Origin of the sequence: Sphaerisporangium sp. TRM90804 (assembly GCF_029846175.1) — a bacterium.
Classification (GTDB): Bacteria; Actinomycetota; Actinomycetes; order Streptosporangiales; family Streptosporangiaceae; genus Sphaerisporangium.
This window is the reverse complement of sequence record NZ_JARWAC010000010.1, coordinates 344,952-402,622: the sequence shown is the minus strand read 5'-3', so window position 1 is coordinate 402,622 and position 57,671 is coordinate 344,952. Positions and strand designations below refer to the sequence as shown.

The 57,671-nt window shown below is 72.8% G+C and carries 44 protein-coding genes and 1 riboswitch (2 of these 45 cut by a window edge); of the genes, 28 read left to right on the top strand and 16 right to left on the bottom strand.

Annotation, left to right across the window (positions count from 1 at the left end; genetic code table 11):
* The 4 genes from PYR91_RS14570 to PYR91_RS14555 all read left to right on the top strand — a co-directional run.
* Positions 1-270, top strand: partial view of a thiolase family protein gene (locus PYR91_RS14570; RefSeq protein WP_279780313.1) — the 3' portion only. The gene continues 930 nt to the left of window position 1, outside the view; 270 of the gene's 1,200 nt are visible here — the last part of the coding sequence; its start codon lies beyond the left edge, outside the window; the stop codon is at positions 268-270.
* A complete protein-coding gene (locus PYR91_RS14565; RefSeq protein ID WP_279780312.1) occupies positions 267-2,366 on the top strand; it encodes a 3-hydroxyacyl-CoA dehydrogenase NAD-binding domain-containing protein in 2,100 nt (699 codons plus the stop codon). Before PYR91_RS14570 ends, PYR91_RS14565 begins: the two co-directional genes overlap by 4 nt.
* A gap of 75 nt (positions 2,367-2,441) precedes the next feature.
* On the top strand, positions 2,442-3,272 hold the full coding sequence (locus PYR91_RS14560) for a putative RNA methyltransferase (RefSeq protein ID WP_279780311.1): 831 nt from the start codon (positions 2,442-2,444) through the stop codon (positions 3,270-3,272).
* Positions 3,273-3,386: 114 nt separating this feature from the next.
* Positions 3,387-5,159: a prolyl oligopeptidase family serine peptidase gene (locus PYR91_RS14555; protein ID WP_279780310.1), complete on the top strand. Its 1,773-nt coding sequence runs from the start codon at positions 3,387-3,389 to the stop codon at positions 5,157-5,159.
* A gap of 23 nt (positions 5,160-5,182) precedes the next feature.
* Here the strand turns inward: PYR91_RS14555 and PYR91_RS14550 are convergent, their stop codons facing one another.
* Positions 5,183-6,532, bottom strand: coding sequence for a SpoIIE family protein phosphatase (locus PYR91_RS14550; RefSeq protein WP_279780309.1), 1,350 nt, complete (start codon positions 6,530-6,532; stop codon positions 5,183-5,185).
* Positions 6,533-6,860: 328 nt separating this feature from the next.
* On the opposite strand from PYR91_RS14550, the gene PYR91_RS14545 reads away from it, so the two are divergent.
* Together PYR91_RS14545 and PYR91_RS14540 are read left to right on the top strand one after the other, a co-directional pair.
* Positions 6,861-11,039 (top strand): HAMP domain-containing protein, encoded by a 4,179-nt coding sequence (locus PYR91_RS14545; RefSeq protein ID WP_279780308.1) that lies wholly within the window; start codon positions 6,861-6,863, stop codon positions 11,037-11,039.
* Entirely contained in the window at positions 11,039-11,668 is a 630-nt protein-coding gene (locus PYR91_RS14540) for a response regulator (protein ID WP_279780307.1), read from the top strand. Before PYR91_RS14545 ends, PYR91_RS14540 begins: the two co-directional genes overlap by 1 nt.
* Positions 11,669-11,677: 9 nt before the next feature.
* Here the strand turns inward: PYR91_RS14540 and PYR91_RS14535 are convergent, their stop codons facing one another.
* Both PYR91_RS14535 and PYR91_RS14530 read right to left on the bottom strand, forming a co-directional pair.
* Positions 11,678-13,396 (bottom strand): HD domain-containing protein, encoded by a 1,719-nt coding sequence (locus PYR91_RS14535; RefSeq protein WP_279780306.1) that lies wholly within the window; start codon positions 13,394-13,396, stop codon positions 11,678-11,680.
* Positions 13,397-13,450: 54 nt separating this feature from the next.
* Positions 13,451-15,859, bottom strand: a complete 2,409-nt coding sequence (locus tag PYR91_RS14530) for an NYN domain-containing protein (protein WP_279780304.1) — start codon at positions 15,857-15,859, stop codon at positions 13,451-13,453.
* A gap of 232 nt (positions 15,860-16,091) precedes the next feature.
* Between PYR91_RS14530 and pyrE the strand changes: the two genes are divergently transcribed.
* A complete protein-coding gene (pyrE, locus tag PYR91_RS14525) occupies positions 16,092-16,628 on the top strand; it encodes an orotate phosphoribosyltransferase (RefSeq protein ID WP_279780302.1) in 537 nt (178 codons plus the stop codon).
* Positions 16,629-16,644: 16 nt separating this feature from the next.
* On the opposite strand, the gene PYR91_RS14520 is transcribed toward pyrE, so the two are convergent.
* Together PYR91_RS14520 and PYR91_RS14515 are read right to left on the bottom strand one after the other, a co-directional pair.
* Positions 16,645-17,115, bottom strand: coding sequence for a hypothetical protein (locus tag PYR91_RS14520; protein WP_279780301.1), 471 nt, complete (start codon positions 17,113-17,115; stop codon positions 16,645-16,647).
* Positions 17,116-17,183: 68 nt separating this feature from the next.
* Positions 17,184-18,182, bottom strand: coding sequence for a YafY family protein (locus PYR91_RS14515; RefSeq protein WP_279780300.1), 999 nt, complete (start codon positions 18,180-18,182; stop codon positions 17,184-17,186).
* A 63-nt stretch (positions 18,183-18,245) separates the two neighbouring features.
* On the opposite strand from PYR91_RS14515, the gene PYR91_RS14510 reads away from it, so the two are divergent.
* Positions 18,246-19,361, top strand: coding sequence for an epoxide hydrolase (locus PYR91_RS14510; protein ID WP_279780299.1), 1,116 nt, complete (start codon positions 18,246-18,248; stop codon positions 19,359-19,361).
* 28 nt (positions 19,362-19,389) lie between these two features.
* Here PYR91_RS14510 and PYR91_RS14505 read toward each other — a convergent pair whose 3' ends face one another.
* Complete coding sequence (locus PYR91_RS14505; RefSeq protein WP_279780297.1) at positions 19,390-20,085, bottom strand: VTT domain-containing protein; 696 nt, start codon at positions 20,083-20,085, stop codon at positions 19,390-19,392.
* Between the two features lie 233 nt (positions 20,086-20,318).
* Between PYR91_RS14505 and fbaA the strand changes: the two genes are divergently transcribed.
* From fbaA to PYR91_RS14445, 12 genes are all read left to right on the top strand, one after another.
* Positions 20,319-21,341 carry a class II fructose-bisphosphate aldolase gene (fbaA, locus tag PYR91_RS14500; RefSeq protein ID WP_279780295.1) on the top strand — a complete coding sequence of 341 codons (1,023 nt, stop codon included), beginning with the start codon at positions 20,319-20,321 and terminating at the stop codon, positions 21,339-21,341.
* A gap of 484 nt (positions 21,342-21,825) precedes the next feature.
* The gene (locus PYR91_RS14495; RefSeq protein WP_279780294.1) at positions 21,826-22,986 is read left to right on the top strand and encodes a class I SAM-dependent methyltransferase; all 1,161 of its coding nucleotides are present in this window, start codon (positions 21,826-21,828) and stop codon (positions 22,984-22,986) included.
* Positions 22,983-25,106, top strand: a complete 2,124-nt coding sequence (locus PYR91_RS14490; protein WP_279780292.1) for a glycosyltransferase — start codon at positions 22,983-22,985, stop codon at positions 25,104-25,106. Before PYR91_RS14495 ends, PYR91_RS14490 begins: the two co-directional genes overlap by 4 nt.
* Positions 25,103-26,734 carry a glycosyltransferase family 2 protein gene (locus PYR91_RS14485; RefSeq protein ID WP_279780290.1) on the top strand — a complete coding sequence of 544 codons (1,632 nt, stop codon included), beginning with the start codon at positions 25,103-25,105 and terminating at the stop codon, positions 26,732-26,734. Before PYR91_RS14490 ends, PYR91_RS14485 begins: the two co-directional genes overlap by 4 nt.
* A 120-nt stretch (positions 26,735-26,854) precedes the next feature.
* Positions 26,855-27,274 carry a DUF3151 domain-containing protein gene (locus PYR91_RS14480; protein ID WP_279780289.1) on the top strand — a complete coding sequence of 140 codons (420 nt, stop codon included), beginning with the start codon at positions 26,855-26,857 and terminating at the stop codon, positions 27,272-27,274.
* 103 nt (positions 27,275-27,377) lie between these two features.
* Positions 27,378-28,661, top strand: coding sequence for an adenylosuccinate synthase (locus PYR91_RS14475; RefSeq protein WP_279780287.1), 1,284 nt, complete (start codon positions 27,378-27,380; stop codon positions 28,659-28,661).
* A 119-nt stretch (positions 28,662-28,780) separates the two neighbouring features.
* Positions 28,781-29,701 (top strand): glycerophosphodiester phosphodiesterase family protein, encoded by a 921-nt coding sequence (locus tag PYR91_RS14470; RefSeq protein WP_279780286.1) that lies wholly within the window; start codon positions 28,781-28,783, stop codon positions 29,699-29,701.
* A gap of 127 nt (positions 29,702-29,828) precedes the next feature.
* On the top strand, positions 29,829-30,641 hold the full coding sequence (locus PYR91_RS14465; RefSeq protein ID WP_279780284.1) for a hypothetical protein: 813 nt from the start codon (positions 29,829-29,831) through the stop codon (positions 30,639-30,641).
* On the top strand, positions 30,628-31,821 hold the full coding sequence (locus PYR91_RS14460; protein WP_279780282.1) for an XRE family transcriptional regulator: 1,194 nt from the start codon (positions 30,628-30,630) through the stop codon (positions 31,819-31,821). Before PYR91_RS14465 ends, PYR91_RS14460 begins: the two co-directional genes overlap by 14 nt.
* 95 nt (positions 31,822-31,916) lie before the next feature.
* Positions 31,917-32,291, top strand: coding sequence for a VOC family protein (locus tag PYR91_RS14455; RefSeq protein WP_279780280.1), 375 nt, complete (start codon positions 31,917-31,919; stop codon positions 32,289-32,291).
* A gap of 199 nt (positions 32,292-32,490) precedes the next feature.
* Positions 32,491-32,976 (top strand): ribosomal protein L7/L12, encoded by a 486-nt coding sequence (locus tag PYR91_RS14450; protein WP_279780279.1) that lies wholly within the window; start codon positions 32,491-32,493, stop codon positions 32,974-32,976.
* A 60-nt stretch (positions 32,977-33,036) separates the two neighbouring features.
* Positions 33,037-33,828, top strand: coding sequence for a nucleotidyltransferase domain-containing protein (locus tag PYR91_RS14445; RefSeq protein WP_279780277.1), 792 nt, complete (start codon positions 33,037-33,039; stop codon positions 33,826-33,828).
* Here PYR91_RS14445 and PYR91_RS14440 read toward each other — a convergent pair.
* The 3 genes from PYR91_RS14440 to PYR91_RS14430 all read right to left on the bottom strand — a co-directional run bounded on the left by PYR91_RS14440 (position 33,782) and on the right by PYR91_RS14430 (position 36,749).
* Positions 33,782-34,840 carry an arabinan endo-1,5-alpha-L-arabinosidase gene (locus PYR91_RS14440; protein ID WP_279780275.1) on the bottom strand — a complete coding sequence of 353 codons (1,059 nt, stop codon included), beginning with the start codon at positions 34,838-34,840 and terminating at the stop codon, positions 33,782-33,784. The two genes, PYR91_RS14445 and PYR91_RS14440, sit on opposite strands and share 47 nt — an antisense overlap.
* A 955-nt stretch (positions 34,841-35,795) precedes the next feature.
* The gene (locus PYR91_RS14435; RefSeq protein ID WP_279780273.1) at positions 35,796-36,392 is read right to left on the bottom strand and encodes an NUDIX domain-containing protein; all 597 of its coding nucleotides are present in this window, start codon (positions 36,390-36,392) and stop codon (positions 35,796-35,798) included.
* A 54-nt stretch (positions 36,393-36,446) separates the two neighbouring features.
* Positions 36,447-36,749 (bottom strand): PASTA domain-containing protein, encoded by a 303-nt coding sequence (locus tag PYR91_RS14430; RefSeq protein WP_279780272.1) that lies wholly within the window; start codon positions 36,747-36,749, stop codon positions 36,447-36,449.
* Positions 36,750-36,959: 210 nt separating this feature from the next.
* Positions 36,960-37,071: riboswitch (TPP riboswitch) on the top strand.
* On the opposite strand from PYR91_RS14430, the gene tenA reads away from it, so the two are divergent.
* Entirely contained in the window at positions 37,065-37,787 is a 723-nt protein-coding gene (tenA, locus tag PYR91_RS14425) for a thiaminase II (RefSeq protein ID WP_279780271.1), read from the top strand. It overlaps the preceding riboswitch by 7 nt.
* Positions 37,788-38,031: 244 nt before the next feature.
* On the opposite strand, the gene corA is transcribed toward tenA, so the two are convergent.
* Positions 38,032-39,171, bottom strand: coding sequence for a magnesium/cobalt transporter CorA (gene corA, locus PYR91_RS14420; protein WP_279780270.1), 1,140 nt, complete (start codon positions 39,169-39,171; stop codon positions 38,032-38,034).
* Positions 39,172-39,893: 722 nt separating this feature from the next.
* Between corA and purD the strand changes: the two genes are divergently transcribed.
* The 4 genes from purD to PYR91_RS14400 all read left to right on the top strand — a co-directional run bounded on the left by purD (position 39,894) and on the right by PYR91_RS14400 (position 45,377).
* Positions 39,894-41,126: a phosphoribosylamine--glycine ligase gene (purD, locus tag PYR91_RS14415; protein ID WP_279780269.1), complete on the top strand. Its 1,233-nt coding sequence runs from the start codon at positions 39,894-39,896 to the stop codon at positions 41,124-41,126.
* Between the two features lie 94 nt (positions 41,127-41,220).
* Complete coding sequence (locus PYR91_RS14410) at positions 41,221-42,279, top strand: hypothetical protein (RefSeq protein ID WP_279780268.1); 1,059 nt, start codon at positions 41,221-41,223, stop codon at positions 42,277-42,279.
* Positions 42,280-42,433: 154 nt separating this feature from the next.
* The gene (murA, locus tag PYR91_RS14405) at positions 42,434-43,705 is read left to right on the top strand and encodes a UDP-N-acetylglucosamine 1-carboxyvinyltransferase (RefSeq protein ID WP_279780267.1); all 1,272 of its coding nucleotides are present in this window, start codon (positions 42,434-42,436) and stop codon (positions 43,703-43,705) included.
* Between the two features lie 439 nt (positions 43,706-44,144).
* A complete protein-coding gene (locus PYR91_RS14400) occupies positions 44,145-45,377 on the top strand; it encodes a transcriptional regulator (protein WP_279780381.1) in 1,233 nt (410 codons plus the stop codon).
* A 561-nt stretch (positions 45,378-45,938) separates the two neighbouring features.
* Here the strand turns inward: PYR91_RS14400 and hisC are convergent.
* The 6 genes from hisC to PYR91_RS14370 all read right to left on the bottom strand — a co-directional run bounded on the left by hisC (position 45,939) and on the right by PYR91_RS14370 (position 53,994).
* Positions 45,939-47,009, bottom strand: a complete 1,071-nt coding sequence (gene hisC / locus PYR91_RS14395; protein ID WP_279780265.1) for a histidinol-phosphate transaminase — start codon at positions 47,007-47,009, stop codon at positions 45,939-45,941.
* 207 nt (positions 47,010-47,216) lie between these two features.
* Positions 47,217-47,879: an NUDIX domain-containing protein gene (locus PYR91_RS14390; protein ID WP_279780264.1), complete on the bottom strand. Its 663-nt coding sequence runs from the start codon at positions 47,877-47,879 to the stop codon at positions 47,217-47,219.
* Positions 47,880-47,933: 54 nt separating this feature from the next.
* Positions 47,934-49,742, bottom strand: coding sequence for a DUF4434 domain-containing protein (locus PYR91_RS14385; RefSeq protein WP_279780263.1), 1,809 nt, complete (start codon positions 49,740-49,742; stop codon positions 47,934-47,936).
* A 94-nt stretch (positions 49,743-49,836) separates the two neighbouring features.
* The gene (locus tag PYR91_RS14380; protein WP_279780262.1) at positions 49,837-50,925 is read right to left on the bottom strand and encodes a glycosyltransferase; all 1,089 of its coding nucleotides are present in this window, start codon (positions 50,923-50,925) and stop codon (positions 49,837-49,839) included.
* Positions 50,926-50,938: 13 nt separating this feature from the next.
* Positions 50,939-52,204, bottom strand: coding sequence for a nucleotide sugar dehydrogenase (locus PYR91_RS14375; RefSeq protein ID WP_279780260.1), 1,266 nt, complete (start codon positions 52,202-52,204; stop codon positions 50,939-50,941).
* Positions 52,205-52,332: 128 nt separating this feature from the next.
* Positions 52,333-53,994 (bottom strand): glycosyltransferase, encoded by a 1,662-nt coding sequence (locus PYR91_RS14370; protein ID WP_279780259.1) that lies wholly within the window; start codon positions 53,992-53,994, stop codon positions 52,333-52,335.
* Between the two features lie 76 nt (positions 53,995-54,070).
* On the opposite strand from PYR91_RS14370, the gene wecB reads away from it, so the two are divergent.
* The 3 genes from wecB to PYR91_RS14355 form a co-directional block, all read left to right on the top strand.
* Entirely contained in the window at positions 54,071-55,204 is a 1,134-nt protein-coding gene (gene wecB / locus PYR91_RS14365) for a UDP-N-acetylglucosamine 2-epimerase (non-hydrolyzing) (protein ID WP_279780258.1), read from the top strand.
* A gap of 113 nt (positions 55,205-55,317) precedes the next feature.
* Positions 55,318-57,396 carry a glycosyltransferase gene (locus PYR91_RS14360; RefSeq protein WP_279780257.1) on the top strand — a complete coding sequence of 693 codons (2,079 nt, stop codon included), beginning with the start codon at positions 55,318-55,320 and terminating at the stop codon, positions 57,394-57,396.
* A 226-nt stretch (positions 57,397-57,622) separates the two neighbouring features.
* Positions 57,623-57,671, top strand: the 5' end (the start) of a protein-coding gene (locus PYR91_RS14355; protein ID WP_279780256.1) for an MDR family MFS transporter. The gene runs 1,472 nt beyond the window's last position; the window shows 49 of its 1,521 coding nt (coding positions 1-49); it begins with the start codon at positions 57,623-57,625; its stop codon lies beyond the right edge, outside the window.

The following is a 57,671-nucleotide window of genomic DNA, read 5'->3' as shown; positions in this document are numbered from 1 at the left end:
TTCGAGATCAACGAGGCGTTCGCCGTCCAGGTGCTCGCGTTCCTGGAGCACTTCGGCATCGCCGACGACGACACGCGGGTCAACCCGTACGGCGGCGCGATCGCGTTCGGCCACCCGCTCGCCTCCTCCGGCGTGCGGCTGATGACCCAGCTCGCCCGCGAGCTGGGCGAGCGGCCCGACGTGCGGTACGGCGTCACCACGATGTGCGTCGGCATGGGCATGGGCGGAACGGTCGTCTGGGAGAACCTCGCCTGGGAGGGCGCCAAGTGAGCGGCATCACCGAGATCTTCGACGACGAGGTCGTCACCCGCGCGCTCGTGCGCGACGTCCGGCTGCCGGGCGGGGCGGGCACGATGGCCCTGATCACGCTGGACAACGGCTTCGACCACACCAAGCCCAGCACCTTCGGCCCGCGCGGCCTGGCCGAGCTGGACAAGGCCCTGGACAGCGTAGCCGCGCGCACCGACCTGGCCGCGGTCGGCGTGACCGGCAAGCCGTTCATCTTCGCCGTCGGCGCCGACCTCAAGGGCGCGGGCCTGGTGCGCCGCCGCGAGCAGGCCGAGGAGCTCGGCCGGCTGGGGCACGAGGTGTTCCGCCGCCTCGGCGAGATGGAGGTGCCGTCCTTCGCGTTCGTCAACGGCGCCGTCATGGGCGGCGGCCTGGAGCTGGCGCTGCACTGCACCTACCGCACGATCTCCTCCGGCGTCCCGGCGGTCGCGCTGCCCGAGTGCTTCCTCGGCCTGGTGCCCGGCTGGGGCGGCACGCAGCTTTTGCCCCGGCTGATCGGCCCCGCGAACGCGCTGAAGCTGATCATCGAGAACCCGCTGGCGCAGAACCGGATGACCCGGGGCAAGGAGGCCTTCGAGCTCGGCGTCGCCGACGCGGTCTTCGAGCCGGCCGACTTCCTGGAGGAGTCCCTGCGCTGGGCCGCGCGCGTGCTCACCGGCGAGACCTCCGTGGCCCGCCCGCCGTTCACCCAGGACGCCTCGTCGTGGGACGCCGCGGTCGCCGCCGCCAAGAGCCTGGTCGACGGCAAGCTGCGCGGCGCCTCCCCCGCCCCGTACCGGGCGCTGGAGCTGGTGGAGCTGGCCCGCACTGCCGGCCGCGACGAGGGCTTCGAGGCCGAGACGCGGGTGCTGGCCGACCTGCTGATGGGCGACGAGCTGCGCGCCGGGCTCTACTCCTTCGACCTGGTGCAGCGGCGGGCCAAGCGGCCCGCCGGGGCGCCCGACCGGGCGCTGGCCCGCAAGGTGACCAAGGTGGGCGTGGTGGGGGCCGGTCTGATGGCCTCCCAGCTCGCGCTGCTGTTCGCCCGCCGCCTGGAGGTCCCGGTGGTGCTCACCGACCTCGATCAGGCGCGCGTCGACAAGGGCGTGGGCTACGTGCACGCCGAGGTCGGCAAGCTGCTGAGCCGGGGCAGGATCGGCCCCGACCAGGCCAACCGGCTGAAGGCCCTGGTGAGCGGGTCGACGGACAAGGCGGCGTTCGCCGGCGCCGACTTCGTCATCGAGGCGGTCTTCGAGGACCTGGCGGTGAAGAAGCAGGTCTTCGCCGAGGTGGAGGCCGTCGTCGGCCCCGAGTGCGTGCTGGCCACCAACACCTCCTCCCTCCCGGTCACCGCGATGGCGGCCGGGCTGCGGCACCCCGAGCGGGTGGTGGGCTTCCACTTCTTCAACCCGGTCGCGGTGCTCCCGCTGCTGGAGATCGTCAGGGGCGAGCGCACCGACGACGCGACGCTGGCCACGGCGTTCGCCGTCGGCAAGACGCTGAACAAGTCGAGCGTGCTGGTGAAGGACGCGCCCGCGTTCGTGGTAAACCGGCTGCTCATCCGCATGATGGGCGAGGTGCTCGGCGCCGTCGACGAGGGCACGCCGATCGAGACGGCCGAGCACGCCCTGGACGACCTGGGCCTGCCCATGTCGCCGTTCGCGCTGCTCCAGCTCGTCGGCCCGGCCGTCGCGCTGCACGTCTCCGAGACGCTGCACGAGGCCTTCCCCGACCGCTACCGCGTGTCGCAGAACCTGGCGACCCTGGTGAAGGCCGGCAAGCCGGGCGTGTACGCGCCGGACTTCACCGTCGACCCCGAGGCGCGGCAGATCTTCGAGGGGGCCGGCGCGGCCGGCACCGCGCTGAGCGGGCGGCAGGTCCGCGACCGCGCGCTGCGCGCGCTCGCCGAGGAGGCGCGGTTCATGCTCGACGAGGGCGTGGTCGCCGCGCCCGAGGACATCGACCTGTGCATGCTGCTCGGCGCCGGCTGGCCGTTCCACACCGGCGGCCTCACCCCGCTGCTGGACCGCACGGGGATCTCCGCCGAGGTCACCGGCCGTCCCTTCCTGTCCCCCGGCGTGGCCTCCGTCCCCGCCTGACGCTCCCGCGCCCGCCCGGGGGGCGGCCCCGCCTCGCCGGGCGGGGCCGTCCCCCGGGTCCGCGATGATGGAGGCATGCTGCGGGACGCCGTCGACCACCTCGCCTGCCCGGTCTGCCGGGGCGGCCTCGCCCTCGGCGACGACGCGGTGCGGTGCGCGCGGGGCCACTCCTTCGACGTAGCCCGGCAGGGCTACGTGAGCCTGCTCACCGGCTCGGCCGCGCCGGGCACCGCCGACACCGCGGCCATGGTCGAGGCGCGGGCCCGCTTCCTCGGCGCCGGGCACTTCGCCGCCGTGACCGCCGGCCTCCGCGAGCTGGCGTCCGCCCCCGGCGGGCCCAGGGTCGTGCTGGACGCCGGCGCGGGCACCGGCCACCACCTGGCCGCCACGCTGGGCGAGCGCGACGTGGGCATCGCCCTGGACGTCTCCAAGCACGCGCTGCGGCGCGCCGCGCGCGCCCATCCCCGCATCGGCGCGGTCGTGGCCGACGTGTGGCGGGAGCTTCCGGTCAAGGACGCCGTCGCCGACGTGCTGCTCAACGTCTTCGCCCCGCGCAACGGCCCCGAGTTCGCCCGCGTGCTGCGGCCCGGCGGCGTCCTGATCGTGGTCACGCCCACCCCGCGGCACCTGTCACCACTGGTGGAGCGGCTGGGGCTGCTGTCGGTGGACGAGGCGAAGGCCCGCCGCGTCGAGGAGGCGCTCGGCGCGCACTTCGCCGAGGCCGGCCACCAGGTGCGCGAGGCCGAGATGCGCCTGGACCACCGGGCCGTCGCCACCGTCGCCGGAATGGGCCCCAGCGCCTGGCACACCGATCCCGCCGCCCTGGCGGAAGAGATTACGCGGCTTCCAGACCCGATCGCCGTGAATCTGTCGTGCAGGATCTCTCTGTTCCGTAAGATCACCTAGAACCATGGAATAGGAATTTTCCCCGAGTTTGTAGGCCAACTTCCATTTACAAGCGACATACTTAACGGCAACCCGCCGATCCCGTCCCGGGAGAGCGTGAGGGAGGGCACGCCCATGAAGGCCGAGGAACGCTGGCAGGCCAGGTTCCGCGCGGCACGTATGACGTTGCCCATCTGGGCACGACTGGCTCCGGCCAGAGCCGTGTACCGATGCAACATCTCGGGCACCTGGGAGATCCACGCCTGGGACCGGTCCAACGGCTCCACCCGTCAGGTCACCAAGCGGCCACGTGGCACCTCCCACACCGCGATCGACCCGACCGGCCAGTGGATCTGGTGGTTCGCCGACACCTACGGCGACGAGTTCGGCGTCTGGATGCGCCAGGCGTTCACGGGCGGGCCCGAGATGCCCGCCCATCCCGACCTCGCCCCCGGTCACCCGACCGGCCTCGCGCTCTCGGCCGCCGGAACCGCCGCGGTCGGCAGGAGCAGCCGGCACGGCTTCCAGGTGCTGCACGCCCGCGTCGGCAGCGCCGACAAGCCGACGGTGATCTACGAGTCGCGCGAGTTCGCGCAGGTCGCCGGCATGTCGCTGGACGGCTCGCTGATCGCCGTGAGCCACAGCGAGCACGGCGACTCCCGCCACCCGGCGCTGCGCGTGATCAGGCCCGACGGCCGGGTCGTCGGCGACCTGCACGACGGGCCGGGCAAGGGCTTCTCCGGCGTCCGGTTCGCGCCCACCATGCTCGACCGGCGCATCCTGGCCCTGCACGAGCGGCGCGGCCGCCGCGAGCCGCTGGTCTGGGATCCGACGACGGGCGAGGAGCGCGAGATCTGGCTGCGCGTGCCCGGCGAGATCACCGCCGACTGGTACCACGACGGGCGCGCCGTGCTGATCGGCCACAACAACCGGGCGCGCACCGAGCTGTTCCGGTACGACCTGGGCGGCGGCGGCCTCACGCTGATCCAGACGCCGCACGGCGTCATCCACGACGCCATGCCGCGCCCGGACGGCGCGGTGGAGTACTCCTGGTCCAGCGCGGCGCACCCTCCGGTGGTCAGATCCAGCGAGGGCCACGTGGTGATGAACCAGTCGGGGCCCTCCGCGCCGCCGTCGGTGCCCCTGGAGGACGTCCACGTCGAGGGCCCGGGCGGGCGCGTCCACGCCCTGGTCTCCCGGCCCGAGCACGGGTCGGCGCCGTTCCCGACGATCTTCCTGCTGCACGGCGGCCCGGCCGCCCAGGACGACGACTCGTTCATGCCGAACGTCGCGGCCTGGGTCGACGCCGGTTTCGCCGTCGTCCGCGTCAACTACCGGGGCTCGACCGGGTACGGCTCGGCGTGGCGGGACGCCCTGCGCGGCGAGGTGGGCCACATCGAGCTGTCCGACGTGTCGGCCGTGCGCGACTGGGCGGTGGGCCAGGGCATGGCCGACCCCGAGCGGCTCGTGCTCGGCGGCGCGTCCTGGGGCGGCTACCTGACCCTGCTCGCGCTCGGCACCCAGCCGAAGTCGTGGTCCGCCGGCATCGCCGCCGTGCCGATCGCCGACCACGCCGCCACCTACCGCGACGAGACCGAGGGCCTGCGCGCCTACCACCGCGCGCTGTTCGGCGGCTCGCCGCAGGAGGTGCCCGAGCTGTACGCGGCGTCCTCGCCGATCACCTACATGGACGCGCTCCAGGCCCCGCTGCTCGTGCTGGCAGGCGAGAACGACCCGCGCTCGCCGATCGCCCAGATCGAGAAGTACCTGGAGAAGCTGAGCGAGCGCCGGCACGAGTTCGAGGTCTACCGCTACAAGGCGGGCCACGGCACCCTGGTGGTCGAGGAGCGCATCCGGCAGATGGCCGCGCAGCTCGACTTCGCGCGCAGGCACGTCGGCCTGGCCTGACGGCCGCGGCGCCTAGGGGCGGCTCAGGGCTGTTCGGCCCGGAGCACCAGGATGGCGAGGTCGTCGGCGCTGGGCTCGACCGCGAAGTCCTGCACGGCGCGGTGGATGCGCTCGGCCACCGCCCGCGCCGAGAGCTCGGCGCACTCGGCCAGCAGCTTGGCCAGGCCGCCGTCGTCGTCGAGCAGCCGCGCGCCCGACCGGCGCTCGGTGACGCCGTCGGTCACGCCCAGCAGGACGTCGCCCGGGGCCAGGTGGACCCGCTCCGCGACGAACTCGGCCTCGGGGAAGACCCCGAGCAGCGACTGGGAGGTCACCACGGCCTCCACCACGCCGCTCGGGCGAAGCCGCAGCGCCTCGGGGTGGCCGGCGGAGATCAGCGACAGGTCGAGGCCGTCGCCGGTGCGGACGATCTCGCCGTGCAGAAGGGTCAGGAACCTGGCGCGGTCGCCCTCCTCGAGGATCGCCTGGTTGAGGCGCGAGAGCACCGCCCCCACCTCGTACCCCTCGCGGGCCAGCAGCCTGATCGTGTGGCGCGCCAGGCCGGTCACCGCGGCGGCCTCGGGGCCGGTGCCGCAGACGTCGCCGATCGCGAAGCGCCAGGTGCTCTCGCCGGTGGCGAAGAGGTCGTAGAAGTCGCCGCCGACCTCGTTGTTCTCGCCCGCCGGCTCGTACACCACCGAGTAGTCGAGGCCGGGTGTCACCGCGGGCGTGCCCGGCGGCAGGAGGCTGCGCTGCAGGGCGCGGTTGGCGTCGGCCTGCTGGGCGTACAGCCGGGCGTTGTCCATCGCCAGCGCGGCCCGCCGCCCGAGGTCCTCGGCGAGCTGGGCGACGTCGTCGGGGAAGCGGCCGGCGCGGCCCAGGCACATGACGCCGAGGCTGCGGCCCCGGGCGACGAGCGGGAAGGCCAGCGACTGCCACTCGGGGAGCTGGAGCGGCAGGGGCCTGAGGTTCTCGGGCGAGGGGATGGCCGCCTCGTCGAGCTGCTCACGCAGAGTGTCGATCTTCGACTCGTCGGCGTGCCAGAGGTAGGCCAGCTCCTGCTGGCCGTCGCCGGAGTCGGCGGTGTAGACGGCGCACCAGGTGGCCAGCCGGGGCACCACGATCTGCGCGATCAGCGCGGGCACCATGTCGGGGTCGAGGGTGCCGGCCAGCAGGTCGCTGGCGTCGGCGAGGAAGCCGAGCCACCCGGCGCCCTGGGAGGTGCGCTCGCCCGTCCAGTCGCCGACCGGGGCCCGGACGCCGCCGGGCAGGTCGAGGCGGGCCCAGCGGGTGCTGAGCGGGCCGGCGAAGCTGAGGCCCCAGACGGCCACCGGGGTCGAGGGGGGAGCCGTGACGGTCTCCTCCTTCTCCTTCTGCCGGACCTCGATCTGCACCGAATCCCCTTGATGCACCCATACAATCTCAAATGGGACATCGCCAACTTCAGAGACGAACTCCCCCGTCAGTCGCTCAGCCTCCGTGCTGACCGAAGCGGCGGCCCACGCGGTCAGAACCTCGCGCGTGAAGCGCTGGGCAGCGGGTAGGGCCGTCCTGCCGGGCGCGAAAGAAGCGGCCAGCACACCCCGGGAAGAACTTGTCATTACACCGTGCTTACCACAGATGGCTGTCACATGCGGTCATTCGACCAGGCGACCGCATCGCGTCCTTCATGCCAGACTGGCAGTACTCCATGTCCCGCCCGAACAGCGTGAAGGAGGCTTCATGAAGGGTACCCCGACCATGGGGGCCGGTTCGGAGCGGTCGTACACCGAATCCGATCTGCGCCCGTTGCTGGAGACGCTCGTCGCTTGGCGTGACGGCGACTTCCGCCAGCGCGTGCCCTTCGCGCCCCCCGGCATCATGAGCGAGGTACGCCTCATCATCAACGAGGTGGCCGACCGCCGAGAGCACCTGGCGAACGAGCTGATCCGCGTGTCACGCGAGGTCGTCGAGGAGGGCCACTTCGGCGCCCGCCTCACCCCCGGCCCCGGCGTGGGCTCGTGGGCCCAGAGCGTGCACAAGGTCAACGAGCTGATCGACGCCCTGGTGGGCCCGATGAGCAGGGCGGCCGACGTGCTCGACGCCGTCGCCCAGGGCGACCTGTCCCGCCGCATCGACATGGACCCCGGCGCGCGCGGCGAGGTCCGCCGGCTCGGCAAGGCCATCAACGGCATGGTCGACCAGCTCGCGCTGTTCAGCTCCGAGGTCACCCGCGTCGCCCGCGAGGTCGGCTCGGAGGGCCAGCTCGGCGGCCGGGCCAACGTGCGCGGCATGTACGGAAGCTGGCGCGACCTCACCGAGGCCGTGAACACCATGTCCAGCCGGGTCTCCGCGCAGGTGCGCGACATCGCCGTCGTCACCACGGCCGTGGCGCGCGGCGACCTCAGCCGCAAGGTCACCGTCGACGCCGTCGGCGAGATGCACGAGCTCAAGAACACCGTCAACACCATGGTCGACCAGCTCTCGGCCTTCGCCGAGGAGGTCACCCGCGTCGCCCGCGAGGTCGGCACGGAGGGCGAGCTGGGCGGGCAGGCCCGGGTGCGCGGCGTGTCGGGCGTCTGGAAGGACCTCACCGACAACGTCAACGTCATGGCGAGCAACCTCACGAGCCAGGTGCGCAGCATCGCCACCGTGGCCACGGCCGTCGCCCAGGGCGACCTCTCCAAGAAGATCACCGCGGACGCGCAGGGGGAGATCCTCCAGCTCAAGGAGACCCTCAACACGATGGTCGACCAGCTCTCGCTGTTCGCCGACGAGGTCACCCGCGTGGCCCGCGAGGTCGGCACCGAGGGCCAGCTCGGCGGGCGCGCCGAGGTGAAGGGCGTGTCGGGCGTCTGGAAGGACCTCACCGACAACGTCAACTCCATGGCGAACAACCTCACTTACCAGGTGCGCAACATCGCCCAGGTCACCAAGGCCGTGGCCGGCGGCGACCTCTCCAAGAAGATCGACGTCGACGCCCAGGGCGAGATCCTGGAGCTGAAGTCGACGATCAACACGATGGTCGACCAGCTCTCGCTGGTGGCCTCGGAGGTCAGCCGGGTGGCCCGCGAGGTGGGGTCGGAGGGCCAGCTCGGCGGCCAGGCGCAGGTGCACGGCGTGTCGGGCGTCTGGAAGGACCTCACCGACAACGTCAACTTCATGGCCAACAACCTCACCTCGCAGGTGCGGCAGATCGCGGCCGTCTCCACCGCCGTCGTGCAGGGCAACCTCTCCAAGAAGATCACCGTCGACGCCCAGGGCGAGATCCTGCAGCTCAAGGACACGGTGAACACCATGGTCGACCAGCTCTCGCTGTTCGCCGACGAGGTCACCCGCGTCGCGCGCGAGGTCGGCACCATGGGCCAGCTCGGCGGCCAGGCGCGCGTGCGCGGCGTGTCGGGCGTCTGGAAGGACCTCACCGACAACGTCAACTCCATGGCGACCAACCTCACCTACCAGGTGCGCAACATCGGCGAGGTCACCACCGCGGTCGCGCGCGGCGACCTCTCCAAGAAGATCGACGTCGACGCCCAGGGCGAGATCCTGGTGCTCAAGACCACGATCAACAAGATGGTCGACCAGCTCTCCTCGTTCGCCTCCGAGGTCACCCGCGTGGCCCGCGAGGTCGCCTCCGAGGGCCAGCTCGGCGGCCAGGCGCGGGTCGAGGGCGTCGAGGGCACCTGGAAGCAGCTCACCGAGAGCGTGAACGAGCTGGCCGGCAACCTCACCACGCAGGTCCGCGCCATCGCCGAGGTCACCAGCGCCGTCGCGCGCGGCGACCTCACCCGCTCGATCAGCGTGCAGGCGCAGGGTGAGCTGGCCGACCTGAAGGACAACATCAACACGATGGTGTCCAACCTGGTCGACACCACCAAGGCCAACCAGGAACAAGACTGGCTGAAGAGCAACCTGGCCCGTGTGTCGCGGCTGATGCAGGGCCACCGCGACCTCATGGAGGTCGCCAAGCTCATCATGAGCGAGCTGACCCCGCTGGTGTCCGCCCGGCACGGCGCCTTCTACATGGTGCCCAGCCCCTACGACAACCAGCTGCGGCTCATCGCCGGTTACGGCCTGCGGCCAGGGTCCAGCACCCGCGAGGTCTTCGGCTTCGGCGAGGGCATCGTCGGCCAGGCCGCCATCGAGGGCCGGCCGATCGTGCTCGACGAGGTGCCCTCCGAGTACATCACCATCGACTCCGGCCTCAGCCGCTCCACCCCGGCCCAGATCGTGGTGCTCCCGGTGCTGTTCCAGGACCAGGTGCTCGGCGTGCTGGAGCTGGCGTCGTTCGCCCGGTTCAGCGAGGCCCACCTGGCCTTCCTGAACCAGCTCGTCGAGACCATCGGGGTCACGATGAACACGATCATCGCCAACTCCCGAACCGAGGGCCTGCTCACCGAGTCGCAGCGGCTCACCACCGAGCTGCGCGAGCGCTCCGACGAACTGCAGCGCCAGCAGGAGGAGCTGCGCCGGTCCAACGCCGAGCTGGAGGACAAGGCCGCGCTGCTGGCCAAGCAGAACCGCGCCATCGAGATCCAGAACTTCCAGATCGAGCAGGCCCGCCGCACGCTGGAGGAGCGCGCCGAGCAGCTCGCGGTCTCCTCGCGGTACAAGACCGAGTTCCTGGCCAACATGTCACACGAGCTGCGCACCCCGCTCAACAGCCTGCTGGTGCTGGCCAAGCTGCTCACCGAGAACAGCGACGGCAACCTCACCGGGCAGCAGGTCGAGTTCGCCCGCACCATCCACGGCGCCGGGTCGGCGCTGCTCCAGCTCATCAACGACATCCTCGACCTGTCCAAGGTCGAGGCCGGCCGCATGGACGTCCACCCGCAGCAGCTCTCGATGCCCAAGCTGGTCGAGTACGTCGAGGCCACCTTCACGCCGCTCGCGCAGGACAAGGGCCTGTCGTTCAGCGTCGAGGTCGACCCCTCGGTGCCCGAGGAGCTGCTCACCGACGAGCAGCGCCTGCAGCAGGTGCTGCGCAACCTGCTGTCCAACGCGGTGAAGTTCACCCCCAAGGGCGAGGTCCGGCTGGTCGTCTCGCGCGCCGAGGGCGGCGTGCCCTACATCGACCAGGCCCTCCAGGACAGCGACGACATCCTGTCGTTCTCGGTGGTGGACACCGGCATCGGCATCGCGCCCGACAAGCTTGAGGTGATCTTCGAGGCGTTCCGCCAGGCCGACGGCACGACCAGCCGCAAGTACGGCGGCACGGGTCTCGGCCTGTCGATCTGCCGCGACATCGCCCGCCTGCTCGGCGGCGAGATCCACGCCACCAGCGAGCCCGGCCGGGGCAGCACCTTCACGCTGCACCTGCCGATCAGCTACGCCGGGCCGCTCGTGGGCGGCGCGATCGCGACCGCGCCCCCGCGCGAGAGCCGCGCGGAGGTCATGCGGCTGGAGGCCTCCGACCTGCCGTCCGAGACCGCCCACCTGAACGAGGCCCTGCGGGTCCCCCAGCTGTCGATGGGCACCGAGGCGCCCACATGGCAGGGCGACGACCCGCTCAACGGTGCGAAGATCCTCATCGTGGACGACGACATCCGCAACGTGTTCGCGCTGACCAGCGTGCTCGAACGCCACGGCACCACCGTGGTGTACGCCGAGAACGGCCGCGAGGGCATCGAGCAGCTTGAGCGCAACGAGGACGTCGCGCTCGTGCTCATGGACATCATGATGCCCGAGATGGACGGCTGGGCCACCACCTCGGCGATCCGCCGGATGCCGCAGTTCACCGACCTGCCGATCATCGCGCTCACCGCCAAGGTCATGCGCGGCGACCGCGAGAAGAGCATCTCCTCGGGGGCGTCCGACTACGTGCCCAAGCCCGTGGACGTCGACCGGCTGCTCGAACGCCTCCGCGGCTGGCTGACGCGCGGCAAGGGCGCACCCGGCGACGTCAAGGAAGGACGGGGTTGATGCCCGACCGCGCGAAGATCCTCCTGGTCGACGACCGCGAGGAGAACCTGATCGCCCTGGAGGCCATCCTCAGCTCGCTGGACGTGGTGGCGATCCGGGCCAGGTCGGGCGAGGAGGCCCTCAAGGCGCTGCTCAGCATCGACTTCGCGCTGATCCTGCTCGACGTCCGCATGCCGGGCATGGACGGCTTCGAGACCGCCGCGCACATCAAGCGGCGCGAGCGCACCCGCAACATCCCGATCATCTTCCTGACCGTCGTCGACAGCGCCCCCGACTACGCCTTCCGCGGCTACGCCGCCGGCGCCGTCGACTACCTCACCAAGCCCTTCGACCCCTGGGTGCTGCGCGCCAAGGTGTCGGTGTTCGTCGAGCTCTACAACATGAACCGCCGCCTGACCGAGCAGGCGTCCCTGCTGCGCGAGCGGCTCGGCGTCGAGCTTCCCGACGGCGTCGGCGGCGCCGAGGTGCTGCCCGAGCTCTCCCGGCGGCTGAGGGCCGTCGAGGACGAGCTGGGGCGCATGGGCGAGCTGGTCGGCAAGGGAAACGGCAGCGTCACGCTGGCCGGGCCGCTGCGCGAGCTGTCGGAGCGGGTGCTGCACCTGCGCGCGGGCTTCGACGCCCTCTCGTAGCCCCCGGGCTCAGGCGTTCTCGGCGGTGATGGCGGCCACCAGGCCGGCGAGGTCGACGGTGCCCTTGCCCACGGCGGCGTAGAGGTCGTCGAGGTCGGTGAAGCCCATGTGCTCGGCGACGCTGCCGGAGATGCCGCGCGACTCGAGGTCGAGCAGGTCGACTCCGGCGGCGGCGGCGACGGCCTCGGCGACCATGCGGCGGCCCTGGGCCGCGGCGTCGCCCGCGCGCTGGGCGGCCAGGTGGCGGCGGATCTGCAGGCGGGCGGTGGGGGTGACGACCGCCGCCAGCCCGTCGGCGGAGGGGCGGGCGGTCTCGGCGGTGAGGATCTGCACGACGGCGCCGTTGTCGACCGGCGCGTGCAGGGGGACGAGCCTGCCGTTGACCATGGAGCCGATGGCGTGGTCGCCGATCTGCGGGCCCAGGGCGTAGGCGAAGTCCAGCGAGGTGGCGCCGGGCGGCAGGAGGATGACCTCGCCGTCGGTGGTGAAGGCGGCGACGCCCTCGGGGCGCAGGTCGCCGCGCAGCGACTCCAGGAAGTCGGCGGACGTCGCGTCGTTCTGCCAGGCCAGCAGGCGGCGCAGCCATTCGAGGTCGATGCGGCCCTCGAAGCCGTCGCGCCGCCCGTGCGCCACGTCGTGGATGTGCGCCGCCAGGCCGCGCTCGGCCATGCGGTGCATGTGCCGGGTGCGGATGATGACGTCCATGACCTTGCCGCCCTCGGCGATCACCCGGGTGTGCAGCGCCCGGTACAGGTTGAAGCGCGGCAGCGAGATGAAGTCCTTCAGCCGGCCTGGGACCGGCTTCATGATCGCGTGCACGGAGCCGAGCGCGATGTAGCAGTCGCGGTCCTCCCCGTCGATCAGCACCATGAGGCGGAACAGGTCGGCCGGCTGCAGGGTGTCGAGGCGGTCGCCGACGTCCAGGTGGACCGCCCACAGGTGGCGGCGGTGCAGCACCACCTCGCCGGACAGCCGCTGCTCCACCAGGGCCTCCCGCAGGCGGACGACCACCGGCTCCAGCAGCGCCCGCGCCTCGGCCTCGTGCGCGGCGAGCGCGACCTCGGTGGCGGCGTGCGCCTCCGGGCGCAGCACCGAGAAGCACAGATCGTCCATCTCGCGCTTGAGCTCGTACATGCCGAGCCGCTCGGCGAACGGGATCAGCAGCTCCTGCGACTGGCGGGCGATGCGCCGCTGCTTGTGCGGCGGCTGGAAGCCGAGCGTGCGGAGGTTGTGCAGGCGGTCGGCCAGCTTGATCAGCAGCACGCGGAGGTCGGCGGCGGCGGCGAGCACCATCTTGCGGAAGGTCTCGGCCTCGGCCCGCTCCCCCCACTTGGACCCGTCGAGCTTGGTCACGCCGTCGACCAGCAGCGCGATCTCGTCGCCGAAGTCGGCCCGCAGCTCGCCGATGGTGTAGTCGGTGTCCTCGACGGTGTCGTGCAGGAGCGCGGCCTGGAGCGTCGCGGTGTCCATGCCCAGCTCGGCCAGGATCAGCGTCACCGCCAGGGGGTGGGTGATGTAGGGCTCGCCCGACTTGCGGGACTGCCCGCGGTGGGCCCGCTCGGCGGCCTCGTACGCGCGCCGCACGGGGCCCGTGCGGGCCTTGGGGTAGCCGGCGCGGTGGGCGCGCAACACCGGGCCGAGCCCGGCCGTGCCGCTGGACCATCCGGCGGTCGGCCCGACGTCCCACAAAGGGCGGTCGTATGAACCCGGGAGCCGCTCGTCACCCATCGTCTCCCCCCTCAGGACGGGAGCCAGGCCGCGCACACGCGCGTCACCTCAACGTTAGCGCCGGGCGCGTTCCAAAGCGTCCCAGAAACCGCGCCGCAACGCGTGGCGCACCTCATCGTGCAGCAGGAAGTCGATGGGCAGGGAGGACCCCTGCAGCAGCCGGGCCTCCAGGTCGGACGGCATGCGCGGCTTGCGGGCGAGCACGGCCTCCAGCCAGAGCGCCGGGGCGTCCCTGGCTACCGACTCGCCGAAGTCGTGACCCTCCTTGTGCGCCGCCTTCACGGCGTCGGCCAGGGTCGTGGTGCCCGGCGAGCCGGTGAGCGGCACCGGAGCGGGCTGAGGGCCGGTGTAGGGCCCGAGCTGCGACGGCGGGTACGGCGAGGGGGAGGTTCCGGAGTCGAGGTTGTACTGGCCGGGCACGGCCGGGAGCTGCGGGGGCACGGGCGCCGCCATGGGCCCGGTCGGCGGGGACTGCCGGGACGGCTGCCCGCCGTAGGAGGGCCGTTGGTCCGCGGAGTAGCCCGAGTAGGCCGGCGGCAGCGCGGGGGGCGTGGCGCGCGGCGGGCTCGACGGCGGGGAGGACGGCGCGTCGGAGTAACCGGTCGCGTGGGCTCCTGAGCCGATGCCCCGGGAGCCGGAGTCACGGTTGTCGGAGTCGCGGGAACCGGGGGCGCGCGGGCCGGAGTCGCGGGAGACGCCGGTACCGGAGTCGCGGGAGCCGCCGCCGTGGGCGCCGGAGCCGCGGGAACCCGAGCCGTGCGAGGCCTGGCCGCGGGAGTCGTAGTCGGAGCCGCGCGAGGCGGAGTCGTAGCCGCCGGACCCGCCGCGGGAGCCGGAGTCGTAGCCGCGGGAGCCGGACTCATGCGCGCCCGAGCCGCGCTCGGACGGGCCGGACCCGCGCGAGCCGAGGCCGCGCGACCCCGGGTCGGAGGAGGAGCCGTGCGCCCCGCCGCCGGCGTGCGCGCCGCCGCCCTGGACCGGCAGCCCGTGGGCGGGGCCGAGCGACGTGGCCCCGAGGGAGCTGGCCCCCAGGGAGCTGGAGCCGAGCGGGCTCGGGCCGAGGGAGTACTCCGGGGGGGCCGGAGCGGACGGGGGGGTGTCCTGCGGGCGGGAGTCGTACTGGCCGGAGGGCGCGGCGCCCGGCCGGGAGGAGTCGGACCCGTGGGCGCCCGGCCGGGAGGACGCCTGCTCGGGCGGGTTGTGCGACCCGGGCTGCGTCCCGTGGGAGCCGGAACCGAGCGGCCCGGAGCCGGAGATGCGGCCGAAAAAGCCGGTTTCGGGGGAATCGGACCCCGGGCCGGCGGAAGCGGGGGCGGCGGAGCCGGAGTCGGGCGGGGCCGCCCCGAGCGGCCCGGAGCTCAGGGGCCCGGAGCTGGAGGACAGCGGCCCCGACCCGTGCGAGCCGGAGGCCCGCGACCCGGAGCCGGGCGAGCCGCCCCCCTGCGAGCCCGAGGGCCCCGGCTGCGCCGGTCCTGCGGGACCGCCGGGTGAGGAGGACAGGGAGCCCGAACCGGGGCCGAGCGCGCTCGGGCGTAAGTCGAGGGCGCCGGCCTGACCGGCTCCGGACGAGCCCGGGGAGGAGGACGCGGGCGAGCCGGCGCCCGAGCCGTGCGCGCCCGAGCCGTAGGCCCCGGAGGAGCCCAGCGGTGCGGCGCCGTACCCGCCGGAAGCCGGCGAGCCGGGCCCGGGGGCGCCGGAAGCCGGGCCGAGCGCGGCCGAACCATACGAACCGGGGCCGCTCGCGCCCGGCCCGGCCGGGTCGCCGGAGCCGCGCGAGGGTGCCTCGTGCGAACCGCCGCCGGAGGAGCCGTGCGAACCCTGGGCGGACGCCGGGGCGCCGGAGGAGGGCTGGCGCCCGTTGCCGAGCGGCTGGGTGCGCTCGCGGGCGTGGCCGTTGCCCGACGAGGACCCGCCGATGGTGATGTTCCCGGTCACGAGGTTGACGTAGGGCCTCAGGTGGCCGCTGCCGATCTCGATGAGGTCGTCGCACTCCTGCTGGAGCGTGCGGGAGACGGCCCACCCGCCCTCGGCCGTGATGTGGACGACCGTGACCCGGATGCCGAGATCCTGCGCGTCGCTGACGACCTGCGCGAGGTCTTCGTCGCCGCTGACCACCACGGCGTCGCAGATGGCGTTGTTACGTGCCAGCGTCATGAGGTCACGGTGGACCTGCGCGTCCACGCCCTCCCGGCGCCCGGGCCGGATGCGGGCGAGGCGCAGCTTGAGGCCCGGGATGTCGGCCAGCGCGTCGTGCTCGGGGGTGCGCCTGCCCTCGACGGTCGCCTCGTACCAGTAGCAGCGCAGTTGGGGAAGGCCGGTGCGGTCGCGGGCGAGCGTGGACAGTAGCTGCAGCAGACCGGGGTAGTCCCACGCGACGGCCTCACGGTGGCGGGTACCGTGCACCGCCATCGCGCCGTCCGCCAGAAGATAGCCGGCGTCCACGAACAGCGCGCAGCGATCCACGCGACACCGCCCTTTCTCCATGGCCCTGGCCCGGTGACAGCCGAAGCCCGGCCCTATCTCAGGGTAATGAAGGCGCTCATGGCGCGAGGGTGAATCCCGGCGATTCGGCCCGCGCCTGACCATATCTAGGGACGTCCCCGCCGACCGTACCAGTTTGCCGCTCATTACTGACCTGCGGTGATGAACGATGCCCGACGGGCCTCGCGGCGACCGGCTCTCTAGGCTGGGGCCCATGGACGACCGTGCGAACCTGTTGGACGAGATCATCAACAAGGGGGTGGTGCACGGCCGGGTCGTGCTCTCCTCGGGCCGTGAGGCCGACTGGTATGTGGACCTGCGCCGGATCACGCTCGACGGCACCGCCGCGCCGTTGGTCGGCCGGGTGATGCTGGAGCTCACCGAAGACCTGGACTACGACGCCGTGGGCGGCCTGACGCTCGGCGCCGATCCGGTCGCCGCCGCGATGCTGCACGCGGCGGCGGCGCGAGGCCGCCACCTGGACGCCTTCGTCGTCCGCAAGGCCGGCAAGGCCCACGGGCTGCAGCGGCGCATCGAGGGGCCCGACGTCGCGGGCCGCCGCGTGCTGGCCGTGGAGGACACCTCGACGACCGGCGGCTCGGTGCTCACGGCGGTCGAGGCGCTGCGCGAGGCGGGCGCGCAGATCGCCGGGGTGGCGACCATCGTCGACAGGGGCGCGGCCGCGAAGATCGAGGAGGCCGGCCTCCTCTACCGCACCGCCTACACGATGGACGACCTCGGCCTGTCGTAGGCCGCGCGGCCCCGCCTCAGCGCTCGGCGGTGAAGGTCTGGCGCTCCCCGGGCCGCCCCGGGGGGCGCGGCTCGCCGTTCACCTCGACGTAGACCGTTGAGGCGTCGGCGAGCACGACGTCGAGGGACTCCTGGGAGAAGACGGCCTGCTGGCCGCGGCTCAGGTCGCGGTCCTCGACGATGTCGCCGCCGGTGACGCGGACGAACAGCGGGCATCGGTCGGCCCGGCACTCGACGAAGACGGTGGGGCTCTCGGCCGAGGTGGGCAGCGGCCGCGGCTCCGACGGCCCAGGCGGCTCTGACGGCGCGGGCGCGGCGGAGGTCGGGGCGGCGGCTCCGGCGGACGACTCGGCGGATGGGCCGTCGGAGTTCAGCGAGCCGATCAGGGAGATCACGCCGACCACGATCAGCACCAGCACCACGAGGACCGCCAGGCCCGCGATGAGCAGGCGGGCGAGCCCCATGGGGTCGGTCCTGTGGCGTCCCACATATCGGAGGGTAGCGGCTGTGAGCGAGGGAGGGCCCGCTCAGCAGGACTTTCATGAATGCGCGACCGTTATGGGCCCGCCGCGGCGGCCGTGGACGGCGGCCCGCCGTCCACGGCGGTGGAGCGCGCGTAGCGGGCCGTGAGGTCGCGCAGGTGCTCGACGAGTTCCGGGGGCTCGGTGACCTCGAAGTCCAGGTCGAGCATGCCGAGGTGGACGGCGAGCGTGTTCAGGCTGTCGGCCCCGGTGTGCAGCACGCAGGTGTGCCCGTCCACGGCCTCCACCACTCCGACGGCGGGGTTGACCCGCTCGGTCACGACCTGCGCGGGCGCGTGGACGACCACCCGGGACCGGTGGCGCCAGGCCGCGGCCGACACCCCGCGCGCGACGTAGGCGGCGGCGCCGCCCTCGGGCGGGTCGCGAGGGGGGAAGCGCGGGCCGGTGGGCGTGCGCGGCTCGACGCGGTCGGCCCGGAAGGTGCGCCAGTCCCGGCGGTCGACGTCCCACGCGACCAGGTACCAGCGGCGGCCCCACGAGACGAGCCGGTGCGGTTCGACGACGCGAAGGCTCGCGGACCCGTCGTGGGAGCGGTAGTCGAACCGCAGCCGCTCCTGGTCGCGGCAGGCCGCGGCGAGTGTGGTCAGCACGCCCGGGTCGGCCACCGGGCCGGGGCGGTCGGCGGGCACCGGCTCGGTGTACGCCTGCAGCGTGTTGACCCGGGAGCGCAGCCGGGTGGGCAGCACCTGTTCGAGCTTGGCGAGCGCGCGTACCGAGCTCTCCTCGATGCCGGCGACGCCGCCGGCGGCGGTGCGCAGCCCGACCGCCACGGCCACCGCCTCCTCGTCGTCGAGGAGGAGCGGCGGCATGGCGGTGCCCGCGCCCAGGCGGTAGCCGCCGTCGGTGCCCCGGGTCGCGTTCACGGGATAGCCGAGCTCGCGCAGCCGATCGACGTCGCGGCGCACGGTGCGCTCGCTCACGTTCAGCCGTTCCGCCAGGGCCGCGCCGGCCCATTCTCGCCTGGCCTGCAACAACGACAGCAGGCGCAGCAGCCGCGCCGAGGTCTCCAACATATTTCCCAGCCTGGCAGCACTTCAGGACAGAAGCTGACCGGAAGGGTCCCTAATGTTCCGGCCATGAGCGAGAACACAGAGATCAAACCCTTTCGCATCGACATCCCGCAGGCCAAGCTGGACGACCTCCGCGACCGGCTCGACCGCACCCTCTGGCCCGACGAGATCCCGGGCGCCGGCTGGGACTACGGCGTTCCGGTGGCGTACGTGCGCGAGCTCGCCGAGTACTGGCGCGACGGGTACGACTGGCGCGCCCACGAGGCGCAGATCAACCGGTACCCGCAGTTCACCACCGAGATCGACGGGCAGAACATCCACTTCCTGCACGTCCGCTCGCGCCACGAGAACGCCCTGCCGCTGATCCTCACGCACGGCTGGCCGGGCTCGATCGTGGAGTACCTGAAGATCATCGACCTCCTCACCGACCCCGAGGACCCGGCGCAGGCGTTCCACGTGGTGATCCCGTCGCTGCCCGGCTTCGGCTTCTCCGGCCCGACCAGGGAGAAGGGCTGGAACCGGTACCGCACCGCCAAGGCGTGGGTGGAGCTGATGCGGCGGCTGGGCTACGGCCGCTACGGCGCCGCCGGCAACGACGGCGGCTCGTTCGTCGCCCCCGAGGTCGGGCGGCTCGACCCCGAGCACGTCGTCGGAGTGCACGTCACGCAGATCTTCTCCTTCCCCTCCGGCGACCCCGCCGAGTTCGAGAAGATCACCCCGGAGGACCAGAAGGCGCTGGAGGCGCTTCAGTGGTTCTACGACCACAAGATGTCGTTCAACGTCCTGCACTCCCAGCAGCCGCAGACCCTGTCGTACGGGATCTTCGACTCGCCGGTCGGGCTGCTGGGCTGGAACGCGCAGCTCTTGGGCGACACCGCCGACGTCGGCGCCGACTTCGTGCTGACCAACACGATGCTCTACTGGCTGACCGGCACCGCGACCTCGGCCACCCGCTTCTACTACGAGGACGCGCACGCCGAGCACCCCGCGGAGCCCACCACCGTCCCGACCGGCCTCGCGATGTTCAAGGGCGACTTCGTCTCCATGCGCACGTTCGCCGACCGTGATCACAAGAACATCGTGCACTGGAAGTCCTACGACAGCGGCGGCCACTACGCCGCCCACCTCGTGCCCGGCGTGCTCGCCGACGACCTGCGCGCCTTCTACGGCGCGCTGCGCTGACGGCCCGGCGCCCCCGCCCGCGCGCCGTCTAGGGCCGGGCGGCGGGGTCGCCGCGTCGCGGGGCCGCGGGGGCGGCCGGGGCGGGCGCGGGGTGCGCGCGAGCTTTCATGATCTCGCGTGCGATCGGGACGACCGACACGAGGATGATCAGCACGGCGCCCGGCAGGATGTAGCGGTCGACGTTCGGGATGGAGCTGCCCGCGTAGTAGCCGACCAGCAGCAGCGACTCCGTCCACAGGACGCCGCCGACGACGTTCCACACCAGGAAGCGGGGGGCCGGCATGCCGAGCATGCCGGCCACCGGGTTGAGGAACGTGCGGACGATCGGGATGAAGCGGGCGAGCACCACGGCCTTGGCGGGGCCGAACCTCAGGAAGTAGTGCTCGGCCTTCTCGGCGTACTCGCGCCGGAACAGCCGCGAGTCGGGCCGGGAGAAGAGCCGGGGGCCGGTCTTGGCGCCGATGAGGTGGCCGAGCTGCGCGCCCGCGATCGCGCACAGCGGCGCGCAGGCGAGCAGGACGCCGAGCGGGAACGGCGTGTCGAGGCCGACCGAGGACGCCACCGCCGCCGACGCGCCCATGCCGGCGACGACCAGCAGGGAGTCGCCCGGCAGGAAGAAGCCGACGAGCAGGCCGGTCTCGGCGAAGATGATCACGAGGATGCCGATGAGGCCGAACGTGACGATCCACCACTGGGCGTCGAGCAGGTGGGTGAGCTGGATCACCGCACGAGGGTACTCCCGGCGGGCGGCGTCGGGCGCGCGAACCGCGGGAGGCACAATGGCGGAAGGACGGCGACGTCCGGCGGGAGGCGGAGGAGGCGGAGGAGGCGGAGCGGTCCCACCAGGTGGACACGAGCGCCGCTCCGGCTTCCTCGTCAGCCGGTCCTTCGCGATACTTGCCCGGGGGAAGCTGGACCCCCCGCTCCGCCATCCGTTCGTTAGGGAGATGACTTCCGATGCCTATCGCGACCCCAGAGGTCTACGCCGAGATGCTCGACCGGGCCAAGGCCAATGGTTTCGCATACCCGGCGATCAACGTGACGTCCTCGCAGACGTTGAACGCCGCCCTCCGCGGTTTCGCCGAAGCCGAGAGTGACGGCATCGTGCAGGTGTCGACCGGCGGCGCCGAGTACCTGTCGGGCCCGGCGGTGAAGGACATGGTCACCGGCGCGGTGGCGCTGGCGGAGTACGCCCGCGTGGTCGCCGCCAAGTACCCCGTGAACATCGCCCTGCACACCGACCACTGCCCCAAGGACAAGCTCGACGGCTTCGTCAACCCGCTGCTGGAGATCTCCCTCCAGCGGGTGGCCGAGGGACGCGACCCGCTGTTCCAGTCGCACATGTGGGACGGCTCGGCCTGCCCGCTGGACGAGAACCTCCAGATCGCGCGCGAGCTGATCGCGAGGACCCGCGAGGCGCGCATCGTCCTGGAGGTCGAGATCGGCGTCGTCGGCGGCGAGGAGGACGGCGTCGTCGGCGAGATGAACGAGAAGCTGTACAGCACCCCGGAGGACGCCCTGGCCACGGCCGAGGCGCTGGGCCTCGACGAGCAGGGCCGCTACCTGCTGGCGGCCACGTTCGGCAACGTGCACGGCGTGTACAAGCCGGGCCACGTCAAGCTGCGCCCGAGCGTGCTGAAGGAGATCCAGGACGCCGTCGGGGCCAAGTACGGCAAGGAGAAGCCCTTCCACCTCGTCTTCCACGGCGGCTCCGGCTCGACGCTGGAGGAGATCCGCGAGGCCATCTCTTACGGCGTGGTGAAGATGAACATCGACACCGACACGCAGTACGCCTTCACCCGCCCCGTCGCCGGCCACATGTTCAGCAAGTACGACGGCGTGCTGAAGGTCGACGGCGACGTGGGCAACAAGAAGGACTACGACCCCCGCGCGTGGGGCAAGTCGGCCGAGGCGGGCATGGCCGCGCGTGTGACGCGCGCCTGTGAGGACCTGCTGTCGGCGGGCACGAAGATCTCCTGACTTCGTGACCGGCCGGGGCGCATCGGCCGGGCGGGGCTGCGGATCGCCGCTATCCCATGCCACGACATTCCACGACATGCGACTGAAGGGGCGGACCGTACGGTCCGCCCCTTGCATGTGAATTCCATGAGAAAAAGGGTAAAAACTGAGGCCCGCGAGCTTGGAGTTACAAATACGTAGTTAGTATGAGTTCAATGTTCATCCCGCTCCGAACGGTGCCTACCCGGTCATGGCGCCCCACGGAAGCGGGGTGCGCGCGCGATGGAACGGCCTATGGGGGACCGCTCGCGGTACGGGTGTTCTCCCGTGGACCGCTCACCTGGGACGCATGAAGTCCAGGGCGACGTCGCGGCGGCCGTGGACCGAGGTCCGCACGGCCCGTGCGCGGCGAGGGCATGACTCCGAAGTCGCCTGGAGTCCGATCACCTAACGCCCATATGGTGAAAGTTGCCCCCGTCTGCACGAATAATGAGAAAGGGTAAGAATGCGGACACTACCCCCACGCCTGCTGCTGATCGCCAGCGTGGCCCTGGCCGGCCTCGCGGTGTTCACGCTGGTGCTGCTGTCCGCCGAGGGACTCCTGGACCCCGCCCCCGCCGTGCAGATCGCCCTGTCCAGCCTCACCCTCGCCGCCGCCGCCGTGATCGTCGTGACCGTGCGCAGGACCGACGGCAAGGCCCTGCGCATGGACGCCCGCAGCAAGCGCCAGGACCTCGCGCTCGCCAGGGCCGGCAAGGACATCGCGATGCTCACCACCCGGGTCGACGGCCTGGCGGCCCGCGTCGAGACGGCCGGCCGCGAGCAGGCGCGCCAGGTGCTGGCCGCGCTCGGCGAGGACCGCATGGAGCTGACCGCGCAGGCCGACCGGCTGACCGGCCTCCAGGAAGCCCTCTCCCGGCTCGACGCCGCCGTGCGGGAGGGCGCCGGCACGGACGAGGAGCTGCGCGAGCTGCGCGGCATGGTCGAGAAGGGGCACGCGGACGTCACCCGGTCGGTCCGCCAGAACTACGCCCAGCTCGAAGCCCTGATCGACATACGCGCCCTGCTCCAGCCGCGCGCCCCGCTGCCCCGGCTCCGCGGCTGGGCCGCCTCGCCGGACGTCCTGCGCCTGCTCATCGAGCGCATCGCGGCCGACCACACCAAGATCGTGGTCGAGTGCGGCAGCGGCTCGTCCAGCGTCTGGCTCGGCTACGCCGTCCAGCGCTTCGCCGCCGGCCGCGTGATCGCCCTGGAACACGACGAGCGGTTCGCCGAGACCACCCGCGACCTGGTGATCGCGCACGGCCTGCAGGACGTCGTCGAGGTGCGTCACGCGCCGCTCGCCTCGTGGACGCCCCGGCACCGCGACGCGGGCGCCGGCGAGGCCATCCCCTGGTACGACACCGCCGCCGTGGACGACCTCAACGACATCGGCCTCGTCTTCGTCGACGGGCCGCCCGGCGCCACCGCCCCGCTGACGCGGTACCCGGCCGTTCCCGTGTTGCTGCCGCGCTGCGCCCCCGACGCGTGGTTCGTCCTGGACGACTCCGACCGCGCCGCCGAGCGCGAGGTCACCGCGCGCTGGCTGAAGGAGTACCCCGAGCTCGCGGGCACCCCCGTTCCGGCGGAGAAGGGCGCCATGGTGCTGCGGCGGACCCCGGGATGACGCTGGTCCCCCTGCCCGCAGAGGCGGCGGCCAAGTTCTCGGCCGCGGGCGGCAAGGTCGCCGTGGCCGTGGCGGGCGTCGCGATCGCCGACCTGGACGACCTGCTGCCCGGCGTGGCCTTCGAGGCGGCCGACCTCGACGTCATGGGACCGCACCCGTGGACGGTGACCGCACCCTCCGCCGTCATCGTGGTGGCGCGGACGCCGACCGACCTGCGCCGGGTGGTGACGCTGGGCGAGGCGCTGCCCGCCGTGACCATGGTGGGCGTGGTGGTCCTGGAGGCGCCGCCGTGGTGCGACGCCCCGGGCGTGCCGCTGTCGCCGGGCCTCGGCCGCCGCGTCCTGCGCGAGGTCTCCGTCGCCGGGTACGCCAAGTCCGGCTGGCGCGTCCGGGCCCGCTTCGCCGAGCCCCGGCCCGCCGGCGAGGTGACGGCGGCCGTGGCCAGGAGCTTCGGCGGCCACCACCTCAACGCGTACGCCCTGCCCGTCGCGGGCCTCGCCGGCCCCGGCCTGGCCGACTGGCGCCCCGGCGACCCCGACGCCCGCTTCTCCGGCACCGGCGGCCCCGTGCCCGACCGCGCCGACGTGCCGGCCGCCGACCTCGCCGTCCGGGCCACCGGCCTGCCGGGCGAGGGCCTGGCCGGGCCGCCCACCGAGGGCCCGGACGAGCCGCCCACCGAGGGCCCGGACGAGCCGCTCGCCGGGGGGTCGGGCGGACTGCCCACCGAAAACCCTTCCGTCGGCGGGGACGGCGAGCCCGCCGGCCGACCGGCCGCGGTGTGGGCCGACGACCGCATCCCCGTCGTCGACCGGCCCGCCGACCTCGGCTGGGCGCGCTTCGGCTCCCCCGGCGGCTACGACGCGCTGCGCGCGACCGTGTTCGAGCCCGACGCGGTGCCGCCCGTGGACGAGCGCACGGTCAACCCGCGCGGTTTCCTCAAGACCCCCAAGCGCGGGTTCGGCACGCTCGTCCAGGGCCTTGCCGGCTGGGAGGCCCGCCTGGAGGGCCGCACGGTCGTCCGCCTGCCCGCGTCCGGAGGCGTGACCGACGCCGACGTCGGCCGCCTGCGCCGCCTGCGCGGCCTCGGGGTCTCCTGGCGCCCCGCCCACACCGGCCCGGTCGCCGCCGTCCGCGCCGTCGCGAGCCTGGCCGCCGCCGGCGTGCCACTGGTGTCCCGCCCGGTGCCCGGCTGGGCGGCGCGAGCGCTCGGCCCGGAGCTGACCGCGCTGCTCACCGCCGCCGGCGAGGCCGACCTGGCCGACGAGCTGCGCCGCGAGGAGCACAGCGTCCGGCTCCGCCGCGCGGCGCTCAACGTCCACGGCACGACCGCCCGCTGGCGCTCCCTGGCCGCGCGCACCGGCGTGCCGGTGCCGCCGCGGCCGTCCATCTCGGTCATCATGTGCACCCGCCGGGCCGGCCTGGTGCCGTTCGCCCTGGCCCAGATCGCCCGGCAGCGCGGGGTGGAGCTGGAGGTCGTGCTCACCCTGCACGGCGTGCCCGCCGACGCCCCCGAGGTGGCCCGGGCGGTGGCGGCGTTCCCCCGCCCGATCACGATCGTCGAGGCCGACGCGGCGCTGCCGTTCGGCGTCGTGCTCAACCAGGCCGCCGCCCGCGCCTCGGGGTCGTTCCTCAGCAAGTGGGACGACGACGACTGGTACGGCCCCGACCACCTGGCCGACATGGCGCTCGCCCACGCGTACTCGGGCGCGGAGCTGGTCGGCGCGGCCTCGGAGTTCTTCTACCTGCAGCAGATCGACGTCACCATCCGGCGCAACTGGACCAGCGAGACCATGTCCGACCACGTGGCGGGCGGCACCTTCGTCGTGTCGCGCTCGGCCTTCGAGGCGCTCGGCGGGTTCCGGCCGGTGGCGCGGGCGGTGGACGTCCAGTTCTTCCAGCACCTGCTGCGCGCCGGGGGCGCCATCTACCGCGCGCACGGCCTCGGCTTCGTCGCCCGGCGGGCGGCGCGGGGCAGGCACACCTGGCAGGAGCCGGTCGGGTACTTCCTGGCCCGGGCGAGAGAGCAGTGGCGCGGCTTCCGGCCGAGCCTGCTGATGGAGTGTGAACCGGGCCCGCCGGACGGCCGGGAGCCGGGTGGACCGATGGAGTTGAGGCAGTGACGCAGCCGCGGATCCGGCACAACGACTACGGCGTGCTCGCGCCCCCGGCACCGGGAGACTGGCGGCCCAGCCTGACGGTCAGCGTGGTCATCGCCGCCTACGGGCACCAGGACAAGCTCGACCTCACCCTCGCCGCCCTGGCCGCGCAGAGCTACCCGGCCGAGCTGACGGAGGTCGTCGTCGTCGACGACGGGTCCGTGCCCGCGCTGCGCCTGCCCGAGATCGTCCCGGCGAACACGCGGCTCCTCACCACCGAGCCGGGCTCGCGGGGGCGGTCGAACGCCCGCAACGCGGGGCTGGCGGTGGCGGGCGGGGACGTCGTCCACTGGCTGGACGCCGACATGGTGACCTTCCACGACGAGGTCGAGGCGCACATGCGCTGGCACCACGTGGCCGGCTACCTCGTGGTCATGGGCTACGTGCGCTACGTCGAGCACCGGCCGGGCTCGCCGACCCCCGCCGAGGTGCACGCGGCCGTCTCGGCCGGGGCGGCGGACACGCTGTTCGACGAGGAGGCCAGCGAGCCGCACAGCTGGATCGTCGACCTCGCCGAGCGTACCGACGGCCTGCGCACGGCGGGCGACACCGCCTACCGCGTGCACGTCACCAACGCGGCGTCGGTCAACACCCGGCTGCTGCGCCGGGCGGGCCCGCTGGACACCGGCCTGGTGCTCGGCGAGGACACCGAGCTGGGCTACCGGCTCGCGCAGGCCGGGGCCGCCTTCGTGCTGGCGCCCGAGGCCCGCAGCCGCCATCTCGGCGCGTCGATGATGATGCGCGACAAGGAGCGGGTGAAGCGCTACAACCACGCGTTCGTGCCCGGCCACATCCCGCACATGCGGTGGCTGCGCACCCATCCGGGCCGCCAGTGGCTCGTCCCCTACGCCGAGGTCGTGGTGGAGGCCGGCGGGGCCTCGTACGAGTCCGTCCGCGCGACCGTCGACGGGTTCCTGGCCGGCACGCTGAACGACATCCAGATCACCCTGGTGGGCGCGTGGGACGCGGTCCGGGAGGACCGGCGCAACCCGCTCGACAGCTCCCGGCTCGACCTGCTGCTGCTGCGCGGCCTGTACCGGGGAGAGCACCGCGTCAGGTGGGCCGAGGAGCTCGCCGGGACGCCCTCGCCCGCGCCGTACCGCCTGCTGTGCCCGCCCGGCTGGGTGCCCGGCCCGGAGTCGCTGCGGCGGCTGGTGGAGCTGGCCGCCGAGCGCGGGTTCGGGCTGGTGAGCGTCGCGCTGGACGAGACCGAGGACGAGGTGGTCGCGGCCCGCCTGGAGCACACCGCCTCCTTCGCCCGGGCCGCGTTCGTCCAGGCCCCGGGCGAGTCGCGGGACGCCGCCGTGGACGACGTCGCGGGCACCCACTGGGTCGACGGCAGGACGTACGGCTTCCTGCCCGAGCGGGACGCGGAGCCGCCCCGGCGCGGCAGGGCCGGGGACCCGGCGCTGCGGCAGGAGATCGTCAGGCTGCGCGAGGAGAACGCCCGCCTGACCGAGCGCCTCGCCGCCCTCGGCGACCCCGCCCCCGCCGGGCCGCCGGCCACGACCCCCGCCACGCCCCCGGGCCCGGCGGCCGGTTCCGCCGCCCGCCCGACCGGCCCCCGGGCGTTGCTGCGCCGCCTGCGCTGACGGCCGCGCCGCGAGAGAACGAGCGGCGGGTACGCCCTCGTGACGCAAGTTTTTCAATTTCATCGCATTCCGCAGAAGGCGGTATGACCAGACAGCCGGAACACAGGCCAGACTGTGCTCATGGATACGCACGAGAACCTTTTCGCGGGGCCTCCGCCCGCACACCTGCCGGACACCCCCGAAGCGAGGGAGGCGCTGGAGTCCGGTGCCAAAGCCAGCGACGTCGCCGCCCGCTTCCCGGCCTACGCCGCGGCCTGGGCGATCTTGGCCGACGAGTACTTCACCGCCGGCCACGCGGTGACCTCGTACGCCTTCGCGCGCACCGGCTACCACCGGGGGCTCGACCAGCTGCGCAGGGCCGGGTGGAAGGGGCACGGGCCGATTCCCTGGGAGCACGAGCCCAACCAGGGCTTCCTGCGCTGCCTGCACGCGCTGAGCCGCGCGGCTCAGGCCATCGGCGAGAAGGACGAGGCCGAGCGGTGCGCCCAGTTCCTGCGTGACAGCAGCGCCACCGCGGCCAAGGTGCTGACCTCCCCGTAAGCCGCGCTTGGGCCTCGTCACCCGGCTCGGGTAGTCTCTCTACGCAAGAGCCCCTGTCGCACTTGCGCCAGGGGTTTTCGTATCGCTTGTCCGGGAGTTAACCATGCCGGCTGTCGTTCTCGTGGGCGCCCAGTGGGGCGATGAGGGCAAAGGTAAAGCCACCGACCTGCTGGGCGGCGAGGTCGACTACGTCGTCCGCTACCAGGGCGGGAACAACGCCGGTCACACGGTGGTGATCGGCGACCAGAAGTACGCGCTGCACCTGCTGCCCACGGGCGTGCTGTCGCCCGACGTCGTGCCGGTGATCGGCAACGGCGTCGTCATCGACCCCGGCGTGCTGCTGTCGGAGATCGACGGGCTCAAGGAGCGCGGCATCACGTGCGAGCGCCTGCTGATCTCGGCGAGCGCGCACCTGATCATGCCCCACCACAAGGCCCTCGACAAGGTGACCGAGCGCTACCTCGGCAAGGCCCGCATCGGCACCACCGGGCGCGGCATCGGCCCTGCCTACGGCGACAAGATCGCCCGCATGGGCGTCCGCGTGCAGGACCTGCTCGACCCCGGCATCCTGGGCAAGAAGATCGAGGTGGCGCTGGGCGAGAAGAACCAGGTGCTCACCAAGGTCTACAACCGCAGGGGCATCGACCCGGCCCAGGTGCTGGAGGAGTACCTCGGCTACGCCGAGCGCCTCACGCCGCACATCGCCGACACCTCGCTCGTCCTCAGCCAGGCGCTCGACCAGGGCAAGGTCGTGCTGCTCGAAGGCGGCCAGGGCACGCTGCTCGACATCGACCACGGCACCTACCCCTTCGTGACCTCCTCCTCGCCGACGTCGGGCGGGGCGTGCGTCGGCGCGGGCGTGCCGCCGAACCGGCTGACCCGGGTGATCGGCATCCTCAAGGCCTACACCACGCGCGTCGGCTCCGGGCCGTTCCCCACCGAGCTGACCGACGACATGGGCGAGTGGCTGCGCCAGACCGGCGGCGAGTACGGCGTCACCACCGGCCGCGACCGCCGCTGCGGCTGGTTCGACGCGATCATCGCCAGGTACGCCACGCGGGTCAACGGCCTCACCGACTTCTTCCTCACCAAGCTCGACGTGCTGTCGGGCCTGGAGCGCATCCCGGTCTGCGTCGCCTACGACGTCGACGGCACGCGCCACGAGGAGATCCCGATGACCCAGACCGACTTCCACCACGCCAGGCCGATCTACGAGGAGCTGCCGGGCTGGGACGAGGACATCACCGAGGCCAAGTCGTTCGACGACCTGCCGAAGAACGCCCAGGACTACGTGCGTGCGCTGGAGGAGATGAGCGGCGCCCCGATCTCGGCGATCGGCGTCGGCCCCGGGCGCGACCAGACCCTCACCATCCGCCCGCTGATCTGAGCGGCGGCCGGCCGGCGGCCCCGGCGCCGCCGGCCCGGGCAGACCGCACGGGCCGATGGGCGCTTCGGACGGCCCCGCCTCACCATGGCCCGGGCGGGTGACCGATAGGGTGCGCCATTGTGCAGGTGGAGATACACGGCCACCGGGGCGCACGGGGCCTTCGCCCGGAGAACACGCTCCCCGGCATGGTCCACGCGCTCGAGCTCGGCGTCCACGCGATCGAGCTCGACGTCGCGCTGACCGCCGACCGTCAGCTCGTCCTGACGCACGATCTCACCGTGTCGGCGGTGACCAGCGCCGACACCGTCCCGGCCACCCCGGGTGACCCCGCGTTCCCCTACGTCGGCAAGCCCATCCGCTCGCTGTCGATGACACAGTTGCGCACGCTGGACGTCGGCGTGCGGCATCCGAGGTCGGCGAACGACCGCTTCGCCCGCACCCAGGTGCCGGTGCCCGGCACCCGCATGCCCACGCTGGGCTCCGTCCTGGCCCTGGTGGGCGCGTACGGCGCCGACGACGTCCGGCTGAACGTCGAGCTGAAGTCCGACCCCACCCGGCCCGACCTGTCGGGCGATCCCCTGGAGTTCACCGAGCGGGTCGTGGCCGAGCTCGACCGGCACGGCAGGCTCGACGGCTCGGCGATCCTCAGCTTCGACTGGCGCGTGCTGCGCGTCGCCGAAGACCTCGTGCCCGCGCGTTACGCCCTGGTGGAGAAGCCGACGCTCCGGCCCGAGTGGCTGGGGCTCGACCATCACGCCGACTTCGGCGGCGACATCGCGGCCGCCGCCGCGTCGGTGGGCGCGACCACCCTGTCCCCCGACCGCGTGCTCGTGGACGAGCACCTGATGGCCCAGGCCGGCTCCGCGGGGCTGCCGGTGGCGGTGTGGACGGTCAACGACGCCGAGGAGGCGTCGCGCATGATCGACCTCGGGGTCCGTGCCATCGTCACCGACTACCCCGACGTCCTGCGGGAGCTGTGGGCCGCACGCGGCCTGCCCCTCCCCGAACCGGTCGCCGCGCTGCGCCCGACGCCCGCCTGAGGCCCGCGCCCCTCCGCGCCGGCGCGTCACAACATCAACTGGAGTGCCGGCGGGAGTATGGTGCGGAGAACTGAAGTGGCAGCGCCGATCATCTGACAGACGTCACGCCGCGGACCGGAGGTCACCGATGCACGCAGAGCCGCAGATTTCCCGCTGGGCCGCCGAGCGGTTCGGCGACCGCGCCGAGTCGGTGCGCGGGCAGCTCGCCGCGTCCCTGCTGGAGGCCGCCGGCAACGCGCAGGACGCCCAGCGCTCCTCGCGCAGCGAAAAGCGGTACGCCTACGGCTCCACGCTGATGGCCCGGCGCTACGAGGCGCTCGTCGACGGCTTCAAGCACGAGCCCGGCTTCCAGGTCGTCCGGCCGTTCGGCTCGCCCCACCATCTGGTCGTGCTCGACGGCAACCTGTTCCTGCCCTTCCGGTACGCCGACGACGACACGACGCCCATCAGCGAGGCGCGGGTGGGCGACGGGCGGGTGTCCGCCCTGGTCCGCGAGCTGTTCACCCGCTTCGGCCCGCAGACCCGCTACTTCCAGGAGGTGCTCGACCTCGCCCTCGACGAGGGCGACGACGAGGCCGAGCGCGCCGAGATCCGCCCGGTGCTGGCGCAGCTTCCCGACGACACCCGCCTCATCCCGGTGGCGTACGCCGCCAACGCCCAGGCCAGCCTGCTCAAGCTCTACTGGGGAGAGGCCGAGCTGATCGACGACATGGGCAGGATCCACTGGCTGCACTGCGAGCAGATCCCGCTGCTCACCGCTCTGCCGTGGATGGCGCTGCCCGCCGCCGAGCCGGGCGCGGCCGAGCGCTTCGACCACGGCGCCGAGCCCGACCTGACCATCGTCGGGCGGCCCGCCGCCGAGCGCGGCAACGGCGCGCTGTTCCCGGTCGACAGCGAGGCACCCGACGAGACGCCGATCGCCGCCGATGAGCGAGCGTAGGTCCGGCCGCGGCCAGACCCGCCTCTTCGACACCTCCGCCGACGCCCGCCGCGGCCCGACGCCGCAGGCGGTGGCCGACGCCTTCGACCAGGCGCGGCTCACGCAGGCGCGGCGGCTCGCCGGGATGACCAAGAAGGACCTCGCCGAGCGGGTGGGCGTCACCCCGGCTGCGGTCGGGCAGTACGAGACCGGCATGACCCATCCCCGGCCGCACCTCATCCCGCGCCTGGCCGGCGCGCTCGGCGTCCCGCTGGCGTTCTTCCTGTCGGGCCGGCCGCACGGCAAGCTCGACGGCTCCATGGCGCACTTCCGCAGCCTGCGCTCCACCCGCGTCCACCAGCGCGCCAAGGCGGTCGCCTTCGTCGAGCAGGTGTGGGAGCTGACCCACGCCCTGGAGAAACGGGTGCGGCTGCCGCACGTCGACCTGCCGGGGTTCTCCGGCGGCGAGGTGCACTCCGGCGTCGACCTGCCGCGCGAGCCGGCCGCCGCCGCGCGGGCGCTGCGCCGTCACTGGGGGCTCGGCACCGGGCCGATCTCGCACCTGGTGCGGCACATGGAGGCCCACGGCATCGTCGTGGTGCTGCCCCCGCCCGACGAGGACGCCACGACCGTCGACGCCTTCTCGACCTCACAGCTCCCCCGGCCGATCGTGGTGCTCACCGCCAACCGGTTCGACGACATCCACCGCTACCGCTTCACCGCCGCCCACGAGCTGGGGCACCTGGTGCTGCACGGCGACACGGCCGCCGGGGACGCCCAGCAGGAACGCGAGGCCGACACGTTCGCGGCCGAGTTCCTGACCCCGCGCGACAGCATCCTGCCGGAGCTGCCCCGGCGCCTCGACCTGCGCCGCCTGGCGGAGCTGCGGCACGTGTGGGGCGTCTCGGTCGACTCCCTGCTGTACCGCTGCCGCGAGGTGGGCCTGCTGTCGGACTCCTCGTCCGGCCGCGCCTACCAGCGGCTCAAGGCCCTGCGCGACCAGCCGGGCTTCGCGGGCGAGCCGATCACCGGCTACCCGGGCGAGCACCCGGTGCTGCTGCGGCAGGCCTTCGAGCTGGCGGTGGCCGACACCGGGCTCGGCATGGTCGAACTGGCCGCCCAGCTCGCCTGGCACGTCTCGCGCGTCCGCGAGCTCCTCGGCCTCCCTGACCACCGGCCCGAGCTGCGCATCGTCCCCTGACCCTCCCTCGTCGCCCGGTGTCCCGCCGTCGTCGCGCGACACCCCGCCCCGGGTTTCGACGAAGCGGGCTGAGAGCCGCGTCTAGGCTGTCAGCCGTGACGGAGCACCCTTCGATGACACTGACGGGCACCACCCTCGACGCGCCCGACGCACGTGAACTGGCCGCCTTCTACGTCCGGCTGCTGGGCTGGAAGGTCGAGGAGGACGAGTCCGACTGGGTGAAGCTCAGCGCGCCCGACGGCGGGCGCGGCCTGGCGTTCCAGACCGAGACGGCCTACACCCGGCCCACCTGGCCCGCCGTCGCGGACGCCCAGCAGATGATGATGCACCTGGAGATCAAGGTGGACGACCTGGAGGCCGCCGTGGCGTACGCGCGGGCGGCGGGCGCCGTGCTCGCCGACTTCCAGCCCCAGGACGACGTCCGCGTCTGCTTCGACCCCGCCGGGCACCCGTTCTGCCTCTACCTGTGACCCACGAAGCCCTCCCCCCGCCCGTGGCCTGTGAAGCCGCCACCGGGCCTCCGGCATGCCAGTGATCGTCTCGCCGGAGCCGAGGACGAGCACCGGGATGTCGGGGCCGGTGCCGCCGAGACGGCTGTGGCGCATGAGAGGAATCCAGCCACAGGCCCGGCTCTGTACGGCGCGCGGGTGACGGTCATACGATGCGCGCATGCCGTCCTTCGGGCCCCTCGAGCTCGCGATCCTGGTAATCCTGCTCGCGGTCGTCCTGGTGGTGGTCGTCGGCGTCGTCAAAGGCGCGCGCCAGGCGGGCGGCGGCACGCCCGTCATGCCTCCTTCGCCCGAGGATCTCGAACGGCTCGTCACGCAACTGACGCACCGAGGACGCAAGATCGAGGCGATCAAGGAGCTGCGCACCCACGTCGGGCTCGGCCTGAAAGAGGCCAAGGACGTCGTGGACGCCGTGGCGGTGGGGCATCCCCTGTGGAGCCACCCCAACATGGCGCGCTTCCGGCCGGGCGCGCTCCTTTCGCCCCAGGACGCGCCCCGCTCCCCCCAGGACGCCCCCCGCGCCGACCTGGCGACCCGCGTGCGCGAGCTGAAGGCCACCGGCCGCGCGGAGCAGGCCGTCTACCTCGTACGCGGCGAGACCGGCATGGGCCAGGCCGAGGCCGAGGCGTTCGTCGGCACGCTCTGAACGTCCCCGCATACCGGCGTCCGGCGCGCGGGCCGAGGGCCGGTCGCGCAGACTGGCCGCATGGCAGACGAACGCACCGCACGGCTGCTCGACCGCTTCGTCACTGATATCCGGTCGATCGTGCCGGTCGTCGCGGTATGGGCGCACGGGTCCCTGGCCGGCGGCGACTACCAGGAGGGCCGCAGCGACCTCGACCTGGTGGCCGTCCTCGAACGGCCGTGCCGTCCCGGCGAGGAGCGGCGGCTCGTCGAGACGCACGAGAACCTGACCGGCGCGGAGCCGTTGGCGTCCCACCTGCACTGCGGCTATCTCGCCGCCGGCGAGCTGGCCGATCCCGCCCGCGACCATCTGGTCTGGGCACACGAGGAGCTGTTCCGCCGCCCGGTGACGCCGATCTCCCGGCGGGAGCTGCACGAGTTCGGGCTGGTGCTGCACGGCGAGGCGCCGGCGGCGCTGCTACCGCCGGTGCCCGCCGAGCAGCTCGCGGCCTTCGTCGTCGAGGACCTGACGACCTTCTGGCGGCCGGCGCTGGACCACCCTGAGCGGTGGCTGGAGGACATCTGGGTCGACCTCGGGCTGCTGACCCTCGCGAGGGCGTCGGTGACCCTGCGGGACGGAACGCTGATCACCAAGGGCCAGGCGCTCGGCGTGCTGCGCGAGCTGGGCGCGCCCGCCGAGGTCGTCGACGACATCAGGCGCCGCCGGTACGACGACCCCGGCCCGGCCTCGCCTGAGTGGCTCGGCCGCCGGGCGCGCCTGTCGCGCGGGTTCCTGGGGCCCGCGATCGACCGGGTCGCCGCCGAGGTCAGTACACGAACGGCCAGCCCGCCGAGTCCCAGCCGAGCAGGTTGATGCCGAGACGGGAGGAGTTGTCGTTGGCGTACCAGTGGTAGAACAGCACGTCGCCGTCGTTGTCGGCCAGGACGGCCTGGTGGCCGGGGCCGTGGATGCTTCCGTGGCCGGCCAGCACCTGGGTGCCGCCCCCGGAGGTCATCGCCACCCCGTTGCGGTCGGTGTACGGGCCGGTGACCGAGGTGGAGCGGCCCACCATGACCCGGTAGGTGCTTGAGGCGCCCCGGCAGCAGGTGTCGAACGAGACGAACAGGTAGTAGTAGCCGCCCCGGCGCATGATGGTGGGCGCCTCGATGGCGCCGCCGCCCCGGCCGGCGATGCTACGGATCGTGCTGTTCGACCGCTTGCCGGTCGCCGGGTCGAGCTGGACGAGCTTGATGCCCGACCAGAACGAGCCCAGGCTCAGCCACCAGCGGCCCTGGTCGTCGATGACCAGGTTGGGGTCGATGGCGTTGAAGTTGTCCGACGTCCGAGTCTCGATGACCAGACCCTGGTTGGTCCACGATCCCGCCGCGCCGCTGGTGCTGGTGGCCAGGAAGATCGCCGAGCGGTTGGAGCCGAAGGTGGAGGCCGAGTAGTACATGACGTACCGGCCGTTGACGTAGGTGATGTCCGGGGCCCACACCGTGTTGCTTCCGTTGGTGTACGGATGCGCCCAGGGGACGCCGCCCGGGAACGCCGACCCGGCGTTGCGCCAGGCGGTCCGGTCGGTCGAGGTCTTCAGCGAGACGTTGTTGCCGGTGTACGCGAGCAGGTAGGTCCCGCCGGGGGTCTTGGTCACCTCGGGGTCGTGCACGTTGACGTCGCCGGTGACGTAGCCGGGGTTGGGGTACGACGACGGCGGCGTGGTGGGGGCGGCCACCGGGCGGACGGCCGGGGCGGCGTCCGCCGCGGCCGCCGGCCCCGCGGCGATCGCCGCCTGGCACACCGCCAGCGCGGTGACGGCCGTCGCGAGGACGGCGACGAGCCGGTGACGGCGGGGGCGCGCGGGCGGTGCTGGTGATCTGTCCATCTGAGGCGGCCTCTCGGTCGAGACGACATCGGGGGAAGACGGCGCTGACCGGGCGGGCCGCACGGCGGCGGTGAGACACCGGCGCGGGCCGTCCCCCGGCGCGTCACGTTCGCGCGAACGCGGACCGCACAGGGTGCGGACCGCATAGGGACGCGGACCGCACAGGGAGCGCGGACCGCACAAGGGAGCGTGGACCGCACGACCACCTGGGTCGCGCGGCCCCCCGGGTCAGCGGCCGGGCGAACAAGGATCTGGCAGCGGGAACGACCTCCTGGCGGCTCCGGAACAGGGACACGGGGACTTCCCGCCACTGCGGCACGGGCGGGACGCTCGCGGTCGCACTCATGAGCGTTCCGCATCACCTGTGTGCGCTAACAAGCGCACATCACAATGCGTCAGTGCTCCCAGTGCGGAACACATTCGTAAGCCGCTCCGGCAACCCTGTCAACACCCGTCCACGCCTCGACGAATCACCACTGCTCATACCAGCAGGCATTCAGGCCTACCTGAACGTTTCACGGCTTCGCCCGGCCACCCCGGCGCCCATCCCAGGTCACCCGTGATGAGCCGCCAAGGCGCGGGGAGCCCCTTGACGACCACAGTTGTTAACGCCAACATATCGACACGCGATACCGCCGGGATGGCATCGGCCCCCAGGACCGGCCACCGTCCCGGCGGCGTCGCCCCAACGCCCGCCCGCGGCCGGCCGCGCCGTCGGCGCGGCACGGCCGGCCGCGGTGCGATCAAGCGCGACGCCGCCCCGCACACCCGGCCGACGCGCCACGCCCCGCCGTCACCGCCCGATCCCGAGCCCCGGGACGCCCGACCACAGCGCGATCAAACACGACGCCACCCCAGACACCCGGCCCACGCGCCACGCCGCCGCCGTCACCCGCCCGATCCCGTGAACTCGGGCGCTCCGCGGAGACCGCCAAGCCGCCGGCTCGCCGCGGGTTCAGGATTCGTGCAGGTCGAAGAGGCGGTCGAGGCGGGACAGCGTCTCGCGGACGTTGGGCTCGGGGGTGAGCGCACCGGCCTCGGCCACCGAAAGCCAGCGGAGCCGGGCTTCCGGGTTCTCCGGCCTCACCGCGTCGGGCGTGCTCGTCGCGAGGACGTACCGCAGGTCGGCGTGCTCGTGCGCCGGCTCCCGTCCACCGGCGGCCACCGGCACGATGACGACGTGCACGAGCTCCGGGCCGGGCCATGGCGTGAGGTCCGCCAGCCCCGTCTCCTCCCGCGCCTCGCGTGACGCGACGGCGAGCGGGTCGACCTCGCCAGGGTCCGCGTGCCCGCCCACCTGGAGCCAGGCCTGCTGGCGCGCGTGCCAGCGCAGCAGCACCCGCCGCGTGGGCGGATGCACCACCAGGGCCGACACCGTGACGTGCAGGGCCGTCGACCGGTGCCACGGGTCACCCGCCGCGGGCAGCGCCCGCGCCCGTTCCAGGTCGGCGGCCTCGACGTCCGTCAGGGGCCGATGCCCGGCCAGTACCTCGACCAGCGCGTCCACGTGTTCGTCCACCGCCATCGCCAACCCCCGGGGCCACTTCGACACGACAGCCCCTTACCGTAGACGCCGGCCCCGCCGCGGGGGGATCGGTTTTCGGGGTCAGGCAGGGCCGGGGTCCACGGGCGGTTCGAGGCTGAAGGCCTGGAGGGGCGGGATCGGCCCGCGCGGTTCCCGGACGCCGCCTTCGTCGCCGGGCTCGTGACGGACCCACACCGTCACGGTGTCCCATCTGTCCACACGGGTGCCGGGTGGCGGCTCCTGGGCGACCACGATGCCGTGCATGACCGGGTGCGGACTGTCGGGGTCGGGCCCTTGGAGCAGGACGCCGACTTCGTGACCGGCCAGCCAGGCGTTGAGCGCCTGGACGCCGCAGAAGTCTGGAACCACTACGGTGTCGAGCAATTCACCATCACCTGCTTCGAGGGTAGCCCCGCGAAGGGCGCCGCGTGGCCGTGACGGCTTTTCCGCTATACGAGGCGTGAGCTACGGAGCCCCCGGGGAGGAATCCGACCCCTGTGATCACCCCGCCCCGGCGCGGACGGGCCCTCTGGTCGGCCCGCCCGGCTTGGAGCCCTCCTGGATTTAAGTGGGGGCGGACGCGCTAGTCTCGTTGCGACAGAACGCGGGAGTCCGGCGTACCGGACTGAGAGTGCGGCTGACACGGCCGCAGACCGCTCGAACCTGACCGGGTCATGCCGGCGTAGGGAGTCAGTCCTGATGACGTCTGAAGTCACCCTGTCCTCGTCCGCCCCGGCGTCCGGGCATGCCACCGGACGGCCGCCGCTCAGCCGCGAGATGTGGGACGGGATCGCGCCGATCTACTCGGCCATCCTCGACCACCCCTTCATCACCGGCCTGGTCGACGGGTCGCTGCCCCGGGACGCGTTCCGGCACTTCGTGGTGCAGGACTCCCACTACCTGCGCGACTACGCCCGCGCGCTGGCGGTCTGCGCCGCCCGGGCGCCGAGCGACGACGGCGTGCGGGCCTTCGCGAGCGACGCCGTGGGCGCCATCGCCGCCGAACAGGAGATGCACGCCGCCTTCATGGAAGGCCTGGGCGGCACCGCCGAGCAGGCAGCCGCCCTGCCCGTCGGCCCGACCACCCGGGCGTACACCAGCTACCTGCTGGCGACCGTGTACGGAGGCTCGTTCCTGGACGGCCTCGCGGCCGTCCTCCCCTGCTACTGGATCTACGCCCGCGTGGGCGAGGCGCTGCTCGAACGATCCTCCCCCGACCCCCTCTACCAGCGCTGGATCTCGGTGTACGGCGACGAGGCCTTCCAGGGCGTGGTCCGCCGCGTGGTGGCCCTGGCCGACCAGGCGGGCGAAGAGGCCACCGACGCCCAGCGCGCCCAGGCCCGCGAGCACTTCACCACCACGTCCCGCTACGAGTGGATGTTCTGGGACGCCGCCTGGCGCCGCGAGTCCTGGCCCGTCTGACCCTCGGCGCCTTCGGCCCGCTTTCCAGGGGCGACACTCGACGCACTCCATCTCATGCTCGCGCGAGCAGTCGTCCTCAGCCTCATGCTCGCGCGAGCAGTCGTCCTCAGCCGCCGAGGGCTCCAGGGCGGGGGCGGGCCGCGCGAGGGCCGTCCGCCGGAAGGGCTCGCGGCGGCGTGGGTGAGCCGCGGACACCTGGGCGGCGGACGGCCGGCGCCCAGGCGGCGGGGCGGGGTGGTACAGGTCAGAGCCAGCTGTTGCGGCGGAAGCCTCGGTAGAGGATGGTGCAGATGATCAACATGGTGCCGACGACCACGGGGTAGCCCCAGGCGGCGGAGAGTTCGGGCATGTTGTCGAAGTTCATGCCGTAGATGCCGGCGATCATCGTGGGGACGGAGATGATCGCGACCCAGGCGGAGATCTTGCGCATGTCCTCGTTGGCCAGGGCGTTGGTGCGGGCCAGGGCCGCCTGGAGGATGGAGTTGCACAGCTCGTTGGAGGACTCGACCTGCTCGCACACGCGGGAGAGGTGGTCGACGACGTCGCGGAAGTACTCGCGCATCTCGGAGGGGATCATGCGGCGCTGCGGGAGCGCGCCGAGCGGGGTGCGCAGCGGGGTGACGGCGCGCTTCATCTCGATCATCTCGCGCTTGAGCTGGTAGATGCGGCTGATGTCGCGCGAGCTGACGTCGGAGAAGACGGCGGCCTCGACCTCCTCCAGCTCGGCCTGCATCAGGTCGGCCACCGAGAGGTAGCGGTCGACGACGTGGTCGGAGATGGCGTGCAGCACGCCGGAGGGGCCGCGTGCCAGCAGCTTCGGCTTGGCCTCCAGGCGGGCGCGCACCTCGGCGAGCGGGGAGTGCCGGCCGTGGCGGACGGTGACCACGAAGTCGGAGCCGACGAACAGCATGATCTCGCCGGTGGCGATGATCTCGCCGGTGGCGGAGGTGTCGTCGTCGCCGAGGTAGGCGATGGTCTTCAGCACGACGAACAGGGAGTCGCCGTAGCGCTCGACCTTGGGCCGCTGGTGCGCCTTGATGGCGTCCTCGACCGCCAGCGGGTGCAGGCCGAAGACCTCGGCCAGCCACTCGACCTCCAGGGCCTCGGGCTCGTGCAGCCCCACCCACACGTACGCGTCGCCCGCGCCGGAGGCGGCGTTGTGCGCGCGGACGAGCTCGACGGCCTCCGGGATGCCGGGGACCTGGATGCGCTTGCCGCCCACGTAGGCGCCGAACTCCACCAGGGAGTCGCTCGGGGGGACGCAACGGGCGCCGGTCACGTCACGGTGCGGCGAGGGCCGCTGCGCGGCGGCCGTGGCGCCGAAGCGGACGTGGACGGGGCGGGGGTGCCGGTTGATCCGCTGGAAAAGGGTGGAGGAACGCATGGCGGTGCCTTTCCCGCCCGGCGTGGAGAACCAGCATGCGCGAGCACGGCGCGACAGATGTCACGGGAACGAACGCGCGAGAAGAAGGCTCTAGGCCGGGCACCGATTGGAGTGGTCGGTTATGCGCACGGCGTACGTGTGTGGGCACGTACTGTTGGGATCGCCAGATGTCATAACGACTGCACCTCCAATCGCTCGAAAGCAGCCAAAGCCGCCCCAACCTAACACGGTCCGGGCTATCGACCTAGCTTACATCCGCCGCCACCCGCCAGATCATGGAACTCCACAATGTGGGGTCCCCGTCCGGGTGCGGCCCCGCAGCCCCTCAACCAGGCACCGAGAACCGCGAGCCGGAGACGATGCGGGGTGACGGCGAACCGAGCCCCGGTCCCCACTGGCGCCCGTGGGCGATACGCACGGGTCCCCGAGCCCCGACCCCCGATCCCTACCCGGGCCACACCGCGCGCCCGGGAGCGGGAGGGAAGCGGGTAGCCCGTGAAGCGTGGCGGGGTGGGCGGGCGGAGCGCGGTACCCACTCCCGAGCGGCGACCGTGCGCGTGGCAGGGGCGCGAGACACCAGCACATCACCTTCGTCACGCGCCCGGAGGCGACCGCGCGCACGGGGGACGGGAGACCACCACACCACCGTCGTCACCTGCCTGAAGGCGGCCGTGCGTGTACGGGGGCGGGAGGCTGGGGGCGGGGGCCGTAGACTCCCCCACGTGCGCGTTCTCGTGATTGGGTCCGGTGGCCGTGAGCATGCTCTTTGCCGCGCCCTCGGGCTCGACCCCCAGGTCTCAGAGCTGCACTGCGCTCCCGGCAACGCCGGAATCGCGTCGGTGGCGGCCGTCCATCCCGTGGTGCCGACCGACCCCGGCGAGGTCGTGGCGCTCGCCGAGCGGCTGGGCGCCGAGCTGGTCGTGATCGGCCCCGAGGCGCCGCTCGTCGCCGGCGTCGCCGACGCCGTGCGCGCGGCGGGCGTCGCCTGCTTCGGGCCCTCCGCGGAGGCGGCCCGACTGGAGGGCTCCAAGGCGTTCGCCAAGGAGGTCATGGTGGCCGCGGGCGTGCCGACGGCCGGGGCGCGTGTGTGCGTGACGGCCGAGGAGGCCGAGGCCGCGTTCGACGCGTTCGGCGCGCCGTACGTGGTCAAGGACGACGGGCTGGCCGCGGGCAAGGGCGTCGTGGTGACCTCCGACCGCGCCGAGGCGCTCGCCCACGCGGCGGCCTGCGGGCGGGTGGTCGTGGAGGAGTTCCTCGACGGCCCGGAGGTCTCCCTGTTCGCCCTCTGCGACGGCACGGTCGCCGTCCCGCTCCAGCCCGCGCAGGACTTCAAGCGCGCCTACGACGGCGACCAGGGCCCGAACACGGGGGGCATGGGCGCCTACACGCCGCTGCCCTGGGCGCCCGAGGGGCTGACAGAGCGGGTGATGGCCGAGGTCGTGACGCCGACCGTCGGCGAGCTGCGGCGGCGCGGCACCCCGTACACGGGCGTGCTGTACGTGGGCCTGGCGCTGACGTCGGCGGGGCCCAAGGTCATCGAGTTCAACGCCCGGTTCGGCGACCCGGAGACCCAGGTGGTGCTCGACCGCCTGGAGACGCCGCTGGCCGCCCTGCTGCACGCCTGCGCCACCGGCACCCTGGCCGGGAGGCCCGCCCCCCGCTACCGCGACGGCGCGGCGGTGACCGTCGTGGTCGCGGCCGAGGACTACCCGGCCGACCCGGTCAAGGGCGACCTCATCGAGGGCCTCGACACCCCCGCGAAGGACGCCTACGTGCTGCACGCCGGCACCGCCCTGGACGATCAGGGCCGCGTGGTCTCCGCCGGAGGCCGGGTGCTCAACGTCGTCGGCACCGGCCCCGACATCCCCACCGCCCGCCGGGCCGCCTATGAGGCGCTGGCCAACCTCAGCCTCCGCGGCTCCCACCACCGCACCGACATCGCCGCCCGCGCCTGATCCCTGGGCTATGCGACCGGTGATCGTGAAAAGGGTGGCGCGGGGGGCGGCGGCGCGGTAAGCCGGGGGCATTGGCCGAAACCGGGAGGATCGTATGGCAGCCGAGCCCGCCGTCGAGGAGAGCGAGGGGTCCCCCCGGGACGCCGGGAACGTGCCCGAGAGGGACCGGCCGCAGTGGCCGGGGGTGTGGCGCGTCTACATCGCCGCGCGCGGGGAGGACTTACGGGCTGACGCCGACCGCTGCCTGGCGGCCCGGCGGCACGAGCCGGGGACGGCGGCGCTGCACGCCGCGCTCGTCCGCCACCTGGAGAAGTCCGCGGCGTACGCGGCGGAGCGGCAGGGGTGGCGGCGGTGGCTGACCGGGCAGACCATCGAGGGCGCCTGGTCCAACCTGCACGGGGCGACGATCCTGCTGTACGGCCTGCTGCCGGCCGGCGAGCTGAACGCCCGCACGCCGGAGGTGCTCGCCACCGCCAAGGCGTACCTGCCCGCCGACGACGTCCGGCTCACCCGGCTGGCCGCGCGGGCCGAGGCGGGGGACGTCGACGAGCGCGACCGGTCGCTGCTGCAGTCGGTGCTCCGGGCCGCCTACCACGCCGTCGCCGTGGAGAGCGGGCGGGTGCGCAGCTTCCGCAACATGCTGCTCGGCGGGGTCATGGCGCTGACGGTCATCGTCTCGGCGCTGGTCGCCGTGGGCGCGGTCTGGCCGCGGGCGATCCCTATGTGCGGCAACGGCACGATCCTCGCCACCCTCGGCTCGACCCCGATGACGTTCATCTGCCCGAGCGGCGGCCCGCGGCCCAGCCGGGGCGACGTCCCGCTGGTCGCGCTGGTCGGCATGCTGGGCGCGGCGCTCGCCACGGCGGCCAGCCTGTCGACCAGGTCGGAGCTGTCGACGAGGTACTCGCTCGCGGTGGCGCAGAACCTGCTGAAGGCGCCCGCCGGCGTGGCCACGGCGATCTTGGGCCTGCTGATCCTCAACTCCGGGTTCGTGCCGGGTTTCGGGGGCCTCAGCTCCCAGACATCCATCCTCGTGTGGGCTATGGTTTTCGGCTACGCACAGCAGGTGGTCACGCGGTTCGTCGACCAGCGCGCGAACAACCTGCTGCTCGCCGCTTCTCCAACAGTTCCGACGAATCAGCCCATACGGTGAGTAAAGGTGACATTCCGGGGCAGCTCTGTGGAGGCAAAGCGGCCAGCCGTCCATCCCGAAAGCACTACTGTTGGCGCATAACCTCGCCGCCGCCCGCTTGACCGGCGTGTCGCGTATGGCGCGCACTTCCCCAGACTCCAAGGAGCCACATCATATGGTTCGTTACCGCGTGCGCGGTGGCAACGCCCTGAGCGGAACCGCCTTCATCCAGGGAGCCAAGAACGCCGTGCTCCCGATGATCGGCGCGGCCCTGCTCGCCGCCGAGGGCCGGACGGTGCTGCGCAACGTCCCCATCATCGAGGACGTGCGGCGTGCCCTCGAACTGGCGGAGGCCGTCGGCGCCAAGGTGCAGCTCCACGAGACCGAGCGCACGCTGGTCATCGACGCCTCCAACCTGAGCAGCCCGGTGCTGCCGGCCGAGATCGCCCGCAGGTTCCGCGGGTCGGTGCTGTTCGTGCCGGCCCTGCTCCACCGTCTCGGCGAGGCCGTCATCGAGGGCGTGGGCGGCTGCAACCTCGGCAGCCGCAACCTCGACTTCCACTACCTCGGCTACAAGCGGCTCGGCGCGATCGTCGACGAGGGCGAGAGCGTCATCCACGTCAAGGCCTCAGGCCTGACCGGCGCCCCGCTGTACCTCGACACGCCCTCGCACACCGGCACCGAGAACCTCATCATGGCGGCGGCCCTGGCCAAGGGCACCACCATCATCGAGAACGCCGCGCTGGAGCCCGAGGTGCTCGACGTCATCAGCATGCTGAGCCGCATGGGCGCGCGCATCAGCGGCGGCGGCACGGGCTTCATCACGGTCGAGGGCGTCGACGAGCTGACCGCTGTGGAGCACCGCGTCATGCCCGACCGGCTCGACGCCGGCGTCTTCGCGATGGCCGCCGCGATCACCGGCGGCGAGGTGCACCTGGTGGGCGCGTCCCTGGAGCACCTCGGCGTGGTCCGCTGGAAGCTGGAGCAGATGGGCGTCGAGTTCGCTACCAACGGCGCGGTGCTCAGCGTGCGGCAGGACCGCCAGCTGCGGCCGATCAACGTCATCACCGACACCTACCCCGGCTTCGCGACCGACCTGCAGTCGCCGCTCATGACGGTCGCCTGCGTGGCCGACGGCGCCAGCTACATCCACGAGCGCATCTTCGACGGCCGCTTCGCGCTCGCCGGCGAGCTCAACAAGATGGGCGCGCGCATCGAGGTGGAGGGCAGCCGCGCGGTCGTGCACGGCCCGACCCCGCTCACCGGCACCGACGTCACCGCCCACGACCTGCGTTCGGGAATCGCCCTGATTCTGGCCGGCCTCGTGGCCGAGGGCGAGACCGTCGTCTCCCCCGGCTATCTCATCGACCGCGGTCACCACGACCTCGCGTTGCGGATGAAGGCCCTGGGAGGCGATGTGGTAAGAGAAATTTCCTCTCCGTCGTGACTCTGCCCGTAAACCGCCTCTGACCAGTCCATATGCTCTTGTCTCCCATAACCTGCCGGCATGGCCGGGTAGGGGTCGGGCAAATCCGGGCGTGACATTAGTGCCTCGGCGAGCGATCGTTCCAAAGAGGACTAGACCGGATGGGCGACGAACCCTGCCCGGGAACCCCTGTGAATCGCCTTGACCGCGGTCTCACGGTGGTCTCCGCCAGGCGGAATCGACCGATGTGGAGGGAGAGGTGGCCACGCCAGTGCGCGATCGGGCAGCACCCACGGCCCGGCCGGCGCGAGGCGGGGCGGCCTCGATTCAGAGGTATGGCGGGATGGGACGAACATTGGTCGAGCGGGCCGAAGAAACTCCGCGAGGGTCACGCGTGGGGGCATCGGCCCCAGACTTAACCATCGGGGTGGTGGGACCCCACGACCTGGTCGAGAGAGTGATGCTCATGGGCCATGCGGCGGCCCCGGTTCCGTGCCGGCTGGTCGCCGCCGCCTACCGTGACGAACAGGAGGCCGCCGACAAGGTGGTGCGGCTGGGCCCGGGGGTGGACGCCTGCCTGTTCGCCAGCCCGGTCCCCTACGACCTGGCGAAGCGTTCGGGCGTGCTGACGATCCCGGCGACGTACGTGCAGCTCGGCGGCCCGGCGCTGACGGCGGCGCTGGCTCGCGCGGCGCTGGACGATCGCATCGACCCGCGCCGGGTGAGCGTCGACGTGCTGGGCCGGCCTGAGGTGGAGGAGGCGTACGCCGACCTCGGCCTGCCGTCCTCGGGGGTGCAGACCCGCGAGGAGTCCGGCGCGACCGGCACCGTGGCGGCCTTCCACGAGAGGCTGCATCGTCAGGGCAGCACCACCGGTGCCCTGACCTGCCTGCCGGCGGTGGCCGACCGGCTCACCGCGGCGGGCGTGCCGACCGTGCGGGTGCGGCCGACCTCTTCGGCGGTGCGCACGGCGCTGCACACCGCGGCGCTGCTCGGCGCGCACCACAGGCTGGAGGAGTCCCAGCTGACCGTCGTCCTGATCGAGGTGCCGACGTTACGCGAGCCCGTGCGGCGGGCGGCTCCGAGATACTGGCGCGACGAGCTCAGGCTGTCCCTGCACCGCCTGCTGGTCCAGGAAGCCAACCGGATGAACGCCGCCGTATGGGCGATCGACGACCACAGCTACCTGGTGACGGCGACGCGGGGCTCGATGGCCGCGGCGACCGACGGGTTCCGCGTCCTGCCGTTCGCGGCGCGCATCCGCGACGACCTCGGGTTGACCGTCGAGGTCGGCGTGGGCATGGGACGCACCACCCACGACGCCGAGACCCACGCCAGGGCCGCCCTGGCGCGGACCCAGGCCGGCAAGCAGCCCCAGGGCTTCGCGGTCGACCGCGAGGGCCGCACGCTGGTGCCGGCGCCGCGGATGCCTCCGCAGGCACCGGGGCAGGGAAGGCCCAAGGGCGTCGAGGTGCTCGCGCGCCTGGCGGCCAAACTGGAGGGCGGCGACACGATCGTGGACGCGGAGAGCGCCGGGCGCATGCTCGCGGTGACTCCGCGCACGGCTCGGCGGCTGCTGCGCACGCTGGTCGACGAGGGGCTCGCGTGGCCGCTCCCGCCTAACCGCACTCCGCAACCGGGCCGCCCCCGGCAGCTCTACCGGCTCATCGTGGAGAAGCTGGGCCCCCGCTAGCGGGACGGCGGGACCCCGCGAACTCGGCCGGGCGCCTCCCACCGCATCCGGCCGGGTTCCGGCGTACCGCCGCGGACCGGCCGCGTTCCCCGGCTCCGACCGGGCGACGCCCCGTCTGCCGGCATTCCGATTTCCGAGACGGCCGAACGCTCGCTACCGCCCTTCTTGTTTCGGGAAGGCGTGGCGCGGCTCCCGCTCCGGCCCGGCGACGGCCGGTTCCCAGGCGCACCGATTTCCCAGACGGCCGAACGCTCGACACCGCCCCTCCTGTTTCGAGAAGGCGCAGGTTCCGGCCCCGCGACGGGCGGCTCCCAGGCGTACCGATCTCCGGCGGGACCGCACGCCCGAAACACGCCCGTCTTCTTTCCCGGCGGCGGGCCCGGGTTCCGGTCGTGCCGCCCGCCCGGGCGCACCCGGACGGGCTTTTCATTCACAGCCTGTGGATAACCCGGCTCATGCGCGGACCTGACAATTCCCGGTTTCAGATGCGCAAATGGAATGTCCGCCACTCCGTGATGCGCCGGTTATCCACATGGTGTGGAAACTTCACTCACCGGTTGGTCAACCTGTGTTCGCCGCCCGGAAATCCGCCGCGGCGGACAGGAAGGCGTCGTTCGCCTCCGGCGAGCCGATGGACACCCGGGCGCCCTCCCCGGCGAACGGCCGCACCGCGACGCCGTCGACCGCGCAGCGCTCGGCGAACTCCAGCGTGCGCCCGCCCAGCCGCAGCCAGACGAAGTTGGCCTCGGTCGGCGGGATCTCCCAGCCCTGGCCGAGCAGCCCCTCGCGCACCCGCGCGCGCTCGGCGACGACGGCCTCCACCCGCTCCAGCAGCTCCCCCTCGGCCTCCAGCGAGGCGATCGCGGCCGCCTGGGCGAGGCTGTTGACCGCGAAGGGCACCGTGGTCTTGCGCACGGCCGAGGCCACCGGCTCCTGGGCGACGAGGTAACCCACCCGCAGGCCGGCCAGCCCGTACGCCTTGGAGAAGGTGCGCAGCACGGCCACGTTGGGACGGTCGGCGTACAGGGTGAGGCCGTCGGGCACGCCGGGGTCGCGCACGTACTCGCGGTAGGCCTCGTCCAGGACGACCAGGACGTCCTCGGGCACGGCGTCGAGGAACCCGCGCAGCTCGGCGCCGTGGTTGACCGTGCCGGTCGGGTTGTTCGGGTTGCACACCAGGACCATGCGCGTGCGCGGCGTCACCGCCGCCGCCATCGCGGCGAGGTCGTGGGTCTCGGCCGCCAGCGGCACCCGCACGGAGGTGACCCCGGACAGGTCGGCGAGCAGCGGGTAGGCCTCGAACGAGCGCCAGGCGTAGACCACCTCGGCGCCCGGCTCGCCGACGGTCTCGAAGAGCTGCTGCGCGATGGTCACGGAACCGGCGCCCAGGGCGACGTGCTCCTGCGGTACGCCGAGGCGCCGGGCCACGGCCTCGGTCAGCCGGACGCACGCGGGGTCGGGGTAGCGGTGGACCTCGCCGGCCGCGGCGGCGATCGCCTCCCGCACGGACGGCAGCGGACCGTAAGGGGACTCGTTGGACGACAGCTTGAACGACCGGCCGTCGGCGGCCACGACGGCCTTGCCGGGCCGGTACACGGGCAGCTCATCGAGAATGGGGCGCAATCGCGGCATGACCTTACCTTATGGGCGTCCGGGGCCCTCCCGCGAGACGCGGCCGGGCGTGGGGCCGCCGGCCGGGGGAACCCCGTGCGCCGGGCGAGGGTTCGCGCGGTGGAACGCCAGGCGGGGCACGGGACCGGGGGGTCAGCCGGCCGGGCGGCGCACGGGGACCGATTGGGCGATAAGCCCACCATGCGGCGCACGGGCACCGGCGGGGCGCTAGCCGGCCAGGCGGAGCATGGGGGGGTGCAGCAGCTCGGCGGGGCCCCTGCGATAGAGCATCGCGGGGCGGCCGCCGTCGCGGGTCGTCGTCCGGCCCGTGGGCACCAGGAAGCCGTCGGCCTTGGTGACCTTGCGGTGGAAGTTGCGAGGGTCGAGCGGGCGGCCCCACACGATCTCGTACACCCGGCGCAGGTCGGCCACGGTGAACTCCACCGGGCAGAAGGCCGCGCCGAGGGAGGTGTACTCGAGCTTGGCCCCGGCTCGCTCGATGCCATCGAGCATGATCCTTCGGTGGTCGAACGCCATCGACTCCAGCGAGGAGACCGGCTGCCAGCTCATGTGCGCCTCGGTGGAGGCCGGCAGGTCGGGGGCCAGGCCGAGGTAGGCGACGCTCACCACCCGCTGGCGGGGGTCGCGGTCGGGGTAGCCGTACGTGCGGAGCTGCTCCAGGTGGATCGGCGCCCCGGGCAGGCCGGCGCGCTCGGCGAGCACCCGGGCCGCGGCGGCCGGGAGATCCTCCTCAAGCTGGATGAAGCCGCCGGACAGCGCCCAGCCGCCCTGGTACGGCGGGCGGTCGCGCTGCCAGACCAGCGCGGAGAGCTGCTGGAACCGCACGGTGAGCACGACGAGATCCACGCTGACGGGGATTCGCGGGACCATGGCACGCACGTTACACCGCCCCGTGTGACGCCGGGTGGCCGCTCACCGGCCGGTTCAGGCCGCGCGGTTGAAGTAGACGGGCGCGTTGCCCTCGCGCCCGTCGGCCGAGGCGACCTCCACGCGCACCCACGCGCCCTCCGGGACCGTCGACCAGTCGACCGGGATCCACAGCTTCTGCACGGCGGGCGGCAGGCCGGGGATCGGCGTGAGGTCCGACCAGCCCACCGCGCCGGAGTCGGCCACGCGCGGCTCCTCGCCGCCGTGCCAGCTCAGCGTGACCGTGCCGCGCGCGAGGTTGTAGCCGCGCACCTCGATGCCGTCCTGGATGCCCCGGCGGCCGGGGAAGGCCTGGATGGGGATGGGCCGGTCCCAGTCCTTCTCGACCTGCTCGGCGAGCGTCGGGGTGCCGCAGGTGAAGAAACTGCTCCACTTGTAGGAGATGATCTTCGAGACGTACGGCCCGGCGAGCGCGACCGCCTCGTCCAGGCGCTGCTTGTCGGTGACGCCGCGCACCCCGCCGTTCTCGCACGCGCCGTCGCCCTCGGGCTCGAACGCCTCGACGTTGGCCCACAGCTCGACGTCGTCGCCCTCGGCCCGCAGCTCGGCCAGCGCCTCGCCCATCGCCCGGTAGTAGTCGCGGGTGGAGCCGTGGTAGGCGTCCCCGTAGGAGGTGTCGCCGACGACCGGCTTGAGCCGGTCGTCCACGGTCGTGCCCTTGAGGTTGGGCCAGTACAGGCCCACCTTGCCGGTGCCCCGGCTGTCCTGGGGGGCGATGATGCCGACGCCCGTGCGTGCGAGCTCCTTGAAGCCGGCGCTCACCTCGGCGGGCGTCGAGGTGAACGGCTTGTCCTTGCGCGCGTCCAGGTACGGGCTCACCATGATCGGCTTGCCGGGCAGCTCCTGCTCGACGATGTCGTGCTGCTCGGCGTAGACCTGGAGGGTTGAGACCTCCGCGGGGTCGGGCCACTTGCGCAACTGCAGCTCGAAGGGCTGGTAGACCCCGCCGAGCGAGGCGCGGTCCTTGAAGCGGTCGCCGTAGTCCTGCAGGATGCGGCGGGTCAGCGTGGTCAGCGTGCCGATGTGCCGGGGATCGGCCCTGGTGGGCACCAGGCGGTCGCGCGGGGCGACGGGGAGTGCGGGGAAGACCTTCATCGCGAACCGGTCGGCGAGGCCGAGGATCTCGGTGAGGCTGTCGTCGGAGCTGCCGTCGATCAGGATGAGGTGGTAGCCGCGCCCACGGGAGCTGAAGTCGCAGGTGGCGTCGTCCGAGCCGTCGTCGGGCGCGATCAGCCGGAAGAACACCTTCTTCCCGACGGTGATCGGGTGCTCCATCTGCGGGCAGCGGAACAGCCCCGGGCCGAACGACTCGTCGGTGCGGTAGACGTACGTCCAGGAGATGCGGTTGCCGGGGTTGGCGGCCTTGAGCGCGGACTCGGCGGCCTGCACGCAGGTCATGCCGTTCTCCTCGCACCGCTCGTACCGCGGGTCCGGCGCGTCGCCGGCCGAGTCCATGACGAAGCCGTCCTGGTCGACCGGGCGCGGCTGCAGGCCGTAACCGAGCCGCACGACGGTGTCGCCGCCCACCCGGTGGATCGCCTGGAGCTGGCTGCGCCAGGTGCAGTGGTCGGCGGTCGGCACCAGCCAGTAGCCGGTGACGGCGTACGGCGTGGGAGTCGTCGTGTCGAACGTTCCACAGGGGTCGCTGAAGACGCGTGCCGCGGGGGTGGGCGTGGCCTTCCCGGCCCCGGGCGGCGTGCCGGTCGTCGAGACCGGTGAGCCGTTCGGGGAGTCCGGCAGGACCATCACCATGGCCGCGACGGCGGCCAGGAGAGCAGCTCCCAGGAGCAGTGTGAGCCCGCGCACCTTCAGGAGATTACCGTCCTTAGGTTGTGGCCCTCATAAGGCGGACGAGGGCCTGATATGACACAGCTCGATCTTTCACGGGCCGGCGCCGGGGTCACTTCCGCGCGGCCGCCCAAGCCTCAAGCTGGCCGACGAACCTGCGCGCCGAGTTGGGCCAGTGGTGGTTCGCCCTGGCCGCCGCGTACCCGCGCGCGCCGGCGGCCCGGCGCTCGGCCGGATGGTTGCGCAGCCGCAGCACCGCCTGCGCGACGGCCTCCGGGTCGCGCCAGGGGACCACGACGCCGCTCTGGTAGCGCTCCACCAGCTCCACGGCCCTGGGCGACGGCGTGGTGATCACCGGGATGCCGTGGGCCATGTACTCCACGATCTTGGTGGGCATCGAGTGCCGGTAGTTCGGCTCGTCGTGCAGCAGCGACAGCCCGGCCAGCGCGCCGTCGAGCCGCTTGAGCGCCTCGTCGTTCGGCATGAAGTCGCGCCACTCCAGCACGCCCTCGGCCACGGCCTTGTTCAGCATGGGCCTGCTCTGCGGGTCGGCGTAGCCGATGAGCTCCACCGCGATCCTGTGCGGCTGCAGCAGCCGGCCCACCTCGACGGCCTCGCGCACGCCGCGGGCCTCCGACAGCCAGCCCAGGTAGACGACGCGGTCGTCGGAGGGCGCGCTCACGTGGTCGGGCACCCAGGTCTCGTTGGGCACCACCAGGTGCGCCTGCCGGAACCGCCCGGCGTAGGCCGTCTCGGCCAGCAGCAGGTGCAGGTGGCGCTCGGCCGTGCCCTCCAGCATGCGCGCGAGGAAGCGCGTCGGCGGGCGCAGCAGCGCCGGCAGCCACGGCTTGAGCGACAGCGTGGCGGGCGTGTCCTCGTGCACGTCCCAGACGACCGGCGGGCGGCGCCGCACGCCGGCGACGGCGAGCAGCAGCTCGGGGTCGTGGATGACGGCCAGATCGACCTGGTCGCGCATGCTCTTGAACAGGCGCCGCGCCGCGCCGATCGCGGTCAGCCGCCTGCGCTCGGCGGCCCTCGGCAGGTCGACGCCGGTCACCCACGACCGCGGCACGACGCCGCGCGCGCTGTAGGGCGCCGCGTACGTGACGACATGCCCGGCGTCCACGAGCGCGCGGATCTGCCGGTGCAGGATCCGGGCGTCCTCTGGGTGGTGGACCACCGTCATGACAAGCACGTGCACGCGCCGACCCCCGTCAGAGCCGCTCGACGCGTTCGCCCTCGGAGAGGACGCCCCGGGTGTCGAGCAGGAGCGCGGCCTGCCGCTCCACCATGTCGAGGTCGAACGCGGAGTGCTGCTGGAGCAGCACGGTCACGTCCGCCTTCTCCACCGCCGTCTGCAGGTCGTCCTCGCGCGGCACCTCCACCCCGTCGACGGCCCACGACTTCACGTGCGGGTCGGCGAAGGTCAGCTCGGCGCCCAGGTCGCGGAACGCGCGGGCGATCGGCACGGCGGGGGTCTCGCGCTCGTCGGCGATGTCGGGCTTGTACGTCACTCCCATGAGCAGGACGCGGGAGCCGTTGACCGGCTTCCTGGCACGGTTCAGCAGGCGCTGCACGCGGGCGACCACGTAGGCGGGCATCCGCTCGTTGATCTCCTGCGCCAGCTCCACGAACCGGAACGGGTAGCCGAGCCTGCGGACCGCGTGCGACAGGTAGGAGGGGTCCACCGGGATGCAGTGGCCGCCCACCCCCGGGCCGGGCAGGAACTTCTGGAAGCCGAACGGCTTGGTGGCGGCCGCCTCGATCGACTCCCACAGGTCGACGCCCAGCTCGTCGCAGAAGATCGCCATCTCGTTGACGAGGGCGATGTTGACGTGCCGGTAGGTGTTCTCCAGCAGTTTGGCCATCTCGGCCTCGCGCGTGCCGCTCACGGTCACGACCTGCTCGATGAAGCGGGCGTAGAACGTCTCGGCGCGGTCGCGGCACACCGGGGTGTAGCCGCCGACGACCTTCGGGGTGTTGCGCAGGCCGTACTTGGCGTTGCCCGGGTCGATGCGCTCGGGGGAGAAGGCGAGGTGGAAGTCGACGCCCGCGGTGAGGCCGGACGCCTCCTCCAGGATGGGCCGCACGACCTCGTCGGTGGTGCCCGGGTAGGTCGTCGACTCCAGCACCACGAGGGTGCCGCGCTGGAGGTAGCGGCCGACCGCTCCGACCGCGCCCTTGACCGCCGAGAGGTCGGGGCGGTGGTCCTCGTCGAGCGGGGTCGGCACGCAGATCACGATGGTCTCGCTGCAGGCCAGGATCGACTGGTCGAGGGTGGCGGTGAAGCCGCCCGCCAGCATCGCGTCCAGGTCGGCGTCGGTGAGGTCGTCGATGTACGACCGGCCGGAGGTCAGGGCGTCGACCTTGACGGGGTCGACGTCGAGCCCGACCACCCGCAGGCCCGCCCCGGTGGCCTCCTTGGCCAGGGGCATGCCCACGTATCCGAGGCCGATGACGGCGAGATCGTATCCGCTCACATCGCGACCCGTGGAAGTCCGAAACAACACTGCATGGTGGCAAAGGCTATCTCAAGTCGGCATAGCTCATGTCGAATGCGATTGAACGGGCAGCAAAGGGGAGGGTGACTTCCTGTCATGGCCGTTCCTCAGGACACCACTGACTGGTAGATCGCCCGGTAGCCCTCGGCGATCCGGCTCCACGTGCGCTTCGCTGCGACCTCCGCGCGCCCCGCCTCGCCCATCGCCGCGCGCCGCTCGGGGTCCTCACGCAGCGCCGCGAGGGCCTTGGCCAGCGCGGCGGGGTCGCCGGGCGGCACCAGCAGCCCGGCGCCGTCCGACCCGACCAGCTCCGACAGCGCGGGCAGGTCGCTGAGCACGACCGGCTTGCCCAGCGCCATCGCCTCCACCGGCTTGAGCGGCGTGACCAGGCGGCAGACCCGCAGGTCGTCGCGGGGACACACGAAGATGTCCAGCGCCGACTGCGCCTGCAGCGCCTCCTCAGGGCCCACCCTGCCGGGCAGCAGCGCGAGGTCGCCGAGACCGAGGGCCGCGGCCTGGGCGAGCAGCGCCGGGCGCTCGGCGCCGTCGCCGACGATCAACACCCTGACCGGCGTGCCGCCGTCGCGCAGCAGGGCGGCCGCGGACAGCAGCGTGGCGAAGCCCTCGTAGCCGACGATGCTGGACACCGACCCGACGACGATCTCGCCGGGCTCGATGCCGTACGCGGCGCGGAACGCGGCGCCGTCGTACCGGGCGGTCAGCAGGCTGTCGTCGACCGCGTTCGGCGCCAGGAAGATCTTCTCCCGGGGCACCCCGCGCTCCACGATCTCGGCGGCCATCGTCTCCGCCAGCGTCACCACCGCGTCCGCCGAGCGCATGATGTGCGCCTCGCGGTCACGCTGGAGCAGGTGCCGCTCGCTGCCCACCCGCGCGGGGTCGCGCGAGGCCCAGGTCTCCTCTAGGAAGCCGCGCACCTCGTACACCAGCGGCGTGCCGGTGCGCTCGCGGACCGCGAGCCCGACCGAGCCGTTGCGGTGGTCGGTGGCGGCGTGCAGGACCTGCGGCCGCAGCGTCCTGACCAGCTCGGCGACCTCGCCGGCGCCGCGGATCATGCGGCCCCGGCTCTCGAACGGCACCTCGCCGCTCGGCAGCAGCCGGTGGTAGGGGATGCCCTCGATCTCCTCGTACGGCTCGGCGTCGGCGTGCCCCTGGAGCATCGGCCAGCCCCAGCTCGTCACCACGTGCGGGTCGAGCCCCGCGGCGAGCTGGGCGGTCACGATGCGGTGGGTGCGCACGGTGTACCCGGCCTGGGTGTACGGCAGCGCGTTGGTGACGCAGTGCAGCACCCGGCCGGAGACCCGCTCGCCGACGATCACCTTGGACTTCGGCGGGATCGGGGCGGGGCCGATGGCGGCCTTCTCGCCCTCGTAGTAGGCCATCCGGCGGCGGATGAACGGCCACCGGGCGTGCGGCCGGAGGGTCTCGACCGCCTTGGTCATCTCGCCGCGCTCGAACCGCGTCTTGGCGGCCTCCAGGGGGCCGTCCGCCATGCGCCGGGCGACCCTGCGCGCCGTCACGCGCGCGACGCGGGCCACGGGCCAGGCGACCCTGCCCACGACGGGGCGCAGTCGCGACGGCATCGCCTCCGCCGCCGCCTGCGCCACCCTCATGGGGTCGGACTTGACCCTGGTGACGAAGACCCTGGAGACGATGACCGGGTGCTGGATGAAGCCCTTGAGGAAGCCGCGCAGGCCGGCGCGAGCCGACTTCGGGGAGACCTTCTCGGGCCGGCTGGCCTCGGAAACCACGCGGCGACCGTACCATAGGCACGGCTTGGGCCCATTGGATCCCAGATGACACGCTCCCGGCTGAAAGGCGAGGTCAATGAGGGAGAACCCCCTCGTTCTGCACGTGCTCGGCGCCCGCCCCAACTTCGTCAAGGCGGCGCCCGTCGTGCGCGGGCTCGGCGCTCTGGGCGTCCGGCAGGGCATCGTCCACACCGGGCAGCACTACGACGCGCTGATGTCGGACGTCTTCTTCGCCGACCTGGGCCTTCCCGAGCCGATCGCCAACCTCGGCGTCGGGTCCGGCAGCCACGCGCGCCAGACGGCGGCGCTGCTCGTCGGCCTGGAGGAGGTCGTGCTCGCGCACCGGCCCGACCTGGTCGTGGTCTACGGGGACGTGAACTCCACCCTCGCGGCGATCCTCGTCTGCGCCAAGCTGGGCGTGCCGACCGCGCACGTCGAGGCCGGGCTGCGGTCCTTCGACCGCGAGATGCCCGAGGAGGTCAACCGGGTCGTCACCGACGCCCTCGCCGACCTGCTGCTGGTCACCAGCCCCGACGGCCTGTCCCACCTGGCGAACGAGGGCGTGCCGCCGGGCAAGGTCCACCTGGTCGGCAACCCCATGATCGACAGCCTGTTCTCGGCGCTGCCGAAGCTCGACCCCGAGCCGGTCCGGGCGCGTCTCGGCCTGCCCGAGCGGTACGCGGTCGCCACCCTGCACCGGCCGGGCAACGTCGACGACCCGGCGTCGGCCCGCGAGCTGGTCGAGGGCGTGCTGGCGGTCGCCGAGCAGGTGCCGATCGTCGTCCCGCTGCACCCGCGCGGGCGCGGGCGCCTGGCCGAGGCCGGCCTGGTCACCGGCGGCAACCTGTCGATCATCGACCCGCTGGGCTACGTGGAGTTCCTCTCGCTGGTGCGCGGCGCGGCGCTGGTCGTGACCGACTCCGGCGGCGTCCAGGAGGAGACCACCATGCTGGGCGTGCCGTGCCTGACGGTGCGGCCGAACACCGAGCGGCCCATCACGATCACCCACGGCACCAACCGGCTGGTCACCCCCGCGACCTTGCCGGCCGCGGCGTCCAAGGCGCTCGCCGACGGCGCGGCGACCCCGAGCGGCGAGCTGCCGCCGCTGTGGGACGGCGCCGCCGGGCCGCGGATCGCCCGCGTCATCGAGGCGTGGCTGCGCGGCGACAACCTCTCCCCCGCCTCGCACGGCACGCCGCCGACCGCTTGATCCACCCCCGCTGATCTGGGCATCTAGCCAGAAATGCCGCGATACATCGGGGAACGCCGTACGATCGCACATTGCCGGGCAGTGAGCCGGATGTGAGGGGGGCAGGTCGCACCATGGCCGAAAGTGACCAGACGAACCCGGACGAGCCGCGTTTCCAGCGCCTCGGGGCGGCGAACTGGCTGCCCGAGGAGCGCAAGGCCGTCGAGCGCTACGAGGAGCGGATCCGCGAGCTGGAGCGGCGCCTGGCCACCGCCGAGGCCCGCGCCGAGTACGCCCAGTGGCAGCTCTCGGCCACCAAGGCGCAGCGCCCGTACCGCGTCAGCACCGCGCTGGCCGGCGCCAAGCGCCCGGCCAGGCTCGTCCGGCTCCCCCGCGACCTGTCGCAGGCGATGAAGCCGAAGAAGGCGCCCAAGCCGCCCGCCACCGTCGCCGCGAGCGGCGTCGCCATCGAGAGCAGGCAGGCGCACGCCCCCGAGGTCAGGATCCCGAACCTCGCGTGGCCGGAGGGGCCGGTCAACCGGCCCGGCCTCAAGGTCGCCGTGATCCTGGACGACTTCTCCCGCATGGCGTTCAAGTACGAGTGGGACCAGATCGAGTTCGGGCTCAAGGACTGGCCGGAGATCTTCGCCGAGAAGCGTCCTGACGTGCTGTTCTGCGAGTCGGCCTGGCACGGCAACCAGGGGCGCTGGCGCTACCAGATGACCGGCACCAACGCGCCCAAGCAGGAGCTGCGCGACCTGCTGGCCTGGTGCCGCGAGCAGGGCGTTCCCACGGTCTTCTGGAACAAGGAGGACCCGCCGAACTTCGACTTCTTCATCGACACCGCCAAGCTGTTCGACCACGTGTACACGTGCGACGGCGACATGGTGCCCAAGTACCGCGAGATCCTGGGGCACGACCGCGTCGGGGTGCTGCAGTTCGCGGCGCAGCCCCGGGTGCACAACCCGGTGCAGACCAAGCAGGGCCGCCCGTACGACGTGGTCTTCGCGGGCATGTACTTCCGCGACAAGCACCCCGAACGGCGCGAGCAGATGGAGACCGTGATCGCCCCCACCCGGGAGCTCGGCCTGCACATCTTCGCCCGCAACGACAAGGCCGGCGACAAGTACGCCTGGCCCGAGGAGTACCGCCCGCACATCGTGGGCGAGCTGCCGTACGAGCAGATGCTGGCCGCGTACAAGATGTACAAGGTCTTCCTCAACGTGAACTCGGTGATCGACTCGCCCACCATGTGCGCGCGGCGGGTCTTCGAGCTGTCGGCGTGCTCCACCACGGTGCTCTCGGGCTGGTCGCGTGCCATCGAGGAGACCTTCGGGCCGCTGGTGCCGGTCGCGCACACCCAGGAGGAGGCCTACAACATGGCCCTCTACCTGATCAACAGCCCCGAGCTGCGCGCCCGCCAGGCCCATCTCGCCATGCGCGAGGTCTTCGACAAGCACCTGTTCTCGCACCGCGTCGACCAGATCCTCGGCGACCTCGGCCGCCCGGTGCGCACGGCCACCAGGAGCGTGTCGGTCGTGCTGCCGACCAACCGGGCCGGGCAGCTTGAGCACGCCATCGCGCAGGTCGCCCGCCAGCGCCACCGCGACCTGGAGCTCATCCTGGTGCTGCACGGGCTGGACATCGACCCGCAGGTGGTCACGGACAAGGCCCTCGCCGCCGGCGTGCCCGCCGTCAAGGTGCTCACCGCCGCGCCCTCGCTGACGCTCGGCGAGGTGCTGAACCTCGGCATCGCCCAGGCCGACGGCGACCACATCGCCAAGATGGACGACGACAACCTGTACGGCGAGCACTACCTGTCCGACCTGCTGCGGGCCTTCGACTACGCCGACGCCGAGATGGTCGGCAAGGGCGCCCACTACACCTACTTCCCGGCCACCAACACCACCGTGATGCGCCTGCCGGGCCTGGAGCACCGGTACGCCCACCTGGTGCAGGGCGCCACGATCCTCGCCAAGGCCGACCTGCTGCGCGCGTTCGCGTTCGAGCCGGTCAACGCGGGCGAGGACACCCGCCTGGTGCGGCGTTGCAAGGAGGAGGGCGTCCGCATCTACTCGGCCGACCGCTTCAACTTCGTCTACATGCGCGGCGCCGACGCCTCGGCCCACACCTGGAAGGCGCAGGACTACAAGCTCACCCGGAACGCCCAGTTCAGCTTCGTCGGCCACCCCGAGGCCCACGTCATGATCTGACCTCCGGCCGTCGCCGGAGCAGCCGCCGTACGGGCCTCGCCCGTGGCGGGTCACCGGGTGTCGGGACCCTCCCGCACCCCTGTTACTTCCCCTCTCGGATCGTATAAGTCCGGACAGAGGGGAATGTAAAGGGCGAAGTGCCGGTTTCGTACTCGCGTGCGACCGCCCTATCGACGGAGGTGCCACGCCCGATGTCGACGCCCGAAGCGCAAGGAGAGCTCCCGACGTGACGACGACAACGACATCGAAGGGCGTCGGTCTCCGGTCGGAGCGCG

Bases quoted from the DNA above. Each gene is read 5' to 3' on its own strand.
- PYR91_RS14560 (WP_279780311.1), top strand. From the start codon at position 2,442: ATGCTGCGGGACGCCGTCGACCACCTCGCCTGCCCGGTCTGCCGGGGC.
- PYR91_RS14555 (WP_279780310.1), top strand. From the start codon at position 3,387: ATGAAGGCCGAGGAACGCTGGCAGGCCAGGTTCCGCGCGGCACGTATG.
- PYR91_RS14545 (WP_279780308.1), top strand. From the start codon at position 6,861: ATGAAGGGTACCCCGACCATGGGGGCCGGTTCGGAGCGGTCGTACACC.
- PYR91_RS14540 (WP_279780307.1), top strand. From the start codon at position 11,039: ATGCCCGACCGCGCGAAGATCCTCCTGGTCGACGACCGCGAGGAGAAC.
- PYR91_RS14535 (WP_279780306.1), bottom strand. From the start codon at position 13,396: ATGGGTGACGAGCGGCTCCCGGGTTCATACGACCGCCCTTTGTGGGAC.
- pyrE (WP_279780302.1), top strand. From the start codon at position 16,092: ATGGACGACCGTGCGAACCTGTTGGACGAGATCATCAACAAGGGGGTG.
- PYR91_RS14515 (WP_279780300.1), bottom strand. From the start codon at position 18,182: ATGTTGGAGACCTCGGCGCGGCTGCTGCGCCTGCTGTCGTTGTTGCAG.
- PYR91_RS14510 (WP_279780299.1), top strand. From the start codon at position 18,246: ATGAGCGAGAACACAGAGATCAAACCCTTTCGCATCGACATCCCGCAG.
- fbaA (WP_279780295.1), top strand. From the start codon at position 20,319: ATGCCTATCGCGACCCCAGAGGTCTACGCCGAGATGCTCGACCGGGCC.
- PYR91_RS14495 (WP_279780294.1), top strand. From the start codon at position 21,826: ATGCGGACACTACCCCCACGCCTGCTGCTGATCGCCAGCGTGGCCCTG.
- PYR91_RS14490 (WP_279780292.1), top strand. From the start codon at position 22,983: ATGACGCTGGTCCCCCTGCCCGCAGAGGCGGCGGCCAAGTTCTCGGCC.
- PYR91_RS14480 (WP_279780289.1), top strand. From the start codon at position 26,855: ATGGATACGCACGAGAACCTTTTCGCGGGGCCTCCGCCCGCACACCTG.
- PYR91_RS14475 (WP_279780287.1), top strand. From the start codon at position 27,378: ATGCCGGCTGTCGTTCTCGTGGGCGCCCAGTGGGGCGATGAGGGCAAA.
- PYR91_RS14465 (WP_279780284.1), top strand. From the start codon at position 29,829: ATGCACGCAGAGCCGCAGATTTCCCGCTGGGCCGCCGAGCGGTTCGGC.
- PYR91_RS14460 (WP_279780282.1), top strand. From the start codon at position 30,628: ATGAGCGAGCGTAGGTCCGGCCGCGGCCAGACCCGCCTCTTCGACACC.
- PYR91_RS14450 (WP_279780279.1), top strand. From the start codon at position 32,491: ATGCCGTCCTTCGGGCCCCTCGAGCTCGCGATCCTGGTAATCCTGCTC.
- PYR91_RS14445 (WP_279780277.1), top strand. From the start codon at position 33,037: ATGGCAGACGAACGCACCGCACGGCTGCTCGACCGCTTCGTCACTGAT.
- PYR91_RS14440 (WP_279780275.1), bottom strand. From the start codon at position 34,840: ATGGACAGATCACCAGCACCGCCCGCGCGCCCCCGCCGTCACCGGCTC.
- tenA (WP_279780271.1), top strand. From the start codon at position 37,065: ATGACGTCTGAAGTCACCCTGTCCTCGTCCGCCCCGGCGTCCGGGCAT.
- corA (WP_279780270.1), bottom strand. From the start codon at position 39,171: ATGCGTTCCTCCACCCTTTTCCAGCGGATCAACCGGCACCCCCGCCCC.
- PYR91_RS14410 (WP_279780268.1), top strand. From the start codon at position 41,221: ATGGCAGCCGAGCCCGCCGTCGAGGAGAGCGAGGGGTCCCCCCGGGAC.
- murA (WP_279780267.1), top strand. From the start codon at position 42,434: ATGGTTCGTTACCGCGTGCGCGGTGGCAACGCCCTGAGCGGAACCGCC.
- PYR91_RS14400 (WP_279780381.1), top strand. From the start codon at position 44,145: ATGCTCATGGGCCATGCGGCGGCCCCGGTTCCGTGCCGGCTGGTCGCC.
- hisC (WP_279780265.1), bottom strand. From the start codon at position 47,009: ATGCCGCGATTGCGCCCCATTCTCGATGAGCTGCCCGTGTACCGGCCC.
- PYR91_RS14390 (WP_279780264.1), bottom strand. From the start codon at position 47,879: ATGGTCCCGCGAATCCCCGTCAGCGTGGATCTCGTCGTGCTCACCGTG.
- wecB (WP_279780258.1), top strand. From the start codon at position 54,071: ATGAGGGAGAACCCCCTCGTTCTGCACGTGCTCGGCGCCCGCCCCAAC.
- PYR91_RS14360 (WP_279780257.1), top strand. From the start codon at position 55,318: ATGGCCGAAAGTGACCAGACGAACCCGGACGAGCCGCGTTTCCAGCGC.